This is a genomic window from Microbacterium gorillae (genome assembly GCF_050990725.1).
GTDB lineage: Bacteria > Actinomycetota > Actinomycetes > Actinomycetales > Microbacteriaceae > Microbacterium > Microbacterium gorillae_A.
Map to the genome: position 1 here is coordinate 2,797,675 of NZ_CP158844.1, position 56,195 is coordinate 2,853,869.

Sequence of the window (56,195 nt, forward strand, 5' to 3'; positions counted from 1 at the left end):
TGACCCCCGAAAGTCTGGGTGTTGTCCGATCCCCGGTCGTACCGGTCACCCTCGCGGTGGACCTGGCTCAGGCCGTTCTCATCTGCAGACACGCTCGTCCTCCTTCGTCTGACCAGCCTATCCGAATCACCTTTATGACAGGCAATCCAGATAGCGCTATCTGAATGGTCTGTCGTGATTGACGCGATCGTCCGTCAGCTGCGGACCGTCGCCTCGATCATCGCCCGCAGCGGCGCATGCAGTGCCTCAAGCGGCATCCCTTCCGCGACCCCCACCACCGCCCGTTGCACCGCTCCCGCGAGAAGCAGCGAGACCACGGCGCGCTTCGCTGGCTCGACCTCCGCACGATCGAGCGCATCCGCGAGCAACGAGGCGGCATACTCGCGCTCCAGTGCGACCCATCGCGCACGATCGATCACCGCCGGACCGTCGACGAGCAGGATGCGCCGATGACGATGGTCCGCGCACGCGGCGACATAGGCGAGTGCTCCGCGCAGGAGCACCTCGATCGGATCGTCGATCTCCGCCGTAGCAACGGCAGCCTGCTCGGCGGCATCGGCGTGGGCGTGCTCCACGACCTCGGCGAACAGGGCCGTCTTGTCTGCCCAGTTGTGATAGACCGCTCCCCTGCTGACGCCGGCCGACCCCGCGACATCGACGACGGAGACGGCGTGAAAGCCGCGCTCGGCGAACAGCATGGCCGCCGAGGACAGCAGTGCCATCCGGGTGCGCTCGGCGGCGTCTCGTGTGGCACGAGGCATGCGGAACTCTCCCATCCGGAACGGCTTTACGTACACAGTGTACGTAAAGCTTTTGTCGTTCCACACGCGGGCAAGGTGGGCGCCGTGGAGCGCTAGGCTGGACACATGCCTCACTATGACGTCGTCATCCTCGGCGCGGGCCCCGGCGGATACGTCGCGGCCGTGCGAAGCGCTCAGCTCGGACTGTCCACCGCGATCATCGAAGAGAAGTACTGGGGAGGCGTCTGCCTCAACGTCGGGTGCATCCCGTCGAAGTCGCTTCTGAAGAACGCCGAGCTCGCCCACACGCTGAGCCACAAGCTGGACTTCTTCGGCATCTCCGGCCAGAACATCTCCATGGACTACGGCGTGGCCTGGGATCGCTCGCGCGAGGTGGCCGACGGCCGCGTCAAGGGCATTCACTATCTGATGAAGAAGAACAAGGTCGCCGAGTACGACGGCCGCGGCACCTTCGTCGACGCCAACACCATCTCGGTCGCGCTCAGCAAGGGCGGCGAGGAGACGGTCACGTTCGACAACGTGATCATCGCCACCGGCTCCACCGTGCGCCTGCTTCCGGGCGTGCAGCTCAGCGAGAACGTCGTCACGTACGAGAAGCAGATCCTCACGCGTGATGTCCCCGACTCCATCGTCATCGTCGGCGCCGGTGCCATCGGCATGGAGTTCGCCTACGTGCTCTCCAACTTCGGCGCCAAGGTCACCATCATCGAGTTCCTCGATCGCGCTCTCCCCAACGAAGATGCGGATGTCTCGAAGGAGATCCAGAAGCAGTACCGCAACTACGGGATCGACATCCTCACCTCCACCAAGGTCGAGACGATCACCGACAACGGCGGCAATGTCACGGTCACTTACACGGGCAAGGACGGCCAGGCGGGCTCCATCGACGCGTCGAAGGTTCTCATGTCGGTCGGCTTCGCCCCGAACGTCACCGGCTACGGCCTGGAGAACACCGGTGTTGCCCTCACCGAGCGCGGCGCCATCGACATCGACGACTACATGCGCACGAACGTGCCGCACATCTACGCCATCGGTGATGTGACCGCCAAGCTTCAGCTGGCGCACGTGGCCGAGGCACAGGGTGTCGTGGCCGCCGAGACCATCGGCAAGGCCGAGACCATGGCCCTGGGCGACTACCGCATGATGCCGCGCGCCACGTTCTGCCAGCCGCAGGTGGCCTCGTTCGGTCTCACCGAGCAGCAGGCGAAGGACGCGGGTCATGAGATCAAGGTGGCGACCTTCCCGTTCATGGCCAACGGCAAGGCACACGGTCTCGGCGAGCCCGTCGGCTTCGTCAAGGTCATCGCTGACGCTGAGCACCTGGAGCTGCTCGGCGCTCACATGATCGGTCCGGACGTGTCCGAGCTTCTCCCCGAGCTCACGCTCGCGCAGAAGTGGGATCTGACCGCCTGGGAGCTGGCACGCAACGTGCACACGCACCCGACGCTCTCGGAGGCTCTGCAGGAGACCTTCCACGGCCTCACCGGCCACATGATCAACTTCTGAAATACAGAGAGAATGACCCCCGAGGCGCTGCCTCGGGGGTCATTTCCTTGTTACCGCCCTGTCTCAGATCTCCGAGCGGTGCGCGAAGGTCGCGGGATCAACGGGTCGATCACGCCGAGGAATGCCCTCAAGCACCAGCAGGTAGGACTCCGTGACAAGCTCGCGGACGAGATCCGCATCGATATCGCCGCCGGCATACACCGTGATCCAGTGCTTCTTGTTCATGTGATAGCCCGCCGTGATGTCGGCGTGGGACTCCCGCAGAGCGCGTGCATCCTCCGGAGCCGACTTCAGGGTCAGACGAACGTCGCCACCGTATTCGGCGTGCAGCATGAACACCTTGCCGCGCACCTTGTAGACGTCCCGCTCCGGACCGAAGGGATGGGTCATCTCGGTGCCCGGCAGCTCATCCGCCCGGCGAGCCGCGGTCTCAAAGAGTTCTTCCGCACGCATGGCTACTCCTCCTCGCGCGCCGTCTGGTCAGTGACCGAGCGCGCGGGCGAGCTTAGATGCGGAAGATGCGGGTCGCGCGCCTGCTTGGTGAGCGAGCAGGGTGGCCGCGGCGAAGAAGTCGTCCCGCGCGCCGCGATCCACGGGAGCGGCCGATCCGAGTTCGACCTCCCACTCGCGCCACGCGCGCGCCTGGCCCGATCGGAGATCCTCCGCCTCGACATGGTCGTCCACCATCTCGGCGATGACGCCACCGTCGGCATCGCGCAGTTCGAACGCATGCCGTTCGTTACGGATGCGCGCCAGCGGAACGAGCGGCTCGTCGGTCCACTCCGCGGCCGCCTGTCGCACCGTGTCGGGGATGTCGATGCCGGGAGTGATGGGCCAGTGCAGCTCCACTCGCCCGCCGTCGACGATCGGTCCCTTCAGGTGCCAGCCCTCGTCTGGCCCTCCCGTCCGGCGGCGGATGGCGACGCCAGACTGTGCCAGTGTTCCGGAGGCGGTGTCGAGATACAGCGCATCCAGCGGCCGAATCTCGGGACCCACCACGTGACGGACACCCGGCAGCGCGCTCCAATCGGGAAGCGGAGTCGTCGTGTCCGCGTCGAAGGTGATCTCGATCTCGAAACTGCGCTGCGGACCGGTCACGTCAGTCGTCGGTGGGGTTGATCGGCTCGGTGTCCTCGACGAAGTGGAACTCCGCCGTGGTGGCACCGTCCGCGGACCCGGTGTTCTCCAGCGCGCCGGAGCGACGGTAGACCACCTGCCCTTCCGTGTACGGCAGGATCAGCTCGTCCTGGTTTGCATCGTCAAGGGGCAGGAGCTGGCCGTCGAGGGGGCCGCCGGAGAGTCGTGCAATTGCCATGGCCACATGCTACTCCCGGGGTCGGACATCGCACGGGTGATCACTCTCACGACTCGGCGAGCCTCATCAGCAATGCCGCCGCCACGTATCTCGCGCGCCCGAGCGGTGTGCGCGGGTCATAGCCCAACGTCTGAGTGAGTGCCTCGTGTCGCGCCTGGACACTGGAGTGATGCATTCCCAGCGCCGCCGAGGCGGAGCGCATGCTCTCCGCCTCGGCGAGGGCACGCAACACGTGGCGTGAGCGCTCATCCAACGCCGACAGCGCCACCACATCGGCCGGCGGGTGGTCGGGGTCGAAGGCGCGTGCGAGCAGGAGGAACGAGCCGAGCTCCGAGGCGTCGACGACGCGGTCGCGTTCGTCCGTGAGCCGCAGGGCGATGAGCGCGGTCTCCAGCGATTCCGGCGCTCGATCAGCGCGCACCACCGTTCCGAGTCCCCACGGTCCCGGTTTCTGCGGCGGCACCAGCTCGCGGTCCAGGCGCACCCGTACCAGCGCTCGGCGCGTCGGGAGGATGACGGCATCATCCGCCCCGGACAGGGCACCGGCCGGTGATGCGATCACTCGTACCAGGGCGCCGGGATCGATGCGCATTCGCGCCAGCACAGCGACGCGCTCCGCCTCCCCCATGCCGGCGTCGATGATAACTTCCACGCCACCGGGCAGGCGACGGCGTGATTCGATGAGCGCGATGCCGAGCGCCAGCCGCTCCAGGATGACATCGTCAAGCGGAGCAGGCACGCCGGGACGCTCGATCCACGCGGTCCACTCGCCGCCGTCGATGCGCGACGACGTGGTCGGTGTCTCCTCCCGTGGTGTTCGCCCGTCGGCATCTCGACGGATGGTGCGGCCGCGGACCGTTGCGCCGACGACGGCGCTCGCCATCACCGCGGCACCGCGCAGAAGCGCGTCGACAGAGGCCCCTCGGGAGATGAGCACGTCGAAGTACGAGACGATCCGCAGGCTCTCGCTCGCCTCGGGATCGATCGTTCGGAGGTTTCCGGCCAGTCGCTGCATCTGCGCTCCCTCGCGCTCGCATGCCAGTCTATCGATCCGCCATCCCTCGATTCGGGCGGATCAGGCTCCGATGAGTCGCGCCACCCAGGCGTTCCGGGCCGCCGTGGCGGCTTGCGCGAGCGCGGTGTGACCGGCCATCATGTCGAAGCCGTGGAAGCCCCCGGCCCACACGTGCAGCTCGGCCTGCATGCCATCGCGCCACAGTGCCGTGGCATAGGCGACGTCCTCGTCACGGAACACCTCGGCCGAACCGCAGTCGATGTAGGCGGAGGGAAGGCCGCCGAGATCGGTGGCGCGCGCAGGCGCGGCATAGATCGACACCTCATCGCTCCCGCGACGATCACCGAGCAGCGCAGACCAGCCGGTGATGTTGGCCGAGCGAACCCAGGTTCCGCGGTCGGGGTACTGGTGAGTGGAGGTGGTCGCGTCCCGGTCGTCGAGCATCGGGCAGATCAAGAGCTGACCGATCAGCCGCGGCCCCCGCCGATCACGCGCCAGCAGCGCCATCGCCGCGGCAAGGCCTCCGCCGGCACTTGCACCGGCGACCAGAATCCGCTCCGGATCGATCCCCAGCTCGCCTGCGTGGGCCGCTGTCCAGACGAGTGCGGCGTACGAGTCCTCGGTGGGATACGGGTCGGGATACTCCGGAGCGAGGCGGTACTCCACCGTCACGGCCACCGCGTCGTGTTCCACGATCCAGGGGATCAGCTGTTCGACGCCCAGCATTCGGTCGCCGACGATCATGCCTCCGCCATGGGTGTGGAAGATCCCGGGCCCAAGCCCGGTGTGATCTGCTCGTGCCAGCACCGTGACCTCGATCTCATCACCGTTGTGCCCCGGAATCGTGACGTCTCGGCGAGTGATCCCGGCCTGTTCGAGGGCGTCAGCGATGGGGCTCGCCCCTTCCAGGAGAACTCCCTGACGCATGAGGGCGATCGTCTCCGGCGTGACGGGCGGGAGCTGCTCCTGCATGAGGGCGAGCACGGCCTCGGACTCCGCATCGAAGGGAGGGCGGATCAGGGTATCGGACATGGGAACTCCTTTGTTCGCGGGGTGGTGCTGAACGCCGCGCGGGCGCTTCCTCATCATGAGTCGCGTTCACGGTGCACGAGAACCGCCGAATGCGGCAGACTCGACGCCCCGCGTCCGCCATGTGCGCGGCTCACGGCAGAAGCAGTCCGCACCAGCCTCCGAGGATGAGGAATGGGCCGAAGGGGACGGCCTGGGTTGTTCGTAGCCGGCCGAGCATCAGGCCGGCAAGCGCGAACACGCCGGCACTGAGGAAGGCCGCGGCGAAGCAGACCACGAGCGACTCCCACGACGCCCACGCGGCGAGTCCACCGAGCAGGCCCGCAAGCTTCACGTCGCCCCCTCCCATCCCACCCGAGCGTAGGACCGAGAGTACGAGGAAGGCGAGGAACGAGAGGAGAGCTCCCATTCCGGCCCGGAGGGCGGCAGTGCCGGTGCCGTCCTGCACCCAGGCAACGAGCACACACGTCAGCAGTGCTCCGAAGCTCGGGAGCATGAGGGCGTTGGGGAGGCGGTGCTCGGTGATATCGATCACCGTGAAAGCGGTGCCTGCCGCGGCGAAGACGACAAGCGCGGCGAGGCCCACCAGAGGAGATCCCGGAAGCGGCAGCCGATCGCGCAGCATGGCATCGAGCGCGGCGAGGAGTGCTCCGGCGCTGAGCAGCACCGTGCTGATGACGACGACGGGTCGTGGCCGCGTGCGCCTCTCGGTTCCGGTCATCTCGGGATGATAGGCGGCTGCGTCCACCCGCGTAGCCGCCTGTGGACAACGAAAATCGCCCGTCCGGAGCCGAGGGGGTCGGCATCGGACGGGCGAAGCCGGGAGGAACGATCTCGGCCTGACCGTCACTCCTGCTATCGCCTTTCGGGTGGCGACTCTCGCAGCGCAGGAGAAACGAGTACTCCTCTGAGTATGAGACTTTTCTCATGAACTTGCAAACGCTCCCAGCGTCTTCAGACGAAGCGCTCAGTTCACAGCTGAACGAGCTCGATCGCCACGCGGATCTCCGCCCCCGGCTCCAGCTTCTCAGCCGCACGCACCGCCTTCTTGACGGGAAGCACATACTTCTGGCCGACGCCTGGAACCTCCTGCTGCGGGAAGATCGAGGTGCGCCATCGTGTGGCACCGATGGTCGCCTCGACCTTGACGGCGCCGAATCCTCGTCTCATCCGAGGCATCTCGGCGATGTCTCCGCCAAGCTCGGCAGGGATCGTGACGAAGTACCAGTCTTCCGTGCGTGCCTCCCAGCGGCACAGCGGACCGTCGAACTCAAATCGCATCCTCCGATCCTGCCGCACGCCACCGACACCGACATAAGCTCGGCTCATGCGTGCAGGAGCTGTGGACAGGGCCGTCCAGGATGCGGTGGACGACGGTATTCCCGGAGTCATCGCGGGGGTGACGGGGGTTGACGGCATTCACCGTCTGATCGCCCGGGGACGGCGCAACGTGGATGATTCCGAACCCCTGGACGCGAGCGGAATCATCGCGCTGTACTCGGCGACCAAGCAGGTGACGGCCACGGCCGCCCTGCAGTGCCTCGAAGACGGGCTGTTCGAATGGGACACCCCTGTGGCCCGGTTGCTTCCGGAGATCGAGAGCATCGGCGTCCTGGAGGGCATCGACGAGGATGGAACGGCGCACACACGCCCGCCGCGCACCCCGATCACCGTGCGCGATCTGCTGCTGCACACGTCGGGATTCGGATACGACATGTTCGATGAGCGCCTCGCGCTGCTCTCCCGCTCCCGGCCGCGGACCGCCACTCCCCTGCGCGATTCGCTGTTCCAGCCCCTGCTGCACGACCCCGGCGAGCGGTGGACGTACGGCGTCTCGATGGACTGGCTCGGCCTGGCGATCGCCGCCGTGCGCGAGCAGCGACTCGAGGATGTCTTCCGCACCCGGATCTTCGAACCCTGTGGAATGACAGATACGTCTTTCGACATGCCGCCCGAGCGTGTCGCACGACTCGTGCCGGCGCATCGACGACGAAGCGACGGCTCACTGCGCCCCTCTCCCGCCCTCCCGCCGGAGGCCCCGGAGGTGGACATGGGTGGGCAGGGGCTGTTCGGGACGGTCGCGGACTATCTGGCCTTCTTGCGCGTTTGGCTCGGGGATGGCGCCGCTCCGGGAGGACGTGTCCTGCGCCCCGAGACGGTGACCTGGGCCACACAGGCGGCACCGGACGTGGTCGTGCGACCGTTCCCGTCTGCGATTCCCGCACTCACGCGACCCGTGGACTTCTTCCCCGGTCGGGCGAAGTCCTGGGCGGTATCGCTGCTGCGTCTGGAAGAGGATCTTCCCGGCCGGCGCCGAGCCGGCTCACTATCATGGGCGGGGCTGGCCAACGTGCATTTCTGGGTCGATCGCAGCAGCGGCATCGCCGCCGTCTGGAGCGCGCAGCTGCTGCCGTGGTTCGATGAGGCCGCGGAGCGAGGACTGGACGCTTTCGAGCTCGCCGTGTACTCCTGACACACATCTATCCACAGCCGGGATTCCACCGTCGGCCACCAATGTCCGACGTTCGAATTAGTGTGCTCGTATCGCGTTGCGATATTCGAACATACTTTCTAGGATCGATCCATGGCACTGGCACGAAAAAGCGATCTCGGCGATCTCGCCGCCGAGATCGAGCGCCTGCAGGGCCGCATCGACACGATGCAGCGCCGTCGTGCCGACACCGCACTGGTCCCCGTCTCCGAGGAGCTGTCTCCGCTGTTTCCCGGGGGCGGTCTCGCGCCCGGTTCCGTCTACGCCGTTGAGTCCTCCACCAGTCTGCTGCTGGCACTGCTGAGCGAGGCCTCGCGTGCCGGATCCTGGTGCGCGGTCCTCGGCATCCCCGCTCTCGGCACGGAGGCGGCATCCGCTTACGGGATCGCTCTGGATCGACTCGCCCTCATCCCGCACCCCGGCGAGCGCTGGATGTCGGTCGCGGCCGCCGTCTCCGAGGTGATGCCGCTGATCGTCGTCCGTCCGCCGACGCGCCCCCGCGATGCCGAGGTCGCCCGGCTGAGTGCCCGGCTACGCGACCGCGGCAGCGTCCTGGTGATCGATGGCGATTGGTCCGGTGCAGACGTGGCATTGCGACTGGACGATCCCCGGTGGGAGGGACTCGGCACCGGATACGGCCTGCTGCGCTCACGCACCGTTACAGTCACCGCCCGAGGACGCCGCTCCGCCGGCACACGACGCTCCCGAGTGCAGCTTCCCGGCCCCACGGGCGGGCTGTTCACCCCGCGGTCGCCTGCTCCGACCCCTTTCCCGGCCTTCCCCGCCGGCTCAGACGAACTCGCCCTCCGGCGCGATGAACGCGCACTCGCCTCGCTGGGGGCATCATGAGCACACCCGTTCGCACCCTCGTGCTGTGGTTTCCGGACTGGCCCGTCACGGCGTACTCGCTGAGCCTGCCGCAGCCCTGGGACCCCGCCTCACCCGTCGCGATCATCCGAGCCAATACCGTCATCGCGTGCTCGGCCTCCGCTCGTGCGGAAGGTGTACGACGAGGGAGTCGTCGTCGCGACGCCCAGGCCGCCTGCCCGTCAGTCCATCTCGTCGCCGACGACCCGGATCGTGATGCGCGTTTCTTCCAGCCGTTCATCGCCGCAATCGAAGAGCTGTCCCCCGGCGTCCAGTTGCTGCGTCCCGGTCTGTGCGCACTCCGTGCCCGCGGCCCCGCCCGGTACTACGGCGGAGAGGACGAGGCAGCTCGTGTTCTCCTTCGAATGCTCGCGCAGCACGGGGCACCCGGAGTTCGCGCCGGAGTGGCCGACGGCCCCTTCACCGCCGAGCATGCGGCACGGGCGGCAGCAGCGGACGACGTTCGCATCGTAGCGCCGGGCGACTCCGCCGCATTCCTGTCCCCCCTCCCTGTCACCTCGCTCGAAGATCCCGCACTCGCCGATTTCCTCGCTCGCCTGGGAGTTCGAACCCTGGGCGAGTTCGCCGCTCTCGATCCCACCCGCGTCCACGATCGCCTGTCCGAAACCGGTGCACGGTTGCAGACGCTGGCCGCCGGGGCGGATTCGCGGCCGGTGACCAGTCGCACCCCGCCGCCGAAGCTGTCGCGTGAGATCTCCTTCGAACCTCCCGTGGAACAGGCGGATCAGATCGCGTTCGCGGTACGCACCACGGCAGACGCGGTCATCCGGGCGCTGGCCGAGGTGTCACTGGTGTGCACGGAGCTGCGCATCGAACTGCACGACGACCGCGGCCACATCGCGGAGCGCATCTGGTTGCATCCCTCCTGCTTCGATGCCGGCGGGATCGTGGATCGCGTCCGATGGCAGCTGCAGAGCTCGTGGGAGGCAGCCGAGCCGCTGCTGGCGGGAGGCGTCTGTCGGGTGAGGCTGATCCCCGAAGCCGTGGATGATGCCGCGCATCATCAGCCGGGTCTGTTCGGCCAGGGCACCGATGCCCGATTGCACCATGCGCTCTCGCGCGTGCAGGGGATCCTCGGGCATGAGGGCGTGCTGGTCGCGGCCCCCTCCGGCGGTCGTCTGCTCGCTGACCGACAGGCCCTCATCCCCTGGGGAGATCGTGCCGTCCTCGCTCGGGATCCGCACCGGCCGTGGCCGGGCCGGATGCCGGATCCGCTGCCGGCGACGGTCTTCCGAGAGCGTCGCGCCGTCCGTGTCGTCGGGCACGACGGCGAGCAGATCGAGGTGGACGAGCGTGGTGCGCTGAGCGCGGAGCCCGTGATGCTCCTCGTCGACGGCTCCTCACGTCAGGTGGAGGGCTGGGCCGGTCCGTGGGCGCTTCGCGAGCGGGAGTGGGATGCCGAGAACGCCGTCCGCGCTCATCGCCTGCAACTGCTGTGCGGCGACGAGTCCGCATGGCTCGTGTTGCGAGACGAATCCGGATGGTGCGTTGAGGGGAGGTATGACTGATGGGATTCTCGAACCCGCCGATCTCGTGGTCGAAGCTGGAGAAGGTGCTGAGCGGAACACGGGAGACGCCCGTCCCCGCCGGTGCCGACGGTGGAGACAGCCCCGCGTGGAGCAGGCACCGGGGTGCCTATTCCCCGCCGCCACTGGTTCGGCCCGACGATGCGCTGCCGTATGCCGAACTGCACGTCCATTCCTCATTCTCCTTCCTGGACGGTGCCTCCTCCCCCGAAGAACTGGTCGAGGAGGCGGAACGACTCGGCCTGCATGCCCTGGCCATCACCGATCACGACGGCTTCTACGGCATCGTCCGCTTCGCCGAGGCCGCCGAGGCAACAGGCGTCAACACGGTGTTCGGCGCGGAGCTCTCCCTCAGTCTCCCGGGTCCGCAGAACGGACAGGCCGATCCGGCGGGAGCACACCTGTTGGTTCTGGCACGCGGCGAAGAGGGGTATCACCGGCTCGCGGGAGCTATCACGCGAGCACAGCTGCGCGGCGGCGAGAAGGGGCGCCCGCTGTACGACCTCGACGAGCTCGGTGCCGAGTCCGGCGGCGAGTGGGTCGTGCTCACCGGATGCCGCAAGGGTCTCGTGCGCCAAGCACTGGAAGGCCCGGATTCCCCGGTGCTCGGTCGGCTGCTCGGATCGTCCTTCGCCGGAGAACCCGGTATCGAGGGAGCATCGGCGGCGCTGGAGCGGCTGACCTCGCTGTTCGGACCCGACAACGTGTACGTGGAGCTCACTGATCACGGTGAGCCGGAAGACACCGTGCGCAACGACACCCTCGCTGCCCTCGCCGCTCGGCACCGGCTTCCCACCCTCGCCAGCAACAACGTCCACTACGCGCGTCCCCAGCAGTCTCGCCTCGCCTCCGCCGTGGCCGCGGTGCGGGCGAACCGGAGCATGGACGATCTCGACGGCTGGCTTCCCGCGCACGGCGGGGCGCATCTGCGCTCCGGGGCGGAGATGCACCTGCGCTTCGCCCGGTATCCCGGGGCGGTGGCACGCACGGTGACCCTCGCCGACGAACTCGCTTTTCCCCTGCGCCGCGCCCGTCCCGCACTCCCGAAGCAGGAGGTTCCCGAGGGGCACACTCCCATGAGCTACCTCCGCGAGCTGGTGCATGCCGCCGTGCCGGAGAAGTACCCGCATGCCGATGAGGCGGTCATGCAGCGCATCGACGATGAACTGGCCGTCATCGAGCAGAAGGACTTCCCGGGCTACTTCCTCATCGTGTACGGCATCGTGAAGCGGGCACGTGAACTCGGGATCCTCTGTCAGGGGCGCGGATCGGCCGCCAACAGCGCCGTCTGCTATCTGCTGAACATCACCGCCGTCGATGCGATCAAATACGACCTGCCCTTCGCCCGATTCCTCTCCTCGCTCCGCGACGAAGAGCCCGACATCGACGTGGACTTCGACTCCGACAGGCGTGAGGAGATCATCCAGTGGGTGTACAACGAGTACGGCCGCGAGCGCGCGGCACAAGTGGCTAACGTGATCCAGTACCGCCCGAAGAACGCGGTTCGGGACATGGCTCGGGCGCTCGGTTACTCTCCTGGGCAGCAGGACGCCTGGTCGCGTCAGATCGAGCGGTGGGGTGCCGATCTGTCCAGCGAGCAGAACCACGACATCCCCGACCAGGTGGTCGAGTACGCCACAGAGCTGCTGAAGGCCCCCCGGCATCTCGGCATCCACTCCGGCGGGATGGTGCTGACGGATCGTCCCGTCGGGGAGGTGGTTCCCGTCGAGCACGCACGCATGGCGAAGCGCACCGTCATCCAGTGGGACAAAGACGATGCCGCCTGGATGGGGCTGGTGAAGTTCGACCTGCTGGGGCTGGGGATGCTGGCGGCCCTGCAGCATTGCTTCGATCTCATCAAGCAGTCCACGGGTGAGGTGTGGAAGCTGGAGACCATCCCCAAGGAGGAGCCGGCGGTCTTCGACATGCTGTGTCGGGCTGATTCCATCGGGGTGTTCCAAGTGGAGTCCCGAGCACAGATGGGTCTGTTGCCGCGCCTGCAGCCACGGCGGTTCTACGATCTCGTCATCCAGATCGCCCTGATCCGCCCGGGCCCCATCCAGGGTGGTGCCGTGCACCCGTTCGTGCGTCGCAAGATGGGGCTGGAGAAGGTCACCTATCCGCATCCCAAGCTCATTCCCGTCCTGGAGCGGACGAAGGGGATCCCGGTGTTCCAGGAGCAGCTGATGCAGATGGCGATGGCCATCGGCAACTGCACGGGAGAGGACGCAGATCTGCTGCGGCGCGCGATGGGGTCCAAACGCGGGCTGGAGCGCATCGACTCGCTGAAGGAGAAGCTCTACGCCGGTATGCGCGAGAACAAGCTCAGCGAGGAAGCCGCCGACACCATCTACGCGCAGATTCAGGCCTTCTCGAACTTCGGCTTCGCGGAGTCGCACTCCATCTCGTTCGCCCTGCTGGTCTACGCCAGTTCCTGGATCAAGCTGCACTATCCGGCGGCGTTCCTGGCCGGACTCCTGCGTTCCCAGCCGATGGGCTTCTACTCCCCGGCGTCGCTGGTCTCCGATGCCCGCCATCACGGCGTGCAGGTACTCCGCCCTCATCTGGAGCTGTCCGGGGCCACCGATGGCGTGGAGCTGATCGGCGAGACTCCCGCCGCCACGGGCCTCGACTCCTGCCGGGAGTTCGCTCAGCCTCCGGTCGGCCCGTTCGATCGCGAGGCACCGGATCTCTCCGCCGCGCATCGCCGCGACGGAGCGTGGGCGGTGCGGTTGGGTCTTGCCGGGGTGAAGGGGATCGGCGAGCCCACCGCACGTCGCATCGTGGCAGAGCGTCAGGCACGCGGGAGCTTCGCCGACCTGCACGATCTGGTGCGTCGCACCGGCATCACTGCGGTACAGGTGGAGGCGCTGGCCACCGCCGGTGCGTTCGAGCACCTCGGCATGAGCAGGCGCGAGGCGCTGTGGCAGGCGGGAGCCGCAGCGGAGGATCGTCCCGAGTACCTCCCTGGCACGGCGATCGCTGTCCAGCCGCCTCTGTTCGCCGATCCCTCCGCGTACGAGACTCTGGCAGCCGATCTCTGGGCCACGGGAGTCTCCACGGATGATCATCCGATAACGCACTTCCGATCGGCGCTGAATGATCGTGGCGTGCTGCGCTCTTCGCAGCTGCGCATCCACGAGACCGGTCGGCGTGTGCTCGTGGCGGGACTGGTGACGCACCGCCAGCGCCCCGCGACCGCCTCCGGCATCACGTTCCTGAACCTGGAGGATGAGGACGGCCTGGTCAACGTGATCTGTTCGCAGGGGGTGTGGAGTCGTCATCGCCGCGTGGTGCGCGACTCCCCCGCTCTCATCATCCGCGGCATGTTGGAGCGTTCGCCCGAGGGCGTGACCAACATCCTCGCCGACGACTTCGAGGATCTGAGAGTGGGCGTCTCCCATGCCTCCCGTGACTTCCGCTGAACAGACCGTTACTCCACCTGGTCAGCCCGTCGCCGCACAGCGACAGGCCCGGGCGCGTTCACGGGGGAACGCGCCCGGGCCTGGCACGCAGCATCCTCAGAGCGCGCTCGTGGTCACCACCGACCCCGACTCCGCCCTGCGTTCACTCGCCGTAGGAGTAGAAGCCCTCGCCGGTGGCGATGCCCAGCTTGCCCTTGTCGATGTAGTTCTCCTTCAGCCAGGCGGCGATCTGCTGCCCCTTCTCATCCCCGTGGCTGGAGATGTTGTAGGGGGTGGTCAGCCCGATCACATCGAGGATCTGGAAGGGTCCCATCGGCGCTCCGGTCGCGATCCGCCAGACCTTGTCGACGTCAGCGGGCTCCGCATACCCGAACGCGGCCAGCTCCATACCGGCGTCCAGGAACGGCACGAGCAGCGAGTTCAGCACGTAGCCGGCCTTCTCCTTGCGGATCGGAATCGGCACCATGCCGATCTCGGCGGCGAATTCGACCACCCGGTCGAACACGGCCGGGTCGGTGTCGGGCGTGGACATGACCTCACCGGTGTTGAACTTCCACACCTGGTTGGCGAAGTGCAGTGCCAGGAAACGGTCCGGTCGACCGGTGTAGTCCTTGATGTCGCTCGGCAGCAGCGTGGAGGAGTTGGTGGCGAAAATGGTCTTCGCGGGTGCCAGCTCACCAAGCTTGCGGTACGTGTCCTGCTTGATGGACAGCACCTCGGGCACCGCCTCGATCACGAGGTCGGCGTCGGCTACGGCGGTGGCGAGATCTGCGCTGAGCACGATGCTGTCACGGGTCGCGTCTGCCTTGTCTGCGCCGCCCTCGACATCGGTGCGGTAGGTTTCCGCGAGCTTGGCGAAGCGGTCGCGAGCGGCGGTGAGGGCTGCCTCGTCGATGTCGTATGCCGTAACCTCGAACCCGTGGAAGGCCGTCTGGAAGGCGATCTGCGAGCCGAGCACACCGGTGCCCAGAACAGTCACCTTGCGGATGTCACTGGTCATGTCTGTGTCCTTTCCTGTCACGCGGTCACGCCGCGCACGATCTGCTGGATCTGGAGCCGGACCGAGCGGGTTCGCTCGACCGGAGTGAGAGACGCGCTCACGAGCGCGAGATGGAGCACGGCGAAGATCGAACGCGCGGCCAGTTCCGCCGCGGTATCGCCGGCGGGCAGGAGGGCGGCGACAGCTTCTTCGAGACGCGTGATGACGGCGATCCCCTCCTGGCGGTGCGGCTCCTCCGCACTGCCGAAGAGGAGCTCGCGCTGGTACGCAGTCGTGTTCTCCGGGTGCCGTTCGGCCAGTGCGAGTACGGGCTCGATGAGGGCGAACACCGCCTCGGCAGGATCGTCGATCGCGCGTGCGCGCGCGATTCCGGCTTCGACTGACGCCGCGAACGCCTCGTTCTCCACCATCAGGATGAGCTCTCCTTTGGTGGCCGCGTACCGGAACAGCGTGCCGGCGGCCACGTCGGCACGCTCGGAGATCTGCTGGGTGGTCACTCCCGAGAAGCCGCGTTCGACGAACAGGTCGCGCGCGGCCGCCATGATGCGCTCCCGCTTGTCCTGCTTGTTGCGGTCCCGTCGCCCGTTCATCGCCACTCCTGAGTTTGCTCATTTATGAGTATACTCACTTTTCCGGATGACGGGGTCTCATGCGAAAGGATGACGCGAATCAGCCCGCGGGCCGACGCATCCGCCGCTCGGATTGCCGAGGCTGGAAACATGAACTCGATCATCCGCGCAGACAACCTCGTCAAGACGTACGGTGCCACCACCGCCCTGGCGGGGGTGAGCCTGTCCGTGAGCCCGGGCGAATCGGTGGCCATTATGGGTGCGTCCGGATCCGGCAAGACCACGCTGCTGCACACGCTCGCCGGCGTGATCACCCCGGACTCCGGATCTGTCATTCTGACAACGGGCGGTGGTTCACAGGACGTCGCCCGAATGAGCGACAGCGAGCGCTCTCGCCTGCGTCGGGAGTCGTTCGGCTTCGTGTTCCAGCAGGGCCTGCTGCTGCCGGAGCTCACCGCCCTGGAGAACGTCGCCCTCTCCGCTATGCTGGCCGGCGCGTCTCGCACGGACGCAGAGGCCCGGGCTCGCACATGGCTGGCCCAGCTCGGCCTCGGGGGCATGGAGGAGCGTCGGATCGGCCAGCTGTCCGGCGGCCAGGCGCAGCGCGTCGCGATCGCCCGCGCCCAGGTGACCGGCGCGCCTGTGGTCTTCGCCGACGAACCGACCGGAGCACTGGATTCACGCACATCGTCCGAGGTGATGACGGCCCTCATCGCGGCCACCGCCGGTCAGGGCCGCACACTGATCGTGGTCACGCACGATCGCACGGTCGCCACACGCTGCAGCCGGATCATCGAGATGCGCGACGGTCGCATCTCCGGCGCCTGGGCCGCCCCGCAGGCAGAACAAGCTCCAGCTCCGGCTGATCGCACTGACGTGACATCCCACCCGGACGCCCTCCTGGCTGCCGTCGCCATGCCGACCTCCGCGCGATCGGAGCACGGACGATGAACGCGCGCATGATCGGGCAGGTGCTGGCTCTCTCGCTCCGCAACGAGAAGGGCAGCCGATCGACGGTGATCCTGCCGCTCGTCGCCTTCGCGATCGTCACGGCGCTGATTCTGGTGCTGTTCGGCGGGGCGCAGACCTTCTGGGCCTACCAGGACGATGTGTCCCTGATGTACCAGGCGCTCGCGGTCATCGCCCTCGCGCTGCTCCTGCCACCGATGCTCTCCCTCGGCGGCGCCGCCGCGCGCCTGTCCGCGGGACGGCGAGATGAGCGACTGTCAACGCTGCGTCTGCTCGGCGTGCCGTCGTCCGTGATCCAGGTGGCGACCGTCGTCGAATCTGCCGCCATCGCCTTGCTCGGTGCGATCGTCGGTTCGATCGGATCGTTCGCTCTGCTCCCCCTGATCGCGCTTGTCCCGTTCCGCGGGGCGCCGCTGGGATTCGCGGCCGTCGTTCCTCCGCTGTGGGGCTTCGCTGCGGTGGCGACGACCGTGGTTCTGATCGCCGCCATCAGCTCCATGCTGAGCCTGCAGCGTGTCGTGCTCTCCCCGCTGGGGGTTCGAACCCGTCAGGATGCGCCGCGTCTGTCGTGGCTGCGCCCCGTGATCGCCGTCGTGTTCGTCGCGATCGCCTCCACCGTCGCGGGCGCCATCGGCGGCGTCGCGGCAGCGCCGTTCATCATCCTCGGCATCCTCGCCCTGTGCTTCGGTGGCACCCTCGCGCTCCTCAACCTCGTGGGTCCGTGGGTCCTGGCAACCGTGGCTCGCAAGCAGGCCCGGCGCGCCGCGACACCGGCGAAGCTCCTCGCCGCGCGACGCGTGACCGAGGATCCGAAGGCGGCATGGCGGCAGATCTCCGGCATCGCCATGACGAGCTTCATGTCCGTGTTCGCCGGCGCCGGCGTCTCGCTGCTCGGCATGATCGGTGACGACGCGGGATCCGCCGCTGACCAGTTCCTCATCGCCGACATCCGAACCGGCCTGATCATCACCGTTGTGGGTTCCTTCATCATGGTCGCGTGCGCAGTAGGGGTCTCGCAGTCTGCGGATGTGATCGACCGGCGCGAGCTGTCGCGCTCGTTGACCATGCTCGGCACCGAGGTCTCCACGATGGACGCTGCTCGCCGCCGCTCGGTCATGTCGCCGCTGCTGCTCACCAGCCTGGGTTCAGCTGCCATCGCCGCCATCGTGCTGTTCCCGCTGGTGGGCGCGAGTCTCATCATCGCGCCACTCACGTTCGTGGTCATCGGCGGCGTGCTGCTGGTGGGTGCCGGAATCGTGCGCATCGCCCTCATGACCTCGCGACCGCTCCTGGCAGCCACCGCGCGTATCGGCTGACGCCCTTCCGAGACGCATGACAAGGAACCTTGACATCCTTCCTCCCATGAGGGACAGTGGTGTCAAGGTTCCTTGTCATGCACGATGGGAAAGGGGGTGTCATGCCTCGCCTCGATCCGGGACGTCGAACGCGCTCGTTCTCGCAACTGATGGCGCTCGATGCACGAGAAATGGTCCGCTTTCCCCTGGTCGGCGTGTCCATGCTCACCATGATGCTGATCCTGCTGATCATTCACACGAGCCTCTGGTACGCGTTCACGATGATGGGAGCCGCACCGCGCGTCCTCGTCACCGGTTCTGAGGCGCCCATGATCTCGGCAGAACTCTCCGGGCACGATGCCATCACGATCGTGACGGAGTCGGGCACGCCTGCCGCCAACGCACAGATCGCTCTGGAATCGAGTCGTGCCACGGTGACGCTCCGGGAGAGCGGCGTGGCGTGGGACCCGATCTGGCAGGCGCTGCGCGCTGCAGACGTTCGCGCCGACCACATCCGCGTCATCGACGCCGCCGGCGACGACGTACCCGACTTTCTCCAACTGAATCTGGGGACCAGCCTGCTGGCCGGCATCGCCTCGATCGCACTCCTCGGCACCGCTGTCCCGATCGTCGGCATGCGCGAGCGCGGTACCCTCCGCCTCATCGCCACCACGCCCACCCCTCGCTGGCTGTACCTCGTCTCGTTATTGCCCCTGCGGCTCGCTCTCGTGGCCGTCACCAGCACCGCAATTGCGCTGATCGCAATTGCGCGCCGCTACGCTGACCCCGGCTCGATGGGCGTTCTGACGATCACGATCGTGTGCGGATCGGTGATGCTGTTCGGCGTCGCGGCGCTGGTCGCTGCGCGCGCCCCGAACACCGACGCGACGCAGCAGACGCTGGTCACGGTCATCCTCGCCCTCGTCTTCAGCGCCGGTGGTGCCGCACCGCTCACGTTGTTGCCGCAACCCGCACAGGTCGTACTCGGGCTTCTTCCCGGCTCGTGGTTCGTCGGTGCTGTGAATCAGACCATCGCTGGAGTCCCCACCACCATCCCCGTCTCTGTGGCGTGTGCGTTGATGCTCCTCGTCGGCGGGGCTTGTGCGCTGACCGCGACCCGCCGGTTCCGTTGGGACGAGCCGGGCGTTCGACCGGCGGATCGCCTGACCGCCGCACGCGTTCCGAGACCCGCTGACCCGCTGCCCCTGGAAAGGACGATGTCATGAGCGAGAGAACTCCGCGCGAGCGCGCAGCCGCGCGCCGCTACCTCTGGGAACTGATGATTCCCACGGTGCTCTTCGTGGTGCTCATCGTGGTCGTGCCGATCATGATCGCCCCACCGGAAGGCTCACCGCCGGCGATCGTCATCGCCCTGCTGCCCCTCATCCCCGCCGTGTGGATGCTCATCGCCGTCGTGCGCTTCACCCGAACGTTCGATGAGTACATGCGCGGGTTCGCGCTGCGCGCCTGCGCGGTGGGATTCGCCGCGGCGATGATCACCGCCGTCGCCGTGGGGATCATCGAAGGCGCGGTCGGACCGCTGCCCAACGTGGTGTGGGCCGTGTTCGTGGTGGGCATGTCCGCGTGGGGTGTCACGCTGGCCGTGTCATCGACGCGAGACGCACGATGAACAACACGATCCGCTCGCTGCGACTCGCTGCGGGTCTGTCCCAGGTGGAGCTCGCCGAGACACTCGGAGTGTCGCGACAGACCGTGAACGCTTTGGAGACCGGTAAGTACGATCCCTCGCTGCCGCTCGCGTTCCGTATCAGCGCGACATTCGATCGGCGCATCGAAGACATCTTCTTTCCCGGCGCCGAGGATGCGCCGCCGACGGGAGGTCGGCGATGAACGCGGCGATCCTGGTGGAGAACGCAACGCGTCATGTCACCGCAACGCGAGCACCTCGCGGGCGTCACAGCAGAGCCGAACATCGCTCGCCGCGCACGATTCTGGATGATGTCTCGTTCGCGGTGCGAGAGAACGAGATCACCGCGTTGCTGGGGCCGAACGGCGCGGGAAAATCGACGACCATCGAGCTCATCGCCGGGTTGGAACGCCCGTCGTCCGGCGAGGTTCGCGTGTTCGGACTCGATCCGTATCATTCGCGTCGAGAGATCACACGGCTCGTCGGCGTCCAACCGCAGTCCGGCGCGCTGCCGCCGTTTCTCACCGTCGATGAAACGCTCCACCTGTTCGCTGCGTTGCGTCACGACTCGTCGAACACCGATGGCCTGCGCGGGCGACTCGGTTTGGACGCGGCGAGGAACACGAGAGTGAAGCATCTCTCGGGCGGCCAGCGGCGGCGTCTCCTCATCGGCGCCGCTCTTCTCGGCAGACCCCGCCTTCTCGTCTTGGACGAGCCGGGGGCCGGACTCGACCCGGCGATGCGGCGGGAGGTCGACGACCTGATTCTGGAGATCCGCGCCGAGGGGACCACCGTTCTGCTGACCACGCATCACCTCGACGAGGCCGAGTTCCTGTGTGATCAGGTGGTGATCCTCGCCGGGGGCCGTGTGGTGACCGCTGGTTCGCCGGCGGACCTCACCCGCGATCTCGCACGAGACGCAGAAGTCTCATTCACCGTCGGATCCGACGTGGATGAGGGTCGCCTCCGCGACGTGATCGGTGGGGACTGGCACGCCCGTCCGATCCCCGGGGGCGAGCGGATCAGCGTGTTCACCTCCGATGTCGACACGCTCCTGCGACGGCTGACATTCGCTCGGGATCTCAGCGCCACCGGGATCAGCGTTCATCAGCCGACTCTGGAAGACGCCTACCTCGCGGTGACGTCATGACCGCGATCTCCTCGCGGGAGCTACCTGCCACGACCGCCGACCGCACCAGCCGACCGATGCGCCTCGATGTCTGCCGCGGCGCACCGGAACTGATGGCCCTCTACCTGCGAGAGCTGCAGCGATCCCCGGCGCTCTGCCTGACCGTCGTCGGCACGGCGATCGGGCCCACCGCCGCGGTCCTCGGGTTGGATCTCCTGCTGCGCGGAGATGGGGCCGTGTTCGCCGCCAGCGCTCCCACACTTACGGCGCTCATCGGATTGATTGTTCCGATGTCGCTGCTCACGCTTCCGCTCGTGCGCCTGCGTGACCGGGGAACCCTCCGGTTGATCGCAACGACAGCGGCGCGCCAATTCTCGGCGATGCTCGCGGGACTCACCGTCGCAGCGCTCGGCACCGCGACAGCCATGACGGTTCTCGTCGGCGCGCTCGTCATCTTCGCGCCGCTCGGACCTCGCACGCTGGTAGGCGCTCTGACCTCGGCCGTGTTCGGCATCGGGGTCGCGTCTCTCGTCGGCGCATGCGTTCGGCAATCGACCACAGCCCGTGCGTTGGCCGTGGTCGTCCCGGCGGTCGCCGTTCTCGCGAGCGACGCCCTCCCCTGGGGTCGCATCTTCCCCTCGCTGACCGCCCTGACCGACCTGCTGCCGACTGCGATCATCGGGCAGGCCGTCAGCGCGGGATCGGCATCGGCGTCACCGCCTGACCTCGCGCTTCTGTCCGTCGCCATCGTGAGCATCGTGGTATGTCTCGCCAGCGTTCGATGGTGCCGCGCCTGAGGTGCGCCGCGCCGCATCTCCGCGGCCCGACGTCTTGCCGTAGACCGGCGCGGAATCACATTGCGGTGTGGGGAGTCCGCGCCCGCCGCGCCACCGGGGGCTCTCCCACACGAACTGCACCGACAAACGAAATCGGCTTGCCCGCGGCAGTCGCGTGGTCGATCTCACGTTGCACCGACGCCCCGATGTACCCGTTGGGGCAGACCACAATGACGCGATCCGCGAGCTCGATCTTGCGCAGATGCAGCGCGTCCAGCGCCGTCTTCTCCTCGTCAGTGACCGGGCCATCCGCCTCCGCGGGCGCCAGCACGATGATCCCGGCGAACGTCAGCTGACGATTCACTGCGCGCATCAGATCCGCGAACCGAGCCGAACCGCAGATGCAGACGATCTCCGGACGGCCCTCCGGCTCGCGAACGTCAGACATGCCTCAGCTGGCGAAGGCCTGCCGCGCTTCCCACGCGGAGCGGACCATCTCGTCGACGTCGTGACGCATGGCCCAGTCGAGGTCGCGCGCCGCGAGCTCACCCGTGGCAACGATCCGGTCCGGGTCGCCCGGACGACGCGGGGCGATTTCCGGCGTGAAGTCGATACCGGTGACGCGCGCCATCGCATCCATGATCTGCTTGACGGAGAGGCCGTTCTGCGAACCGAGGTTGTACGCCGGCTCCACCGGCTCACCGGCATCGAGGCGACGGGCTGCAGCCACGTGCGAGATCGCAAGATCCGAGACATGCACGTAGTCGCGTACGTTGGTGCCGTCGGGGGTGTTGTAGTCGTCGCCGAAGATAGCGGGGGTGCGTCCGTCGAGCAGACGGTCGAACACCATCGGGAACAGATTGTGCGGGCTGGTGTCGGGCAAGCCCTTCTCCCCCGAGCCGACCACGTTGAAGTATCGCAGCGAGGTGTGACGCAGCGGCTTGTCGCTGTCGGCCGTGGCCACCGCCTGATCACGGATGAGCCACTCACCGATGAGCTTCGACTCTCCGTAGGGCGAAGCGGGTGCCTTCGGCAGATCCTCGGTGACGAGGTCCACGTCGGGGGTGCCATACACGGCGGCAGACGAGGAGAAGACGAGCTTGTCGGCACCGGTCTCCGCCATCGCGTCGAGCACGACACGGGTGGCCTCGACGTTCTGCTGGTAGGTGTGCAGCGGACGACGCACCGATACTCCGGCGTACTTGTACCCGGCGACGTGGATCACGCCGCTCACGCCGTGCTCGCGCAGCACGCTGACCAGGAGCTCACGGTCCAGGATGTCGCCCTGGATGAAGGCGACACCCTCCGGCACGAACGACGCGTGCCCGCTGGAGAGGTCATCGATGACGACCGGAGTCATCCCGGCGCTCTGCAGAGCGCGAACGACATGGGAACCGATGTAGCCGGCGCCGCCGGTGACAAGCCAGGTGGTCATAGTTCCATCCTGCCAGCCTCAGCTGGTGTGCCGTGCCCGTTCCGCACGCGCCGACCATCGACCGCCCTCGTATCCCACGGTGATCGGATGCTCGAAGGCCCGCGAGATCACCTCGGTGGTGACCGTGTCCACGGCCGCTCCGACCGCCACCGTGGCGCCGTGCGAGATCACCAGCGCATGCGTGGTCGATTCCGGAAGCTCCTCCAGATGATGGGTCACGAGCACCGACGCCACCTCCGGGACGTCGCGGGCCAGGTCATCGATGGTCTCCAGCAGCTGTTCGCGCGCGGCGACGTCGAGGCCCGTGGTCGGCTCGTCCAGCAGGAGGAGTCGCGGTTCGGCGATCAGGGCTCGCGCGATCAGCGACCGGCCGCGTTCGCCCTGCGACAGGTGCTGCCACAGCCCGTCGCGCTGAGCGGTGAGGCCGACCAGGGCGATGAGCTCGTCGGCTCGGGCGATCTCTGCCGCGCTGGGCTCCCACCGCATCGGTCGTTCGACGGTGCCGGTGATTCCGGTCAGGACGATGTCCTGCACGGAGTGCGCCGTGCGGATCGGGTGCCGCGGATTCACGTGTCCGATATCGCGCCGCAGCACGGCCAATTCAACACGGCCGAGGCGCCGGCCCAGCACGTCGACGGTGCCCGACGTGGGAAACGTCTGTGCACCGCAGAATCCGAGGATCGTGCTCTTGCCCGCACCGTTGGGGCCCAGCAGTGCCCAGTGCTCCCCCGCACGCACGGTGAGGTCGATACCGTGCAGAATCGTCCGTCCCTCGCGACGGAAGACGATGTCGCGCAATTCGAGAACGGCTGGGGACGATTCGAGGGCGGTCATGAGAGTGCTCCTTCACGACAGGTGGCGGGGGCGAATACGCGGACGACCTTCACGACAGGAAGTCCTTCAGCGCGGTCAGGTGCGTGCGGCTGGTCGCGGCGGAACGCGGCGCGTCGCGATCGATGATCGCCTCCGCGAGCGCGACGTGATCATCGTGATCTGCGTCCGAACCGCCGGTGGGGCGTCGTCGCACCATCTCCTGCATCGATTCACGCAATCGAGGCGTGAATCCGTCGAACAGCTCGAGCAGGATCGGATTGTGGGCGGCCGCGACCACCGTGCGGTGGAAGGCGAGATCCGCCACGACGTACTCCTCGCGGGTAAGCGCGTCGTCAGCTCGCGCGGCCAGAGCATCACGAAGCGCACGGATGTCGGTGCGCGTGCGACGTTCCGCGGCGAGTGACGCGGCTTCGGTCTCGATGGCGATGCGCGCCTCGATCACGGCGGTGAGGTCCGCGCGCCGCACCACGTCGTCCCATTCCTCCGCCACGTCCAGCGCCGTGACAAAGACGCCGGCTCCTTGACGGGCGGCGAGCACACCACGACCGGCGAGCAGCCGGATCGCCTCGCGCACCGTGGAGCGACCGACACCGAGCTGCGGAGCGAGCGTGGTCTCGCCCGGGAGCTTCTCGCCGAGTTCCCACTCCTGCGCACGCACGCGCTCCAGGAGGAGACGCGCGGCTTGATCGGCCAACGGCTCACGTCGTACCTGGGCCATGCCCACCTCCGCTCTCGTGTCCGTCCAGTATCGCTCGGATCCAGGAAGCATGTCTACTTGTCTGAGGAGTGGTGTACAGTCGACCTCATGACTCGGCTTCTCCTCCTTCTTCGCCACGACGGGCTCTGACCGACCGGTACCCGTCGTGGCTCGCGTGCACCGGTCGATCACGCTCAGAAGAAGAGGAAAAAGTCATGACCGCCACCGCCATCCGCACGGCCCCGTTCTGGAACCGCCAGCAGCCCTCCCCCATGCCGTCGCACCGTTACACCGACGTGTTCTCCCGGGTCGAGGTGCCGCTCACCCAACGCTCCTGGCCCGATGCCCGCATCACCGAAGCCCCGCTCTGGGTCCCGGTCGACCTCCGTGATGGGAACCAGGCGCTGGCTGAGCCGATGGACCCCGCCCGCAAACGCCGTTTCTTCGAGATGATGGTGCGCATCGGCTACACCGAGATCGAGGTGGGATATCCGTCGGCGTCGCAGACGGACTACGACTTCGTCCGGCTCATCGCCGAGACGGACATCGCGCCAGAGCACGTCACCATCGTGGTGTTCACGCCGGCCCGGCGCGATCTCATCGAGCGCACCGTGGAGTCGATCCGCGGTGTCCGAAACCCCGTCGTGATCCACATGTACGCGGCGACAGCCCCGATGTGGCGCAACGTGGTGCTGGGTCGCGATCGCTCCGAGCTGCGGGAGCTGATCCTGAGCGGCGGACGAGACGTCCTGGAGTTCGCCGGCGACCTCCCCAACGTGCGGTTCGAATTCTCACCCGAGGTGTTCAATCTCACCGAGCCGGACTTCGCCCTGGACGTGTGCGACAGCATGACAGCGCTCTGGGAGGCGTCCGAAGATCGGCCGGTGATCCTGAACCTGCCGGCCACCGTGGAGATCGCAACGCCCAACGTCTACGCGGATCAGATCGAGTTCATGCATCGCAACCTGGCGCGTCGGGACGGGGTGATCCTGTCCGTGCACCCGCACAACGACCGCGGCACCGGGATCGCGTGCGCAGAGCTGGCGGTTCTCGCCGGAGCGCAGCGCGTCGAGGGCTGCATCTTCGGCAACGGTGAACGCACGGGCAACGTCGATCTCGCCACGCTCGCCCTGAACCTGCACGCGCAGGGCGTCGACCCGATGATCGACTTCTCCGACATCGACGAAGTGCGCCGTGTGGTCGAGGACAGCAACCGGATCGAGGTGCACCCACGGCATCCGTACGTCGGCGACCTCGTGCACACCGCCTTCAGCGGGACGCATCAGGACGCGATCCGCAAGGGCTTCGCCGAGCACCGCGAGCGCGCGGCAGCAGAAGGCATCGACGAGCGCGAGGCGGCCTGGCGCGTGCCGTACCTGCCCGTGGATCCCGCGGATCTGGGACGCTCGTACGACGCCGTGATCCGCGTCAACTCGCAGTCCGGCAAGGGCGGCATCGCCTATCTGCTGGAGACCGAGTACGGCATCGAACTCCCGCGCCGCGTCGAGGTGGACTTCTCTCGCCACGTCCAGCGGCATGCGGATGCGACGGGTGACGAGGTCTCCGCCGCGGACCTCTGGGACGTGTTCTCCGCGACGTACTTGCGCCCGACTCCCTACGGCGTACGGGAGATCGACACGGATGAGAACAGCAGCACGGCGCGAATCGTGGACGGCAACGGATCCGAACTGAGCGCCACCGTGTCTGGGGGTCCCGTGGAGGCGGTGCTCGCCGCGCTGGGTTCTTCGGTGACGGGGATCGAGGTGCTGAGCCTGCACCAGACCTCGATCGGTCGCGGCGCTGACGCGGATGCCCTGACGCTGATCGAGTACCGCTCCCCCGCCGGCGTCCGCTGGGCCGCGGGCCGCCACCGCTCCACGGTGACCGCGACCGCGCGGGCCGTGCTCGTCGCCGCCGGTTCCTGAGCAGGCGAAGCGAGACGAAGGACCTCCATCGTTCGTGAGGCTCCTTCGTCTCGCTCGCGCTCGCTGCGCAACCGAACGCGGTGCGCGAGTTGCCCCGATAGCATGCGGGACACAGAGTTGATCCATGACCAATGCACTCGATCGCGCCCGGGGTGCGCTCACGGGTCTCGCCCTCGGTGACGCGCTCGGCATGCCGACGCAAGACCTGGCGCGGGATGTGATCCTCGCCGACTACGGCGACATACGGGAGCTTCGCGACGCGGGCCCGCATCAGCTCATCGCCGCGGGACTCTCGGCCGGCACGATCACCGACGACACGGAGCAGGCGGTCCTCCTCGCCGACATCCTGATCGACGCCGGTGGAACGATCGATCCTCATCGTTTCGCCGAGGCGCTCCTCTCCTGGGAACAGCGCATGATCGCGGCTGGGTCGCTCGACCTCCTCGGCCCGTCCACGAAGCGCGCGCTGTCGCGGCTGCAGGCGGGCGAGGACCCGACGGTCACCGGAACCCGTGGTGCGACGAACGGCGCCGCGATGCGGGTCACACCCGTCGGCATCGCGTTCGCGCCTGACTCGCGGACCTCGCTTCTCGACGCCGTGCACGCGTCCGCGCTCGTGACGCACAACACCTCGATCGGGCTCGCGGCAGCGACCGCCGTGGCCGGAGCGGTCAGCGCAGGCATCGACGGCGCCGATGTGCGCGAGGCGGTGCTGTTCGGCGCTGACCTCGCGGATGAGGCTGAGAGCCGGGCGCCGTGGATCGATGGTGCCCGAATCGGACCACGCGTCCGCTGGGCCGTCGAGCTGCTGCAGGGCGCTCTCCCCGCCGACGCGACGCGTCTGTGCATCGATCTCATCGGCACCTCGGTCGCGGCGCAGGAATCGGTGGTGGCCGCACTCGCCCTTGCAGCAGGGAGTCTGGACCCGTGGAGCGCGCTCGGCGTGGCAGCCAGTGTCGGCGGCGACACCGACACCATCGGGGCCATCGCGGGAGCGGTGCTCGGGGCAGGGTGGGGAATGCAGGCGTGGCCGACAGACGCCGTCGCGCTGGTCACGAGCGTCAACACGCTGGATCTCACCTCCCGCGCCTCGGCTCTGCTCACGCTGCGCGACACGGGTTCCGCGGCGTGACCGTGTCGCGTCCGCGCGGGCCGTCGCGCGGTCATTCGCCCGCGGAGACGGGCTCACCTAGGATGCGGGCATGAACTTCTCCGCCGGGTACATTGCCATCCTCTACGTCGTGCTGGCCACCCTCATCGGCCTGGCCATCGCCTATGCCGTGATCTTCCTCGCCGTGCGCCAGGCGCTGCGTTCCCACGCGGTGTGGGTGGCCACCGGCAAGCTGGATGCCGTGGTCAACGGGCGCCCGTACACGGAGCGGCCGAAGGGCTGACACGCCCTCCCCGACAACACGAACAGAGAGCACATGACCGTCACGCCACAGTCCGGCCGTCTGGTGTACGCCGGAAGTGTCATCGTCGACATCGGCGTCGCGGTGCCCGCGGTTCCCCGTCCGGGCGCGGAGGTACTGGCGACGCACGCTGAGATCACGGCGGGCGGAGGAGCCAACACTCTCATCGCGGCCGCGCGCGACGGCGCCGCCACGGTGTACGCGGGCCGGTACGGCACCGGTCCGTTCGGCACGATCGTCGCGGATGCGCTGGACGACATCGGGTGCGAGACCCCGATCCCCGCCGTGGCGGAGCGCGACAGCGGCTACTGCGTGGTGATGGTGGATGACAGCGCCGAGCGGACGTTCATCACGGTCGACGGCGCAGAAGCCGGCGTCTCGTCGAGCGAGCTTGCGGCGATCGACGTGCGCGACGACGACCTCGTCGCGGTCACGGGGTACGTGCTAACACCAGCGACCGGTGCGGAGTCCGTTCCCGCCTGGCTGGAGTCACTGCCATCCACTCGTGTGCTGTTGGACCCCGCCCCGGTGTTCGGCAGCGTGTCAGCAGACGTGCGTCGGCGCGTCCTCGCCCGCACCGACGTCCTCACCGCGAATGCCACCGAGGCCCGCGAACTCGCCGCGGCCGACGAGGATGCTCCCCTCGTCGACGTCGCAACTCGCCTGCGCGGGATGTTGCGACCCGAGGCCGTTGTTCTCGTCCGTGACGGTGGTGCGGGCTGCTGGGTTGCAGATGGCGCGGGCACGCGCGCGGTGGCGGGGTTCCCGCAGCGCGCCGTGGACACGACGGGGGCCGGCGATACGCACCTCGGCGTCCTGTGCGCGGCGCTGTTGCGCGGCGACTCGATCGATGCCGCCGCGCGCCGCGCGAACGCCGCCGCCGCAATCTCCGTCACTCGTCGCGGGCCCGCGACCTCCCCCGATGCGCGGGAGACGGACACGCTGCTGGCGACGCATCTCCCCGCGAGCGATGATTCCGATCGTCGCCTCGAGACAGGCAATCCGAACTCCGACGCCACGGCGGCGCCGCGCAGCGAGCGGGCCGAATGACGCGTTACCCCGACAGCATCGCGGCCGCGGTCGAGCATGAACTCGTGATCAAGAAGTCTCGGTTCATCGCGCAGGCGATCCCCGTGCGCTCCGTTCCTGAAGCGGACGCCGCCATCGCGGCCATCCGCACGAGGTACTGGGATGCACGCCACAACTGCACCGCGATGATCACCGGCCTGCTGGGCGACCAGGCACGCTCGTCCGACGATGGCGAGCCGAGCGGTACGGCCGGGATGCCCATGCTGGAGGTGCTCCGTCGTCGCGAGCTCACCGATCTCGTGGTCGTCGTCACACGATACTTCGGCGGCATCAAGCTCGGTGCGGGCGGCTTGGTCCGCGCGTATTCCTCGGCTGTTTCGGAAGCGCTCGACCGCGCGGCGATCATCCGCCGCCGGGAGTTGGTCGCGGTGTCCGTGGAGGTGGCCCACGCGGACGCCGGGCGATACGAGAACGTGCTGCGCGACTGGGCGGGCCGCCACGATGCTGTCATGGATGAGACGCGGTACTCCGCGAGTGCCGTGCTCGGGTTGCGCGTGAGCCCCGATGCGCTGGACCGATTCGACGCGGACCTCGCGTCGGCCTCAGCCGGGATGGTCGTCGCTCATCGCGGCGAGGTGTCGGTGATCGACGTTCCCGCGAGCTGACCGAACCTGTCGCCGGTGGCGAAGCCGTCATGACTCGGCACCGTCCGTAGACTGGATGCCTGCCGCACGAATCAGTGCACGACGGAGGCGGGGAGGCGCGATGGCGGACGATGTAGCGAGCGTGATGGCGGAGCTCGCCGCGCTCGAGGACCCGCGGATGCGCGCCGTCAACGAACGGCACGGCGACGACCACGGAGTCAACCTCACCCAGCTGCGCGGCGTAGCCAAGCGGATCGGAGCGCAGCAGCCGCTGGCGGACGATCTCTGGGCCACGGGCGACACCGCGGCCCGGCTGCTGGCGCTCCTGCTCATGAAGCCGAAGGACCACTCGGCCGACGAGCTCGACGCGATGCTCCGCGAGGCACGCGCACCGAAGGTGATCGACTGGCTCGTCAACTACATCGTGAAGAAGTCTCCGCACGCGGAGACACTGCGACAGCGGTGGTTCACTGATTCCGATCCTGTCGTGCAGGCGGCCGGGTGGGGGCTCACCTCCGAGCGCATCGTGAAGAGGCCGGCGGGGCTGGACCTGGCGCACCTGCTGGACCTGATCGATCCCGCGATGCGCGATGCCCCCGAACGACTGCAGTGGGCCATGAACGACGCGCTCGCCCAGATCGGCATTCACCACCCCGAGTACCGCGAGCGCGCGCTGGAGATCGGCGAACGACTCGAGGTCCTGAAGGACTATCCCACCCCACCGAACTGCACGTCCCCGTTCGCTCCGCTCTGGATCGCGGAGATCGTGCGCCGACGGGAAGGCGCGTGAGCGCGCGCTTCACCGACGTGTGGTTCGATTTCTTCGGCACCCTCGTCGAATATCAGCCGAGTGTGCACACGGGGGATGGCACCGCCCTCACGGCGCCGCAGGCCTTCGCAGCTCGCCACGGCTCGCGGGCCGACGCCCGGACCGCGTGGGATCGAGCCTGGGCTGAGCACGAATCCGATGCGGTCGCCACAGGTCGCGAATACTCGCTGTCACAGGTGGCAGCGCGGTTCGCTGCGCTGATCGACGTGGACGCTTCCGTCTCGGACCGCGAGCTGCTGATCGACGAGTACCTCAGGGACTGGATCGTGCCCGTCCGAGTACGCGACGGTGCGCGCGAAGCACTCACGACCCTGGTGAAGGACCATCGCGTGATCGTCGTCAGCAACACGCACCACGAGCGCCTCGTCCCCGACCTGCTCGCCCGGTTCGATCTGGACGCCCACGTCCACGCCACGGTGCTGTCCGTATCGGAGGGATGGCGGAAACCACACCCGAATCTCTTTGCGGCGGCGCTCGCGAAGTACCCCGTCGACCCGTCGCGCGTCGCCTTCGTCGGCGACACCTGGGACGCCGACGTCGAAGGACCGCGCCGCGCCGGCATGTCGGCGTTCTACGTGGGCGCACCGGGCCCGAGCCGTCCGGCGCTCGCCCTACTTGATCTTCCCGCGCACCTCAGCGCCTGAACCCGAGAAGGACCCATGACCACCACGTCAGCCCCCGCACAGCACAGTGTCATCCTCGATGTCGACACCGGCATCGACGACGCGATGGCCGTGCTGTACGCGCTGCACCACCCCGACATCGACGTGCGCGCGATCACCTGTGTCGCCGGCAACGTCGACCTGCCGCAGGTGCTGGACAACACGCTCGCCCTGCTGGAGCTCGCGGGTGCCCCGCAGATCCCCGTCGCCGGCGGTGCCGAGCAGCCGCTCATCGGCGAAGCACGTTCTGCGGCCTGGATCCACGGATCCGACGGTGTCGGCGGCATCGCACTGCCCCGCGGCGTCCGCTCGCCTGAGCCGGTCCGAGCCGTGGAGCTGTTGCGACGCACGCTGATGGAGTCGGAGAAGCCGCTCACGATCATCACGCTCGCTCCCCTGACGAACATCGCGCTGCTGCTGCGCGCTCACCCCGAAGTGACCCCGCGCATCGCGCGCATCGTCACGATGGGCGGATCCGCGTCTGTCGGCAACGCGAGCGCCACCGCGGAGTTCAACGTGTGGCACGACCCCGAGGCCGCGCACATCGTGTTCACCAGCGGCATCCCGCTCACGATGTACGGCCTGGATGTCTTCGACCGTATCCGCGCCGACGACGCACATGTGGCGGCGCTTCGTCAGGACGACCCCGTCCAGCGCGCTCTCGCCGGTCTTCTGTCGTTCACGGTGACCGTGCCCGGCGGCGACACCATCGTCGACAACCGCCGCATCGGCGACGCCGGTGCCGTGATCGCGCTCACCAACCCGGAGCTGTTCACGTTCGAGTCGTATCCCGTGCATGTCGAGCTCGCACCGAGCGCGAGTCGTGGAGCGACCATCGTGGACCGCCGCCCGCACGCGGCCGAGGACGCGGTGCACGGTGCGCAGGGCGCGTGGCCGGTGCTGGACATCGCGCTGCAGGCCGACATCGACGCCGTGCTGTCCACCTTCTTCGCCGTCTTCCCCCGCTGACACCACCACCCCGGGGCGACCCACCAGCCCGCGAGACTTCCCTCTGTGGGCGACAATCAACGCAACTAGCGTGACCCGCGTTTCGTGGAGTTGGTGTCTCGTTTCCTTTCTGCCGGTTACGCGGCGATGAGTTCTGTCAGCTTTTCGGCTGGGGTGGCGTAGTCCAGGCTCTGGTGTCGTCGCGCGGTGTTGAAGTACTGGATGTAGTCCGCGACGGCGTTCGTGGCCTGCGCCCGGGTGGTGAAGCGCTGCCAGCGGAGTCGTTCCTGCTTCAGCTTGGAGAAGAACGACTCGGCGACAGCGTTATCCCAGCACTGGAAGTTCTTGCCCATCGACCTTCGGATGCTGTGCTTGCGGCAGAACCCTGCGAATCGCTTCGACCGGTATTGGGTGCCGTGATCGGAGTGGAAGATCGCGTTCTCCTTGACGTGCCCGCTGCGCAACGCTCGTCGCAACGCTGTCACGACCAGCTCCGCGGTCTGTCTGGCACCCGATGCCCACCCGATCACCGAACGTGAGGCCAGATCGATGACAGTGGCGACATAGAGCCATCCTTCATCGGTACGGACGTAGGTGATGTCGCCGACGAGCACCATTCCCGGCTCCAGCACGTCGGAGAAGTGACGGTCGACGAGGTCCTCCGGGTCGGCGCTCGCCCGGGCCCGGGCCGCGGCCCGCTCGAACGCCGCCTCGGTGGCTCGGGGCATCAGCTTCATCGCCTTCATCGCCTTCAGGACGCTCTTCGGGTTCACGGGCAAGCCGTGATCTATCCTCAGGTCAGCGGCGATCTTGCGGTGCCCAACGGTATACAAGGACCGCACGAACAGGCCGAGCACTTTCGCGTGCAACACCGCCCGCCACTGCGCTGTCGCCGACAGCGGTCGCGTCTTCCAGGCGTGGTACCCCGACTCGGAGACACCGAACTTGCGGCACAGGTACTGGATGGAGAAATCAGCCTTCATTCGATCGATCACCGCGAACCATTCCGCCGGCGAGAGATCTCCTGAACGAAGGCGCGCGCTTTTTTCTCGAAGTCGAGTTCCTTGCGCAGTCGAGCGTTCTCCTCCTCCAACTTCCGCACACGCTTGCGCGCAGCATCCGTCAACGTCCCCGACGGATCCAGCTCGATATCACGAGCCGTCCGCACCCACCGATACAGCGTCTGAAACGGAACCCCGAGATCATCCGCGACCGCACGAATCGTGCGCCCCCTCGACTCCCGATAGATCCGCACCGCCTCCGCACGCTGATCCGGATGCCACTGCTGACCCTTGCGCCGCTCAGGACGCTTCCCCTGCTCTTCCATAAATCACCTGAGACACAGCCTCCACCATCCGCGGGTCACCGCAAACGCGCCGATTCTCGCCCACGCACGGAAGTCTCGCGGGTCAGCTTTCGTCGAGGGTGGCGGCGTGGCGGTCGAGGAACTCGTACACCGCGACGGTGTCGATCCCCGTGGTGCTGCCGTCCGGCATCGCGGCCAGCAACGATGAGTTCAGCCGCGCGCTCGGGAACGCCTGCCCACGCCAGTGCGCGGCCGCCTCGGCGCGGGGTTCGCGACAGCACGTGGGGTCGGGACACGTGGACGTCATGCGCCGGCGGGTGTCGCGACCACGGAACCAGCGCGAGTCGGCGAATCGTGTTCCCACGCTGAGGGAGAACTCGCCGTTGCTGGCGCTCACGATCGCCGAAGTGCACCAGTAGGTGCCCACCGGCTTGTCCGTGAGCTGATGGTACGGGGTGAGCCGATCCTCCACCTCGAATACCTGCCGAGCACTCCACCAGCGGCACACGCGCTGACCCTCCACCGATCCCAGCGCATCGGTCGGGAACTGCACGTCGTCATTCTCATACGCCTTCGAGATCACGCCGCTGGAGTGCACCTTCGTGAAGTGCACGGGAATCCCGAGGTGGCGCGTCGCGAGATTGGTGAACCGATGCGCCGCCGTCTCGTAGCTCACCGCGAAGTGGTCACGCAGGTCCTCCACGGAGAGCTCGCGCGCCGCCTTCGCCTCGGTCAGATACGGAACGGCGCTCGACTGCGGCACCATCAGCGCACCGGCGAGATAGTTGGTCTCGACCCGCTGCCGGAGCAGATCACCGTAGTCCTGGGGTTCGGGCTGACCCAGCACGTGCGCAGCAAGTGCCTGCAGCAGTGCTGATCTCAGATCCGTCCCGCGCTGATGCAGTGGCAGGTAGATCCGTCCGTGGCGGCGATCCGTGATGCTGCGTGTGCTGCCGGGAAGATCACTGACATAGTGCAGCGAGAAGCCGAGATGGGTCGCCAGCTCCCCCGTCTCGCGCTGTGACAGCGGACCGCCGCGATGCCCGATGGCACCGAGGAGCTCGGCCGCCGAATTCTCCAGCTCCTCGTAGTAGTTGTCGCGGCGACGCTGTTGGGCCCGCAGTTCCGTGTTGGCGCGTCGGGCCTCTTCGGGTGTGGCCGCGCGCTGTTCGTGCAGACGGCCGAGTTCATCGTGCAGGCGGAGGATCGTCTCGATCGCCTCGTCGCTGAGCGAACGACGAATCGGCAGGGCTTCCAGCCCGAGCGAGCGATACAGCGGCCCACGCTGCGCCCGCTCCAGGGCGATCTCCAACTCGTCACGACGTGAGAGCGGTGCGGGCTCGAGCAGCGCATCCAACGTGGTGCCGAGCGCCTTCGCCAGCCGCTGCAGTTCGACCAGACGCAGCTCCCGCTTGCCGTTCTCGATGACCGACACCTGCGAGGCGGCACGATCGATCGCGCGCCCGAGGTCCTCCACCGTCATCGCGCGTTCCTGTCGCAGCGCGCGGATCCGGCGGCCAATGGTGAGGGAATCGAGCATGTCTTCATCGTCGCCGTGCGCGCGTCGTTGCATCGCCATGCCGACAGCATGACACGGCCGATCGTTCCGATGCTCAGAAATTCGGCCATATTTCTCCCAGGATTTGGCCTGAGAAGGCCGAAAGTGCGGCGCAAGCTCGTCTCAGAACCACTCGCAGAACTCAGCGAAGGAGCCGACATGACCGAGTACGCAGACCTCCCCGGCCAGCAGAACCAGACCGCCACCGATCTCGAGGCGGAGTGGATCACCGACCCGCGATGGGCGGATGTCCGTCGCGACTACACCGCCGAGGATGTCGTCCGCCTGCGCGGTCCCGTCCGTGAGGAGGCGACGCTCGCCCGCCGCGGTGCGCAGAAGCTGTGGGACCTCATCCAGCGCAACAACGACGACCGCGAATCCTGGGTGTACGCGCTCGGTGCGCTCACCGGCAATCAGGCCGTCCAGCAGGTGCGAGCCGGACTCGAGGCCATCTACCTCTCCGGCTGGCAGGTGGCCGCCGACGCCAACCTCTCCGGGCAGACCTACCCTGACCAGAGCCTCTACCCCGCCAACTCCGTCCCCGCGGTCGTCCGCCGGATCAACAACGCGCTGCTCCGCGCCGGGCAGATCGAGTTCGCCGAGACCGGGACCACCACCCGTGACTGGCAGGCGCCCATCGTCGCCGACGCCGAGGCCGGATTCGGCGGACCGCTGAACGCCTACGAGCTGATGCAGGGCATGATCGCAGCGGGCGCCGCGGGTGTCCACTGGGAGGACCAGCTCGCCAGCGAGAAGAAGTGCGGCCACATGGGCGGCAAGGTCCTCGTGCCCACTTCCCAGCACATCCGCACCCTGAACGCGGCACGCCTCGCCGCCGATGTCGCCGGAGTCCCCAGCGTGATCATCGCCCGCACCGATGCGCTGGCCGCCACGCTTCTCACCAGCGACATCGACGAGCGCGACCGCCCGTTCCTCACCGGCACTCGCACGGCCGAGGGCTTCTACGAGGTCACCGGAGGGATCGAGCCCGTGATCGCCCGCGGCCTCGCCTACGCCCCGTACGCGGATCTGCTGTGGGTGGAATCCAGCGAGCCCGATCTGGAACTGGCCCGCCGCTTCGCCGAGGCGATCCACGCGGAATTCCCGAACCAGAAGCTCGCCTACAACTGCTCCCCCAGCTTCAACTGGCGCCGACACCTCGACGACGACACCATCGCGCGATTCCAGCGCGAGCTGTCGGCGATGGGGTACGCGTTCCAGTTCATCACGCTCGCCGGGTTCCACTCCCTGAACTACGGCATGTTCGAACTCGCCCTCGACTACAAGCAGCGCCAGATGTCGGCGTACGTCGAGCTGCAGGAGGCCGAGTTCGCCGCAGAGGCTTGCGGCTACACCGCGACCAAGCACCAGGCGGAGGTGGGCACCGGCTACTTCGACCGGATCGCCACCGCGCTGAACCCCGAGAGCGCGACACTCGCTCTCGTCGGCTCCACCGAATCCGCCCAGTTCCACTGATCCGCACGGATACAGAAAGGCCACGATCATGACCACCCATCCCCGTTTCGAAGTGCTGGGCGAGCTCGAGCCCCGCTTCGACGAGATCCTCACCCCCGAGGCCCTCGCGTTCCTCACCGCACTGCACGACCAGTTCGCGGCGCGCCGCCAGGACCGGCTACGCGAGCGCTACGAGCGCCAGAAGGCGATCAACGCCGGCTACACCCCCACCTTCCGCGACTCCACGGCACCGGTCCGCGAGGAGCCGAGCTGGCGGGTGGCGGGTCCCGGCCCCGGTCTGCACGACCGGCGCGTCGAGATCACCGGGCCCACCGATCGCAAGATGACCGTCAACGCGCTGAACTCCGGCGCACAGGTGTGGCTCGCCGACCACGAGGATGCCACGAGCCCCACCTGGCACAACATCATCGGCGGTCAGGTCAATCTGTACGACGCGATCCGTCGCCAGATCGATTTCACCAGCGACGAGGGCAAGGAATATCGCCTCGGCGAGGAGACCCCGACGATCGTCTTCCGCCCGCGCGGCTGGTTCCTCGGCGAGAAGCACTTCCGCTACACCACCACGGCCGGCCGGCAGGGATCGGTCTCCGGCGCCCTGGTGGACTTCGGGCTCTACTTCTTCCACAACGCGAAGGAACTGATCGCCCGCGGCCGCGGACCCTACTTCTATCTGCCGAAGCTGGAGAGTCTGGAGGGAGCCCGCCTCTGGGACGACGTCTTCACGTTCAGCGAGAACTGGTTGAACTTGGCGCACGGCACGATCCGCGCCACCGTGCTCATCGAGACCATCACGGCGGCGTTCGAGATGGAGGAGATCCTCTATGAGCTGCGCGACCACTGCGCCGGCCTCAACGCGGGCCGCTGGGACTACCTGTTCAGCATCATCAAGAACTTCCACTCCCGTGGCCGGTCGTTCCTGCTGCCGGATCGCTCCCAGATCACGATGACGGTGCCGTTCATGCGCGCTTACACGGAGCTGCTCGTCCGCACCTGCCACAAGCGCGGCGCATATGCCATCGGCGGAATGAGCGCCTTCATCCCGAACCGGCGCGATCCGCTGGTCACCGCGGAGGCGTTCGAGAAGGTCGCGGCCGACAAGCGTCGCGAAGCAGTGGACGGCTTCGACGGCACCTGGGTGGCGCACCCGGACCTCATCCCCGTCGCGAGGGCCGAGTTCGACGCCGCGATGGCCGGGCGTACCGACCAGACGCACCGCCTCCGAGAGGACGTGACGGTGAGCGCCGAGCAGCTGCTCGACCTGCGCATCGAGGGTGGGCGGGTCACGCGGGAAGGCATCCGCCAGAACGTCTCGGTGGCCCTGCGCTATCTGGATTCGTGGCTGCGCGGCACGGGTGCCGCAGCGATCGACAACCTCATGGAGGACGCAGCAACCGCGGAGATCAGCCGCGGTCAGCTCTGGCAGTGGATCCACCAGGGTGCGCTGACCGAGGACGGTCTCCCGGTGGTTCGCGAACGCGTGGAGTACGCGATCGACCGGGTGCTCGCGGACCTCGACCGCTACCCGGACGACCGGCTGGACGACGCAGCCGAGATCCTGCGTGAGCTGGTGCTCGGCGACGAGTTCCCGCTGTTCCTCACGGTCCACGCCTACGACCGCTTCCTCATCGACACCCCCGCGCGCGAACCCGCGTTCGTCGCCTGACGTCCCCCCACGTGGCCCGTCATCTCGCCCCCAGCGAGACGACGGGCCACGTCGTGTCTCCACCCCATAGGCTGAAGGGGATGTCGAACACGACCCCGGGCGGACTGCTGCACCTTGCAGCCGCCGCCGGCGCGCACCTGGAGAACCGGCGAACGGGTCGCTTCCGCCCGAAGCCCGAAGCTCGCCCGGCTGCTGTGCTCATCCTGTTCGGACGAGCTCGCGACGAGGACACACGCGGGCTCGAGGAGCTCACCGCCAACGATCTGGACGTCGTGTTGGAGGTGCGATCCGGCGCGCTGCGCTCGCACGCCGGTGAGGTCGCGTTCCCCGGTGGCGGTGCCGAACCCGAGGACGCCGATATCGTGGCCACCGCACTCCGCGAAGCCCGGGAGGAGATCGGTGTCGAAGCCACAGACGTCGATATCCTCGCCGAGCTTCCCGAGGTGGGCACGGTAAGCGACTTCCGCGTGACCCCGGTGATCGGCTGGCGCATCGCGCCCCGCCACTACGTCAGCGTCGATGAAGGAGAGACCGCGGACGTGCTCCGGGTGAGTGTGGCCTGGCTGCTGGACCCCGCGAATCGCTTCACGTCGGTCTACCGACACCCGCTGGGCGCGTTCCATGGGCCGGCCTGGGATCTGGACGGCGTCATCCTCTGGGGTTTCACCGCTTTTCTGCTGAACGACCTGTTCGATGCCGCCGGCTGGACGATCCCGTGGGACGAGTCGCGGACGCGCGACCTGTAGATCAGTAGATCAGAAGATCAGTAGCTGGAGTGCCCCGACCACGGTGAGCACCAGCACGATCGTGTCGAACGCCTGCTGCTTGATCCGACCGGCGATCCAGCGCCCGATGAGCGCGCCGATGATGACCGCGGGTGCGAGCACGAGATCGGTGAGCGCCACCTGTGGCGTCAAGAGGCCGAGCCCCAGCATGAACGGCACCTTCACCAGGTTCACGATCGCGAAGAACCAGGCGGCGGTCCCGAGGAAGGCCTGCACGGAGAAGCGCGCCGCCAGGAAGTACAGCGACATCACGGGTCCACCCGCATTGGCCACCATGGTGGTGAATCCGCCGAGCAGGCCGTAGCCCGAGGCGAGCGCGCGCCCCGTGCCCACGTCGGCGCTGGATGCTCGCCGCCGCAGCAACGTGATCAGCACCAGCAGAAGCAGGATCGCTCCGATCGCCTTGCGCACCCACCCGTCGGATGCCCACCACAGGAACAGAGCACCGAGGAGGATTCCCGCGACGACGGCGGGGGCGAGCTTCAGGATGGTGCGCCAGTCCGCGTGGCGGCGGTACATCGCCAGCGCCATCATGTCGCCGACGATGAGCAGCAGCAGGAGCGCCGCGGTGGACGTGCGCGCCGGCAGCACCGTGGCGAACACCGCCACCATGAGCGTGCTGAGGCCAGGAATGCCGGTCTTCGAGACACCGACGATGAGCGCTCCGAGCACGAGCAGCGCCCACGATCCGGCTTCCAGTTCCAGCACTCCCCCATCCTTCCCGATCCACGACACACCGAGAAATCGCACAACAACGACGGCGGCGGCGGGACAAACCCACCGCCGCCGCTGTGTCGCTCGTGGTGTTGGTCTGGTCTCAGCTTCGACCGGCCGCGCCGCCACCCGCGACGCCCGTGAACGTGAAGCGGAACCGCAGCGGTTCGTCCGTGGGCACCAGGAACTCCGGGTGGGTGCGCGCGCCCCAGGAGTTGTCACCGGCGACTCCGCGACGCATCAGCGCCGGCCGCAGCACGGTGTGGCGTGTGGCGGGGAGCTCGTTCGGGTGGTCGGCGTTCTCGATCTCGAACGGCGTCCAAGGCAGCGCCGAGAACTCCATCCCGTCCGCGCTCTCGACACGGATGCCCCAGCCGCGACGATCGGTGACCTCCGCCCACGTCACACCCGTGCGGCTGCCCGCCTCCTGCGGTCGCAGGTACGGCGTGAGCTGATCGGCGACGCTCGCTGCGAACACGTCACGACGGGTGCCGAGGCGGCGATCCACCGCGCTCTCCTCCGGCCCCTCGCCGTACCAGCGCAGCCGGTCGTGATCCGGCGAGGTCTGCAGCATCATCCCGAACTCGGGCAGATCCGGCAGCCCCTCCGGCACGGTCAGCGACAGGGTCACCTCGATGCGCCCGTCGCCCGTCACCCGGTAGTCCACATCGCAGGACGATGCGGGTCGGGTCGGCAGATCGTAGGTGTATGACACGGTGACGGACTCGTCATCCGTGCTGACCCGCGCCGTCCGCAGGGGCTCGCCGGCCGCACGCGCATACCGGCTCGCCAGCAGCCACTGACCGTCCTCGAAGGGTGCTCCCCAGCCGCGCTCGTTCGACGTCGGCGCGTGCCAGAAGTTCGGCTTCGGCATCGCCGACAGCAGCTCCCGCCCGCCGTCGCGGGTCTGCCCGAACCGGTAGGAGACCAGTCCGCCATACAGCTTCGAGAAGAGGGCCTCGAAGTGCTCACCGCGCACACCGACGTTGTGGATCCCGTCGACCACCTCGGGACGAGCTACCGGACGAGGCGTGACCGGAGCGCCCTCGACAACAACCACGCCCTGCCCCCGCGCCACGCGCGCGCCGGCCGGGGCCCACGCCGTGGCGTCACGGTGGAAGAACTCGACATCGATCGTGTACTCCCCCGGCAGGTTCGGCACGTCGAGCGCAAACGGCACAGAGCCGCGCTCTCCCGGAGCGATGTCGGAGTCGATCGCGACCGTCCGCAGCGTGCGCCCGTTCGTCCGCAGCGTGGCCACGCCCGAGTACGCCGCCGTCGAGGTGAACAGGTTGCGGTTCTCGATCGTCACGCCATCGCGGTCGATCACGAGCTTCAGCGGCTGGTACAGGAACGACACTTCCTGCACGAACGGCTTCGGGGTGTGGTCGGCGAACAGGATGCCGTTGCCGCTGAAGTCCGAGTCGTGCGGTGCCTCGCCGCTATCGCCGCCGTAGCCGAAGTAGGTGTTGCCGTAGCGGTCGGTGAGCTCGATCGCCTGGTCGGAGAAGTCCCAGATGAACCCACCCTGGAACAGCTCATCGCGATAGGCCAGATCGATGTAGCGATCCACCGCACCGAACGAGTTGCCCATCGCGTGCGCGTACTCGCAGAGGATGAAGGGCTTCTCGCGGTTCGTCGCCAGGAACTCCTCGATCTCGGCGGCCGGCGTGTACATCCGGCTCACGATGTCGGTGGTCTCCGGATACCGCGGATCCCAGTCGACACCCTCGTAGTGGACCGGCCGGTCATCCGCGGTGCGGAGGTAGTCCGCCACGTCGCGGATCAGGGTTCCGCCGAACGATTCATTGCCGCACGACCAGATCACCACCGACGGGTGGTTGCGGTCACGACGCAGCAGGCTGGTCGCGCGATCCAGCAGCGCGTCGCGCCACTCGGCACGGTCCCCGGGCAGCGCCTCGGACACCGGGAGATCGAGCGCCCGGATCGAATCCCAGATGCCGTGCGTCTCCAGGTTCATCTCGTCGATCACCAGGAAGCCGAACTCGTCGGCCAGCTCGTAGAAGAACGAGTTGTTGGGATAGTGGCTGGTGCGAATCGCGTTGACGCCGATGCTCTTCAGCAGTCGGAGGTCCGCGATAGTCTGCTCGCGCGTCATCACGCGACCCTGCAGCCCGAACTCGTGCCGGTTGACGCCGAAGAACACCACGCGCTCACCGTTCAACCGGAGCACACCGTCCTCGATCGCGAACCGACGCACACCGACACGCTGGCGGATCACCTCGACCAGTTCGTCTCCGTGTCGCAGGTGCAGCACGAGGTCGTAGAGGTGAGGGTCCTCGGGGCTCCACAGCCGGGCGTTCTCGATCCGCACCCGGAACGATCCGTCTTCGGCGCGGGCGAGGGCCGTTCCGTCCAGCTGCGCCGTGAGCTCGGCGTCGCCCTCGATCTCCGCGGTCAGGATCACCTCTGCGGATGACCCGTCGATCACGGTCCGCACGTGCAGGTCGGCGACGTGCGCCACCGGCAGGTGGGTGATGACGACGTCACGGAAGATGCCCGAGAAGCGGTAGAAGTCCTGGTCCTCCAGCCACGATCCGCCGCTCCACTTGAAGACCTGCGCGGCCAGGCGGTTCGGGCCGTCGACGAGAGCATGGGTGATGTCGAACGAGGAGGGCGTGAAGCTGTCCTCGGCATAGCCGATGTAGGTCCCGTTGACCCACAGCGCGATGGCGCTCTCCGCGCCGTGGAACGTGATCACCACGCGCTCCCCCGGACCCGACGCGCGCTCCAGCACGACGTCGGTCACGTACGATCCCACCGGATTGAACCGCGTGGGGACCTCGCCCGGAACGATCTGCTCGTGGCCGTCCCACGGGTACTGCACGTTGGCGTACTGGGCGCGGTCGTAGCCGTGCAGCTGGATGTGCGCGGGAACGGGAATGTCGTCCCACCCGCTCACATCGAACCCGGCCTGCTCGAAACCGGTGACGGTCTGGTCCGCGTTGCGGGCGTAGTGGAACTTCCACAGCCCGTTCAGGTTCTGCTCGTACGAGCTCGTCCCCGCGAGAAGTTCGTCTTCGCTGGCGAACCAGCGATGGTCCGAGCGCGCAGGCAGGCGCCCGTCGGCGAAGAAGGACGGATCAGCGATCCGGGAGATATCGAAGGTCACTGGTCACCCGTGGCTTTCTGCGCGAACCGCGCGACAGGAATCGAAAACGAAATCGGAGACGAAATCGGAAACGAGAGCTGGGACGTCACTGGTCACCCGTATCACTTGATCGCTCCCGTGATTCCCTGCGCGAACGCGCGCTGCAGGATCAGGAAGATCACCATGGTGGGCACGGAGGCGAGCAGCACGGCCAGCATGAGAACGCCGTAGTCGGTGACGTAGCCCGCGCTCAGGTTGGAGATGAGCATCGGCATGGTCTGGAACGCGTTGTTCACCAGGATCACCTTGGGCCACAGGAAGTTGTTCCAGGCGGTCATGAAGGTGATGACGGCCGCTGCCGCGTAGGTGGAACGCATCGTCGGGATGTAGATGCGAGCGAAGATGCTGAGCTCGCTGAGTCCGTCGATGCGCGCTGCCTCGATGATCTCGTGCGGGAAGCCGCGCGACGCCTGTCGGAAGAGCAGGATCAGGAACGGCGTCGAGATCGCGGGGATGATCACCGCGACCAGCGAGTTGACCAGCCCGACGCGGGAGAACAGCTGGAACAGCGGCACCATCGTGGCGGCGAACGGAATCATCATCGCCAGCAGCAGCACCGCCATCAGGCGATCCTTGCCCTTCGAGTGGAACACCTCGAAGCCGTAGCCCGCGATCGAGCAGATGATGAGCGCCAGCACGGTGATGCCGACGGCCACGATGAACGAGGCCGACATCGCACCCCAGAGGTTCTGCGATCCGGTGAGCTTGGCGAAGTTGGCGAACAGCTCGCCACCGGGCAGCAGCCGCGAGTCCAGCACGTCCTTGCTGGTGTTGGTCGCGGAGACCGTCATGAAGTAGAGCGGGAAGATCGAGAAGATCGCGAAGATGCCGAGGAACAGATACTTCGGTCCCTGGCGCAACAGCTTAGTCACGCTTGTCACCCACCTTCATCTGGATGAACGCGAGCACGGCGACGAGGATCAGGATCACGTAGGAGATCGCTGCGGCGTAGCCGAAGTTCGGGTTCTTCAGGAACGAGACCTCATAGAGGTAGTGCGACATGGACATCGTCGTGTAGGCGGGACCGCCGCGCGTGAGCGCCCACGACTCATCGAAGAGCTGGAGCGTTCCGTTGGTCGACATGATCGCGGTTAGCAGGATCATCGGCTTCAGCTGCGGCACGGTGACCCGCCAGAACGTCTGCCAGGCGTTGGCACCGTCGACCTTCGCGGCCTCGATGCTGGAGTAGTCGATGTTCTGCAACGCGGCGAGGAAGAACACCATGTTGTATCCGGTCCAGCGCCACAGCAGGCCGAGGATGATCACGAACCGCGCCGTGTTCGCATCTCCCAGCCAGTTGATCGGTGAGTCGATGAGGCCGAGGCCGCCGAGCATGTCGTTGACGAATCCGTCGGTGGCGAACATCGTCCGGAACACCAGCGAGTAGGCCACCAGCGACACCGCACACGGCAGGAAGATGGCCGTGCGCCACAGCCCCTTGAAGCGCAGGTTGCGGTCGTTGAGCAGGTTCGCCAGCACCAGAGCCAGGATCAGCATGATCGGAACCTGGATGATCAGGTAGATGAAGGTGTTCTGCAGGGTGAGCTTGAAGGTCTCGTCCTGCATGAGGCGCGCGTAATTGGTCCAGAGGGGGTCGGCGAACTTGAGGCCGGCACCGCGTCCGGTCTGCAGCGACAGGAAGAAGGCCTGGATCATCGGGATGAAGCTGAACACGAGGATCAGCAGGGCGGCGGGGAGAAGGAATCCCCACCCGGTGAGGCTGCGGCGGCGCTCACCGGTGAGCCACGGCCGAGGGCCGTTGACGGAGGCGCTGAGCGGTGGCTCCTTCCGGGTTCGCCCGGAGCGGCTGACGGAGATGGTCACGTCGTTCTCGCTTTCAGTGCGTGGATGCGGATCACGATCGGCGGGGTGCCGAGGTGCCGGTCGGCGCTCGCTCGCGAGGAGCGAGCGCCGACCGGCGGGTGATCACTGCATCGCGAACTCGACGTTGGCCTGCGCCTCGGCGAGCGCCGAAGCCGTGTCGGCTCCGCCGATGACCTGCGTCAGCGCAGCGCTGACGGCGTCACGGCCCTCGTAGTAGTACGCGCCCGTGTTGTTCGAGGGCACGTCGGCGCCGAACTTGACGACGTCGGCGAAGATCGTCTGCCCGCCGAAGAACTCGGACGGCTCGTTGTAGACCTCCGAGTCACCCGCGGGGATCCAGTTCGCCACGGCGCCGGCCTTCGGGAGGATGGTGTCGTAGAGCTCGGTCGATCCCGCGAACGTGGCCGCCAGGAAGTCGGTGGCGAGGTCCACGTTGGCGTTCGAGCTGATCGCCCAGGAGGAGCCGCCGTTCGCGGAGTAGTTCGTCGCCCCGGACACGCCGTCCAGCTTCGGGAGGTTCGTGATTCCCCACTTGCCGGACTGGTCTTCCGCCGTCTGAATCGACCCGACGATCCAGACGCCGTTCACGGTGGCGGCAACCGTGCCGTTGACCAGGGTTCCGATGTACTCGTCCCACGAGTTGACCTCGATGAGGATGCCGTCCTTCACCAGCTGGGTGTAGACCTTGATGGCGGCCTCGAGCGTGGCGTTGTCGGTGATGGTGGGCTTGCCCTCGTCATCGAACAGGCTGGCACCGGCGCTCTGCAGCATCATCATGATGAGGTCGGAGGACCCCGCCTGACCCGACAGGAGCGGCTTGCCGGTCTTGGCGAGCACGTCCTTGCCCTTGGTGATGAAGTCGTCCCAGGTGATGTCCGTGAAGTCGGAGAGCTTGTATCCCGCTTCCTCCAGCACGTCGGTGCGGAGGGCGGTGACGGCCGTTCCGGCGTCGAAGGGAACGCCGTAGTTGGTGCCGTCGATCGTGGAGTACGCGGTCACGGCGGAGGGGAACTCCGAGAAGTCGACCGCGTCGGTGGAGATCGGGCTGAACAGCTCGGGGTAGTTGATGCCGTTCTTCTGGAACGCGTTGTTCTGCATCAGGAAGATGTCGGGCAGCTCCCCCGTCTGGCCCGACTGAGCGAGCGTGGTGAGCTTGGTCTGCAGGTCATCCCACGGCGTCTCGACGATGTCGAGCGAGAAGTCCGGGTGATCCTTCTGATAGATCTTCTCGGCCTCCTCCATCGCGAAGATGTTGAAGTTCGGGTCCCAGGTCCAGACGGTGAGCGTGTTGTCGTCTCCTCCGCCGGATCCCGCATCTCCCGTGCCGTCGCCGCCGCCGGAGCAGGCACCGAGAGCGAGGGACAGGGGCAGAACGACCGCGAGCGTTGCGATCGTCCGCTTCGAAATGGAGCGCATGAGTTTCCTTCCGGTGCTGTGATGCGGACGGTGCTTCAGCACGGTCCGCGGTGTCGTACCTCCCGCTCGGTGGTGGGCCGGTGCGGGATCACCGGAGGTCGTTCTCCGGTGAGGACTGCGGATGTTACGAGGGATTCGCCTGACGGGGTGATCGTGTCCGTCATCGGCCTTCCGCGGGGGAAGTGCCTACCGTCGTCGTGCGTTCCGGGCGCGACGGATCGGTGCGTGTCTGGCCAGTCTCTCCTTCATTGCAGTCTCTGGTACAGCGCTGTACCAGGAACGATAGCGCACGATTCCCAGCTTCGCACCAGCGAATTTCTCGGAAGCTATGAATGCCTGATCACGCACGAGTCTTGAGCGTGAAATCCGCGATAGCGAGTCCTATCGCGTGGTCGATCGGACCACAATGTCCGACACCGCAAGGTGAAGCGAGGGGTCCGCTTCGCTGCCGTCGATGCGCGCGCTCAGCAGATCGATCGCGGTGGGCGCGATCCACTCCAGCTGGGAGCTCATCGTGGTCAGGGGCGGAACCAGGTACGCGGATTCGGCGATGTTGTCGAAGCCCATCACCTGGACGTCGTCTGGTATGCGAATGCCGCGCTCGCGAAGGGCGAAGACCGCACCAATGGCGATCGTGTCGCTGAGGCAGATGAGCCCGTCGAAGGGAATCCCCGAGTCGATGACGGCCGTCGCGGCTCGGAATCCCGCGCTGATCGACCAGACATAGCCGCTCACGCCGACGAGACGGCCGTCCAGCTGGAGCCCCACGGAGGCGAGCGCTTCGGAGATGCCCCGCAGGCGCTGCTCGGCGTTGCCCTCCGTGGCGGCGCTGATCTTGACCGGGTCATACGCGTGGTGCGCGCCGACGACGGCGATCGATGTGCACCCGCGCGACAGCAGATACTCGGTGGCCGCACGCGCATCGGCGATGTCGTCGGTCGTGACGTGGTCGGCGAGGCCGAAGGTGTCGCGCGATCCGAGGCACACGAGCGGATAGTCGACGTCCAGATCGGCCGGTGTCAACTGCTCGTGCTCGGCCATCGAGAGCAGCAGACCGTCGGCGAAGTGCACGTTGAACTGCTCCAGATAAGCGCGCGACGTCATCGGGCCGAATCCCTCGCCGAAGGTCGTGACGTACGCGGTCAGCCCCCGTGCGCGCGCCGCCTCGACCACGTTCTCGGCGAGTTCCGCGAGGTAGGGCGCCTTCAGCGTGGGAACGGCCAGCGCGATGGCGTCCGTGCGCCCGCGGGTCAGATTGCGCGCGGCGACGTTCACCTTGTAGCCGAGTTCCTCGACGGCGGCCAGCACCTTCGTGCGGGTGTCCTCCCCCATGCGCCCCGTGCCGTTGACGGCATTGGATGCGGTCTTCAGGGAAACGCCCGCATGTTCGGCGACGGACTGCAGGGTCACCACCCGGTTCGGACGTGGCATGGGGGCCTCTCTCATGTTCGGGTCGAAGATGCCGGGCGCGACAATCACGGGGCATCACCACTCCCGGACGAGCGGTTCTTCGCGTGGAGCTCGGTCTGCACCGGAACAGCAGGCCACGTCAGTGTGACGGCCGAGCGTTTGCGTCCACCATACGCCACCTGTCCGGGCGAGACTCCCTGTTCCGGCGCGTGGAAGGGGCACGGCGCGATTCCTCACGACATGCCCCTTCCACGGGTCAGTTCAGCATCAGACCTCGGCGCGCCGCGGCAGCACCCAGCCCGGACGGGCGAAGTGGCAGGTGTACCCGTTCGGGATCCGCTCCAGATAGTCCTGGTGCTCAGGCTCAGCCTCCCAGAACGCTCCCGCAGGCTCGATCGTGGTGACTGCCTTGCCCGGCCACAGCCCCGAGGCGTCGACATCCGCGATGGTGTCGCGCGCGATCTGCTCCTGCTCCTCATTCAGCGGGAAGATCGCCGAACGGTAGCTGGATCCGATGTCGTTGCCCTGACGGTCCAGCGTCGACGGATCGTGGATCTGGAAGAAGAACGCCAGCAGGTCGCGGTACGTCGTCTTCGTGGGGTCGTAGACGATCTCGACCGCCTCCGCGTGACCGGGGTGGTTGCGGTACGTCGCGTGGTCGTTGCTTCCGCCGGTGTACCCCACACGCGTGTCCAGCACGCCGGGCTGCTTGCGGATGAGGTCTTCCATGCCCCAGAAGCACCCGCCCGCGAGAACTGCCGTGTCCGCACCCTCTCGTGTCGTGATGCGGCCGTCGTCAGCGATTCCGTGGACCATGATTCTCTCCTCGCTCCTGCTCTTTTCGCAGGTTCAATCATCTCAACGCGCAGGACCGCGATTTTGGTCCCACGTCCGCGAATCTCCGATGGAGTTATCGAGATCGCTCGTGCACCGGCCCGCTGAGGCGGGAGGACAAGACCACATCAGCGTCGACGATAGACGCCGGACGCACAGAGATCAGTGTGTGCGATGCGCCGGCCACGCACTCCAGCGCCGGAAGATTCGCCGCGAGCACGTCCTCCAGCACGGGGGCGAGACCCGCGGGCCCGAGGATCAAGCACACGGGTCCATCAGCCTCGGAGAACAGGCTGACGATCACCTGGTCCGACGCCCCGCAGAAATCCAGCACGGTGAGCAGCACCTCCCCCGCCAATCGAGCGGTGGCCGGGTCGGAGCTGTCGACCGTGCCGCCGCGCACCTCCAGTGAGACGGACCGTGAGCGCGCCTTCACCAGTGCGAGCGCCAGCCACGGGCTGAGGTTGAGCACGGTCGGGTCGATGAGCAGCAGCTGACGCAGATAGCTCTCCTCATCGGCGCATCGGCGTTGCACCGCAGGGTCGCGCGGGTCCGCCGCACCCATCGCGATCTCGTCTAGCAGCGCCACGGAGGTTCGCGTCCCCACACGGATCCATCGCTCGCGGGCGGTGGTGAGAGCGTTCTGGGCTGCGGTACCGACATCCAGCTCGAAAGCGGTCCACAGCTGCTCGCGATACGCCCCGACGGCGCGCGTGAGCACGGGGACGAAGACTCCCCAACCGGCGAACAGTCCCAGCTGCGGGGCTGCGGCGACGATGGCGCTCAGGAACGAGGAGTGCTGGGTGGTCGCCATCGTCAGCGAGACCGCCGTCACTGCGACGCCGAGGCCCACCAGGGCGAGGGTGAGCGGGATCCCGGATCGATGCGTCATCATCAGGATGACCAACGGCACCGTCCCGACGAGAGCGGGGAAGAACAGCAGCGGCTGCCCGGCGTCGATGATCGCCAGGATCGGCGCGAGATATGCGGCGGGCACCGAGAGCACCATGAGGATGGTCAGCCACAGCGGCGCGGCGCGACGGCGGCGGGCGAACGACCACGCGATCGCGGCCAGCACGGCCAGCGACATCGACACGGCGATGGTGGAGACGGCGATCGTCGACGGGCGGAAAACCGAGAGCACCAGGTCCGCACTGATGATGATCCCGGCCCAGATCCAGCAGCCGGCGACCGCAATCGCCCGGGCATTCAGGTCGGCGCGCTCATCCGGCATCGGAGCCGTGCGCTCCTCGCGCTCCATCCCGTAGACGAGCGTCACTGTCGTCCCCTTACCCGGGGCGCTTCGAAGCGACACGGCGACGTTCGCGTCCTCACACCGGCGAAACACCGACTCGGCCAGGCCACGACCGGGGACCGGCTCACCAGCGAACCCAATGCCGTCATCGCTCACGGAGATCACCACACCCACCGGCTGCAACTCCAGCCGCAGTCGCACGCTCCGAGCCCCCGAATGCTTCGCTGCGTTGGTGACCAGCTCGAATACCGCGCGGACGATCGCACGCGACGCTTCGACCGGCAACAGGGAATCGAACCGCTCGAGGTCTTCCGGTGGGGGGCCGTCGTAGTCGATCGGGAGCGCAGCGTGGTGCCCCACAGCGGCGACCAGCTGTGCCAGCCCACCGTCCTCATCGGCGCGCTGCGGCTCACCGTCTCGAGAGAGACGACGGATCACGGCCGTGTCGTGCGCGGCGCGTCGTCGCACCGCGTCGAGGTTGAAGTCGGCACCCGGGCCGCGGGCGACCAGGCTCAGGGTGTTGATGATCGTGTCGTGCAGCACGCGCGCATCCTCCGCGATCTCCCGTCCCGTGTCGCGTGCGATCCGCTCGGCGCGAGCGCTCTCGCGCGCCCGTTCGGCCTGTTCATCCGCGCGACGAGCAGCACCGTCGATCGTGCTGCGCATGGCTCGGACACCGACGAACAGGATGACGCCGAGCACGATCACCATGAGCCGAACGTGCAGCGGCCAGTCCGGGTGCAGCGTGATCTGCAGCACGAGATGTCCGCCCAGAGCAGCGGCGCCCACGAGGATCGCCGCCCGGGGTCGGAGGATGAGAACCGGCGTGGCGCACGTGATCCCTGCGGTCCAGATGGCCGCGAAGACCATGGTCGACCGCCAGTCCGATACGGCGAGCAGATCAACAGCGATGGCGACGAACGTTGCGATCAGGCACGGGAGCGCGGGAAGCCGCAGCACGGCGCAGAGGAGGCAGGCGACCGCGACGACCGCGTGCACGCCGACCACCCACACCAGCGCGACACCCACCAGCCGGTGGTTCATCAGAGACGCGAACGCCGCCAGAATCACGAAACCGTGCCACACCGCCACGCCGCCCAGCACGGAATGCTGCAGCGTCGCGCTGACGAGTCGGGTCGTGGCGCGCTCGATCGGCACCTCGGCCGTAGGCTCGGTCACCCTTGGGAGTCTAGGCCGGTTCGTCGCCGCGTCTCAGATCGCGCGCATCACTCGAATCCCGTGATCTGCTCATCGGAAGCACGATCCGGGCTCGCGGATTGTGCCGTTGATTTACGCAGTTTGCGTCAAAACAACGCATGACGCCCGTAGCGTTGGTAGTGCATCCACCTGGCACCAGAGCACTTCGTGCAGTAAGAACGGAAACATGAGCGTTGTGATTCGCATGCTGCGCGTGCTGTTCACCCGCTTGCATGTGGAGCGCTCGGAGGCCCTCGACACGGACCCGGACATCTGGGCAGCGGGGGCGTTCATGCGTGCCGTTTCCCGCGTGACGCTGATCGGATGCGCTGCGCTCGCGTTCACGATCGCGCCGCTGGCCATCGTGCGGTTGGGCACCGCAGGACAGGCGTTCGCGACGGCCGAGGTGATCCTTGGCGTGACCATGCTCCTCGCCCTCGTCACACCGATTCCTCCCGCTCCGATCGCGATCGCCGCCTTCGGTCTGGGCGCGATCATCCTGACCCGCGCGCCGGAGCTCGCCGCGCTGGCCTCGGCGACGACGTGGCAGATGAACTTTGCGAGCTTCATGCTGGGAGCTCTCGTCCTCAGCGCAGTCGCGGTGCCTCTGGGCTTGGCCGCGACCTTCCTCTGCGCCATGCTGGTCGCGGCATCTCCCCACGGCGCCGACCCCCGGTTCACCACCTCGCTCGTCCTCATCCAGGTGCTCATCGTGACGGTCACGCGTCTCGCACTCGCTTCCCTCCTGCAGTACGTCAACAACACCGACCGAGCGATCGCCGACAGCGAGCTGGAGCGGAAGGAGGCCATGCTCCAGCGCCAGGCGATCGCCCAGATGAGCGAGCAGATCCGCGTGCTGCACGACACCGCGATCAACACGCTCGGTGCCATCGCAAACGGCAACTCCGGCGTGAGCGACATGGCCCAGGTGCGGGCTCAGTGCGCGCGGGACGTCACGCTGCTCCGCCAGCTGCGCGGAGAACGTCTGAGCGTCCCGGACGATGACATCCTCGACCTGTTCCGCCAGCCCGGCCTGCGCGTCACGCGGAGGGGTTTGGACGACGACGAACTCCGCGCCGCAGCGGAGCAGGTGGGACCGGACGTGACTCGTGCTCTCGTCGGCTGCGTCCGAGAAGCGCAGACGAACGCCATGAAGCACTCGGGTGCGGATGAGATCGAGATCACGACGTCGATCGTCGGCTTGACGCTGCGGATCGCCCTGCGCGATGAGGGCCACGGGTTCGATGTGGCAGCGGTGCTGCACGGAACGACGATCCCCGGCGAGGAGGGACCCCGCGCACGCAAGACGACGGGGTTCGTGTCCTCCATCCACGAGCGCGCCCGAGCGCACGGATTCTCCGCGCGGGTGACGAGCGTTCTGGGCTCGGGGACGACCGTGCTGCTCACGGTTCCGCTGCGCTCCGCGGCGACGGGCGGATTCACCGTCGATGAAGCCGCCGTGCCTGCCTTCCCAGCCGTCGAGTCCGCGGCGCCGCGCAGCACCACCCCTCGCGACGCCGCGACCGTCCTCATCAACCGCGCGGGTGTGTTCTGGGCCACGGGAGCCACCATCGGCAGCGCGGTCCTGCTCATCGCCGGCAGCACGAATCTGCATTTCGCCCTGTTCCCGATGATCGGGTTCATGGTGCTCGCGCTGGTGATCTTCCTGCGAACGCCACCGGGCGCCGCACCAGCCACGACCACGCTGTGGCTCACGCTCTGCGCGTGCGCCGTGTTCCTTCTGTCCGGCGCCGCGAACGAGTTCGGCATGCAGGGCTGGACGCAGTGGAACGCGATCGCCGCGACAGCACCGTACGTGCTGCTCCTCGCTCACGGCGTCGCGCCCCGATTCCTGGCCGCAGCCGGCGCAGCGTGGGCTCTCTGCATCGCCGTCACGGTGGCAGCAGTCGCCGCCGCCTCCACGACCGCGGCACTGGTGACCCTGACCGCGGGAGTCATCGCACTCGCGGTGAGCGCGATGTGGAGCGCGATCCAAGCGCAGGTCCTCCGTCTGAACCGCCAGGCGTCCGCCGCACGAGACACGCTCTTCCACACGCGGATGACCACTGAACTGGCCGCGGGAGCGCAGCGCATCCATCGGCGATGGGTGGACGCGGGTCTGGACAACGCGGTTCGTCTGCTCTCGGCGATCGCGAACGGTGACATCGCCGCCGACGATCCCGTCTCCCGCCAGGCGTGCATCGTCGAGGAGCGATACCTCCGCCAGCTGTCTCAGATCGGCCCTGACCTGGTTCACCTCGGACCGGAGCTGGTGCCCACCCTGCAGTACGCCCGGGCACGCGGCATCGACTACACGCTGCGTGTCACCGGTGCCGACGCAGAGGACGACGCCGCTGCCCGGCGTATCTCGACCCAGATCATCGAGGGACTGCAGCTGACATCTCCCGGCCAGCGCTTCACGGCTTCGGTCTTCCCGACGCGCGACGGCCTGCAACTCACCATGGTTCACGCGACCGAGCAGGATCATCACCCGCTCGACGTCATGGAGCTGGTCTACTCCGGCTCAGACGCCGAGCCCGTCGTGCGCTGACCCCGAGAGCGAGCGGCGAAGCAGCCACACGTTCCCGGTCTCGGTGGCTTCATGGCTGAGTTCGTCCAGAACGGCGACGGCGATCGCGAGGCCGCGGCCGGACACCGCCTCCTCCGATGGCAGCGAGACGCTGTTCCAGTCGATGAGGGCGGGCGGTGCCGTATCGTCGATGCGCGCCCGCAGGTCCTCCGCGTGGATGCCGACGTCCAGCGTGAGCGTCGCCCCGGGTCCGCCATGAGTCACGATGTTCGTCGTCACCTCACTCACCGCGAGGAGAAACAGGGAGCGATCCTCATCGCCGACGCTCGGGTCGTCCATCAGGAACGCGTCGAGATCATCCAGCAGACGATCGAGAAACCGGAGATCGGCCGCACCCGTGCGGTGCAGCGTGCGTGGTGGCTTCCCTTCACGACCCAACGAATGCGGCTTCCACTGACGGGTGGTTGAGCAGCACCCGGTCGAGATTCGTGAGGCGGAGCACGGCCAGCACCGTATCCGGGGCCCCGGCGATGCGCAGGTCTCCCCCGGCCACCCGCGCGCTCTTGAGCCCGCCGATCAACGCACCGAGACCGGATGAATCGATGAAGGTGGTGTCGGACAGATCCACCACGATGCGGGGCGAATCGGCCTCAATCGCATCGGTGACGGCGTTGCGCAACAGCGGCGCACCCGACGCGGTGAAGCGGCCGTCGATGCGGATGACGACGAAGCCATCCCTCGTGGTGCTCGTCAGATTCATGGGCGTCCTTCCGAATTCGAGGTGAGCGTGGCAGCGGGTCCGCGATATCGCGCCGCCTGAACGATGACGCTGAGCACGACGAGGTCATAGAGGACCCAGGCGGTGTTCACGAGAGTACCGGTGCCGTCCGCTGTGCCCACGGCCAGTCGGCTGAGACCGATGACCAGCGCGACCGCCAACAAGACGATCGCCGTGAGCTGCGGCCAGATCCGCCCCCACGGGACGCCTCGGTCATCGCGGCCGTCCTTCTTGGTCACGGCGAACGTGAGCGGGCGAGCGAACCACACGTTCATCGCGGCGCTCCAGCACGCCTGGATCCAGACGGGGAACAGCGCCAGCGAGTACTGCTGCCCTCGCCACGTGCGCATGCCACGGCCCACCACGAGGAAGAGGAGCTGATTCACGAGGAAGTACGGGAGGAATCGCGCGAAGAAGTCCACGCTCCACGCGGAGACGGGAAGCACGCCGGCCACGAGGTAGAGCACGGGGGCCACCAGGTAGATCACGGCGGCGAAGCCGGAGAGGTAGCTCCACATCGTCGCGAAGTACATGATCCGCTGCCCGAACGACAGGCCGCGCTTCACCAGCGGATTATCGCGCAGCATCACCTGCAGGGTGCCCTGTGCCCAGCGCAGTCGCTGGGTGAGCATCGTGCGCAGGTCCTCCGGCGCAAGGCCGTGCGCAAGGAGTTCGTGGTGATAGACGCTGCTCCAGCCGAGCGAGTGCAGCTGCATCGCGGTGGCCATATCCTCGGTCACGGAGATCGTCGCGATGGGCTGGATGGGCTGCGCCTCGTCCGCCCGATCGATGTTCAGGGCAGAGAGCAGGGCTGCCACCGCCTCGATCGCCCCGAGCGGCGAGAGATCGGCGGCGGCGAGGCGGTCCAGGCCGGCATCGTCGACCACGAGAACACCCAGCTCGGAATCGCGCTGCAGGGGAAGCTCTGCGATGACGTCCAGGTCCGACTGGATCGCGGCGAGATCGCGCGACACGACCGACCGGGACGCACTCTCGACGGCTTCGCGCACTCGATAGGTCGCGTCGGCGATCGGGTGACCCCCGGCGATGTCGCGACGGGCGTCGCGGATGTGGCCGAGAAGGTCGGTGAGCTCGCCACGCAGCGCGGCGTCCTCGGTGGTCTTGCTCTCGCGCGCGATCAACTGCTCGGCGGTCCTCAGCGCGCGCCGGGTCGAGTCTGTGACCTCACGCACGTAGCCGATGATCCCGAGTTGCATCAGAGCCTCGCGGCGCAGCACCGCGTTCGAGCCGCAGAAGAACGCGGCGTTCCACCCGTCCTTGCCCTGCTGGATCGGACCGTAGAACAGCGGAGCCTGCGCGCCCAGCGGATCGGCCTCGTCCACGTTGGTGAAGAACTGCGGCGTCTGCACGAGCGCCACCGTGGGGTCATCCGCGAAGTACCCCAGCGTCCGATGCAGGATGAGCGGATCGGGAACCTGATCGGCATCCAGAATCAGCAGGAACTCGCCGTCGGTCTCGAAGAGCGCACCGTTCAGATTTCCGGCCTTCGCGTGGCGTGGCTTGCCGACCCAGTCATCAGACCGGGTGATGTACCCGATTCCGGCCTCCGCCGCCGCAGCCCGCAGTTCCGGTCGCGCCCCGTCGTCCAGGATCCACGTCTCATGGGGGTAGGCGATGCGCTGCGCCGCACGTGCGGTGGTCATCACCAGCTCGAGCGGTTCGTTGTACGTCGTGATGAACACGTCCGCGGTTCCCTGCGGAGCCGACACCGGCAGAGGGCGCTCGCGCGCCCGCCACATGGTCAGGCAGAAGAAGAACGTGTCGATGAGGCTGTACGTCTCGGCGAGCACCAGTGGTACGGCGATCCACCACGCCTCCCAGTTGATCGACGCGAGCCAGCGCCATACCACGTAGTTGCTGCCGAGGATCACGGAGAGCACGGCCAACACGCGGATCACCGCGAAACGCGCGCTCGGTCGTCGGTGCGCGGCAGCGCTCATGCGTCCCTCCGCACGACGAGTGCCGTGATGTCGTCGGTCGCTCGCGGATCGCGCGATCGACGCACCGCTTCCCGCACCGCGCCGTCCGGTCCCAGCTCGCGGAGAATTCGCGTCACCTCGGTGATGGGATCCTCCGGATCGACGACGTCCAGCAGCCCGTCGCTGCAGCAGATGAGGCAGTCACCCGGTTCGAGGATCGTCGCCTCGGGTCGTCGCTCCTCGACGTCACCGCTGCCCATACCGATCGGCAGCCCCAGTGAGCGCATACGCTCCCAGCTCCCGTCCGCACGCACCACGAACGCCAGTCCGTGCCCCGCGTCGACCAGATCGAGGCGTCCGTCCGCGGACAGCTCCGCGTGCACGGCCGTCACGAACATGCCCGTGTCGCCGAGATCGGCGTCGATCAGCCGATCGGCCTCCGCGATCGCCTCCGCGAGGGAGCGCTCGGGTGCGGTTCGCAGCGACGCGCGCAGTCCCGCTGCCACGAGCGCCGGCCCTGTGCCCTTGCCCATGACGTCGGCGAGCGTGATCCGCAGCCGTCCGTCGCGCAACGAGAGAT

Annotated in this window: 54 protein-coding genes (2 of these 54 only partly in view); 24 read left to right on the forward strand and 30 right to left on the reverse strand. The window is 67.5% G+C overall.

Annotation, left to right across the window (positions count from 1 at the left end; translation table 11 throughout):
* Window positions 1-71, reverse strand: partial view of an FHA domain-containing protein gene (locus tag ABTV68_RS12915; RefSeq protein ID WP_433677610.1) — the beginning only. It extends 394 nt beyond the left edge of the window; the window shows 71 of its 465 coding nt (coding positions 1-71); the start codon lies at window positions 69-71; its stop codon lies off the left edge, out of view.
* 123 nt (window positions 72-194) lie between these two features.
* Window positions 195-761, reverse strand: a complete 567-nt coding sequence (locus ABTV68_RS12920) for a TetR family transcriptional regulator (protein ID WP_433674102.1) — start codon at window positions 759-761, stop codon at window positions 195-197.
* Window positions 762-866: 105 nt separating this feature from the next.
* On the opposite strand from ABTV68_RS12920, the gene lpdA reads away from it, so the two are divergent.
* Window positions 867-2,267, forward strand: coding sequence for a dihydrolipoyl dehydrogenase (gene lpdA / locus ABTV68_RS12925; protein ID WP_433674103.1), 1,401 nt, complete (start codon window positions 867-869; stop codon window positions 2,265-2,267).
* A 63-nt stretch (window positions 2,268-2,330) separates the two neighbouring features.
* On the opposite strand, the gene ABTV68_RS12930 is transcribed toward lpdA, so the two are convergent.
* From ABTV68_RS12930 to ABTV68_RS12960, 7 genes are all read right to left on the reverse strand, one after another.
* On the reverse strand, window positions 2,331-2,720 hold the full coding sequence (locus ABTV68_RS12930; RefSeq protein ID WP_433674104.1) for an MmcQ/YjbR family DNA-binding protein: 390 nt from the start codon (window positions 2,718-2,720) through the stop codon (window positions 2,331-2,333).
* Window positions 2,721-2,747: 27 nt separating this feature from the next.
* On the reverse strand, window positions 2,748-3,365 hold the full coding sequence (locus tag ABTV68_RS12935; protein ID WP_433674105.1) for a CYTH domain-containing protein: 618 nt from the start codon (window positions 3,363-3,365) through the stop codon (window positions 2,748-2,750).
* Window position 3,366: 1 nt separating this feature from the next.
* Entirely contained in the window at window positions 3,367-3,582 is a 216-nt protein-coding gene (locus ABTV68_RS12940) for a response regulator (protein ID WP_433674106.1), read from the reverse strand.
* A 46-nt stretch (window positions 3,583-3,628) separates the two neighbouring features.
* Complete coding sequence (locus tag ABTV68_RS12945; protein ID WP_433674107.1) at window positions 3,629-4,597, reverse strand: hypothetical protein; 969 nt, start codon at window positions 4,595-4,597, stop codon at window positions 3,629-3,631.
* Window positions 4,598-4,657: 60 nt separating this feature from the next.
* The gene (locus ABTV68_RS12950) at window positions 4,658-5,629 is read right to left on the reverse strand and encodes an alpha/beta hydrolase (protein ID WP_433674108.1); all 972 of its coding nucleotides are present in this window, start codon (window positions 5,627-5,629) and stop codon (window positions 4,658-4,660) included.
* Between the two features lie 130 nt (window positions 5,630-5,759).
* Complete coding sequence (locus ABTV68_RS12955; protein WP_433674109.1) at window positions 5,760-6,347, reverse strand: prepilin peptidase; 588 nt, start codon at window positions 6,345-6,347, stop codon at window positions 5,760-5,762.
* 251 nt (window positions 6,348-6,598) lie between these two features.
* Complete coding sequence (locus ABTV68_RS12960) at window positions 6,599-6,907, reverse strand: DUF1905 domain-containing protein (protein WP_433674110.1); 309 nt, start codon at window positions 6,905-6,907, stop codon at window positions 6,599-6,601.
* Window positions 6,908-6,953: 46 nt separating this feature from the next.
* Here ABTV68_RS12960 and ABTV68_RS12965 point away from each other — a divergent pair, with 46 nt between their 5' ends.
* The 4 genes from ABTV68_RS12965 to ABTV68_RS12980 all read left to right on the forward strand — a co-directional run bounded on the left by ABTV68_RS12965 (window position 6,954) and on the right by ABTV68_RS12980 (window position 13,956).
* The gene (locus ABTV68_RS12965; protein ID WP_433674111.1) at window positions 6,954-8,099 is read left to right on the forward strand and encodes a serine hydrolase domain-containing protein; all 1,146 of its coding nucleotides are present in this window, start codon (window positions 6,954-6,956) and stop codon (window positions 8,097-8,099) included.
* A gap of 111 nt (window positions 8,100-8,210) precedes the next feature.
* A complete protein-coding gene (locus ABTV68_RS12970) occupies window positions 8,211-8,966 on the forward strand; it encodes a hypothetical protein (RefSeq protein ID WP_433674112.1) in 756 nt (251 codons plus the stop codon).
* The gene (locus ABTV68_RS12975; protein WP_433674113.1) at window positions 8,963-10,513 is read left to right on the forward strand and encodes a DNA polymerase Y family protein; all 1,551 of its coding nucleotides are present in this window, start codon (window positions 8,963-8,965) and stop codon (window positions 10,511-10,513) included. The genes ABTV68_RS12970 and ABTV68_RS12975 overlap by 4 nt, the downstream gene beginning before the upstream one ends.
* Window positions 10,513-13,956: an error-prone DNA polymerase gene (locus tag ABTV68_RS12980; RefSeq protein WP_433674114.1), complete on the forward strand. Its 3,444-nt coding sequence runs from the start codon at window positions 10,513-10,515 to the stop codon at window positions 13,954-13,956. The genes ABTV68_RS12975 and ABTV68_RS12980 overlap by 1 nt, the downstream gene beginning before the upstream one ends.
* Window positions 13,957-14,098: 142 nt before the next feature.
* Here ABTV68_RS12980 and ABTV68_RS12985 read toward each other — a convergent pair whose 3' ends face one another.
* Together ABTV68_RS12985 and ABTV68_RS12990 are read right to left on the reverse strand one after the other, a co-directional pair.
* Complete coding sequence (locus ABTV68_RS12985; protein ID WP_433674115.1) at window positions 14,099-14,956, reverse strand: 3-hydroxyacyl-CoA dehydrogenase; 858 nt, start codon at window positions 14,954-14,956, stop codon at window positions 14,099-14,101.
* Window positions 14,957-14,973: 17 nt separating this feature from the next.
* The gene (locus ABTV68_RS12990) at window positions 14,974-15,546 is read right to left on the reverse strand and encodes a TetR/AcrR family transcriptional regulator (RefSeq protein WP_433674116.1); all 573 of its coding nucleotides are present in this window, start codon (window positions 15,544-15,546) and stop codon (window positions 14,974-14,976) included.
* Between the two features lie 129 nt (window positions 15,547-15,675).
* Between ABTV68_RS12990 and ABTV68_RS12995 the strand changes: the two genes are divergently transcribed.
* From ABTV68_RS12995 to ABTV68_RS13025, 7 genes are all read left to right on the forward strand, one after another.
* The gene (locus tag ABTV68_RS12995; protein ID WP_433674117.1) at window positions 15,676-16,476 is read left to right on the forward strand and encodes an ABC transporter ATP-binding protein; all 801 of its coding nucleotides are present in this window, start codon (window positions 15,676-15,678) and stop codon (window positions 16,474-16,476) included.
* Window positions 16,473-17,810: a permease gene (locus tag ABTV68_RS13000; protein WP_433674118.1), complete on the forward strand. Its 1,338-nt coding sequence runs from the start codon at window positions 16,473-16,475 to the stop codon at window positions 17,808-17,810. The genes ABTV68_RS12995 and ABTV68_RS13000 overlap by 4 nt, the downstream gene beginning before the upstream one ends.
* Window positions 17,811-17,980: 170 nt before the next feature.
* A complete protein-coding gene (locus ABTV68_RS13005; RefSeq protein WP_433674119.1) occupies window positions 17,981-19,015 on the forward strand; it encodes an ABC transporter permease in 1,035 nt (344 codons plus the stop codon).
* The gene (locus ABTV68_RS13010) at window positions 19,012-19,419 is read left to right on the forward strand and encodes a hypothetical protein (protein WP_433674120.1); all 408 of its coding nucleotides are present in this window, start codon (window positions 19,012-19,014) and stop codon (window positions 19,417-19,419) included. The genes ABTV68_RS13005 and ABTV68_RS13010 overlap by 4 nt, the downstream gene beginning before the upstream one ends.
* Window positions 19,416-19,640 (forward strand): helix-turn-helix transcriptional regulator, encoded by a 225-nt coding sequence (locus ABTV68_RS13015; protein WP_433674121.1) that lies wholly within the window; start codon window positions 19,416-19,418, stop codon window positions 19,638-19,640. The genes ABTV68_RS13010 and ABTV68_RS13015 overlap by 4 nt, the downstream gene beginning before the upstream one ends.
* A complete protein-coding gene (locus ABTV68_RS13020; RefSeq protein WP_433674122.1) occupies window positions 19,637-20,587 on the forward strand; it encodes an ABC transporter ATP-binding protein in 951 nt (316 codons plus the stop codon). Before ABTV68_RS13015 ends, ABTV68_RS13020 begins: the two co-directional genes overlap by 4 nt.
* Window positions 20,584-21,363, forward strand: coding sequence for a hypothetical protein (locus ABTV68_RS13025; RefSeq protein WP_433674123.1), 780 nt, complete (start codon window positions 20,584-20,586; stop codon window positions 21,361-21,363). The genes ABTV68_RS13020 and ABTV68_RS13025 overlap by 4 nt, the downstream gene beginning before the upstream one ends.
* A gap of 55 nt (window positions 21,364-21,418) precedes the next feature.
* On the opposite strand, the gene ABTV68_RS13030 is transcribed toward ABTV68_RS13025, so the two are convergent.
* Genes ABTV68_RS13030 through ABTV68_RS13045 form a run of 4 tightly spaced genes read right to left on the reverse strand, consistent with a single transcriptional unit; the run spans window position 21,419 to window position 24,329 of the window.
* Window positions 21,419-21,790: a hypothetical protein gene (locus ABTV68_RS13030; RefSeq protein WP_433674124.1), complete on the reverse strand. Its 372-nt coding sequence runs from the start codon at window positions 21,788-21,790 to the stop codon at window positions 21,419-21,421.
* 3 nt (window positions 21,791-21,793) lie between these two features.
* Complete coding sequence (gene galE, locus ABTV68_RS13035) at window positions 21,794-22,777, reverse strand: UDP-glucose 4-epimerase GalE (protein WP_433674126.1); 984 nt, start codon at window positions 22,775-22,777, stop codon at window positions 21,794-21,796.
* Between the two features lie 18 nt (window positions 22,778-22,795).
* Complete coding sequence (locus ABTV68_RS13040; protein WP_433674127.1) at window positions 22,796-23,611, reverse strand: ABC transporter ATP-binding protein; 816 nt, start codon at window positions 23,609-23,611, stop codon at window positions 22,796-22,798.
* Between the two features lie 49 nt (window positions 23,612-23,660).
* Window positions 23,661-24,329, reverse strand: a complete 669-nt coding sequence (locus ABTV68_RS13045; protein ID WP_433674128.1) for a FadR/GntR family transcriptional regulator — start codon at window positions 24,327-24,329, stop codon at window positions 23,661-23,663.
* A 194-nt stretch (window positions 24,330-24,523) separates the two neighbouring features.
* Between ABTV68_RS13045 and ABTV68_RS13050 the strand changes: the two genes are divergently transcribed.
* The 8 genes from ABTV68_RS13050 (at window position 24,524) to ABTV68_RS13085 (ending at window position 31,778) form a co-directional block, all read left to right on the forward strand.
* Window positions 24,524-26,233 carry a 2-isopropylmalate synthase gene (locus ABTV68_RS13050; RefSeq protein WP_433674129.1) on the forward strand — a complete coding sequence of 570 codons (1,710 nt, stop codon included), beginning with the start codon at window positions 24,524-24,526 and terminating at the stop codon, window positions 26,231-26,233.
* Between the two features lie 124 nt (window positions 26,234-26,357).
* On the forward strand, window positions 26,358-27,365 hold the full coding sequence (locus tag ABTV68_RS13055) for an ADP-ribosylglycohydrolase family protein (RefSeq protein WP_433674130.1): 1,008 nt from the start codon (window positions 26,358-26,360) through the stop codon (window positions 27,363-27,365).
* A 70-nt stretch (window positions 27,366-27,435) separates the two neighbouring features.
* On the forward strand, window positions 27,436-27,627 hold the full coding sequence (locus ABTV68_RS13060) for a hypothetical protein (protein ID WP_433674131.1): 192 nt from the start codon (window positions 27,436-27,438) through the stop codon (window positions 27,625-27,627).
* A gap of 33 nt (window positions 27,628-27,660) precedes the next feature.
* Window positions 27,661-28,695 carry a PfkB family carbohydrate kinase gene (locus tag ABTV68_RS13065; RefSeq protein ID WP_433674132.1) on the forward strand — a complete coding sequence of 345 codons (1,035 nt, stop codon included), beginning with the start codon at window positions 27,661-27,663 and terminating at the stop codon, window positions 28,693-28,695.
* Window positions 28,692-29,339, forward strand: coding sequence for an IMPACT family protein (locus tag ABTV68_RS13070; protein ID WP_433674133.1), 648 nt, complete (start codon window positions 28,692-28,694; stop codon window positions 29,337-29,339). Before ABTV68_RS13065 ends, ABTV68_RS13070 begins: the two co-directional genes overlap by 4 nt.
* 100 nt (window positions 29,340-29,439) lie before the next feature.
* Entirely contained in the window at window positions 29,440-30,108 is a 669-nt protein-coding gene (locus tag ABTV68_RS13075) for a DNA alkylation repair protein (protein WP_433674134.1), read from the forward strand.
* On the forward strand, window positions 30,105-30,791 hold the full coding sequence (locus tag ABTV68_RS13080) for an HAD family hydrolase (RefSeq protein WP_433674136.1): 687 nt from the start codon (window positions 30,105-30,107) through the stop codon (window positions 30,789-30,791). The genes ABTV68_RS13075 and ABTV68_RS13080 overlap by 4 nt, the downstream gene beginning before the upstream one ends.
* A gap of 15 nt (window positions 30,792-30,806) precedes the next feature.
* A complete protein-coding gene (locus ABTV68_RS13085; RefSeq protein ID WP_433674137.1) occupies window positions 30,807-31,778 on the forward strand; it encodes a nucleoside hydrolase in 972 nt (323 codons plus the stop codon).
* Window positions 31,779-31,894: 116 nt separating this feature from the next.
* Here the strand turns inward: ABTV68_RS13085 and ABTV68_RS13090 are convergent, their stop codons facing one another.
* The 3 genes from ABTV68_RS13090 to ABTV68_RS13100 form a co-directional block, all read right to left on the reverse strand.
* Window positions 31,895-32,740: an IS3 family transposase gene (locus tag ABTV68_RS13090; RefSeq protein WP_433674138.1), complete on the reverse strand. Its 846-nt coding sequence runs from the start codon at window positions 32,738-32,740 to the stop codon at window positions 31,895-31,897.
* An 8-nt stretch (window positions 32,741-32,748) separates the two neighbouring features.
* Window positions 32,749-33,084: a transposase gene (locus ABTV68_RS13095; RefSeq protein WP_433674139.1), complete on the reverse strand. Its 336-nt coding sequence runs from the start codon at window positions 33,082-33,084 to the stop codon at window positions 32,749-32,751.
* A gap of 82 nt (window positions 33,085-33,166) precedes the next feature.
* Window positions 33,167-34,636: a helix-turn-helix domain-containing protein gene (locus ABTV68_RS13100; RefSeq protein ID WP_433677611.1), complete on the reverse strand. Its 1,470-nt coding sequence runs from the start codon at window positions 34,634-34,636 to the stop codon at window positions 33,167-33,169.
* A 144-nt stretch (window positions 34,637-34,780) separates the two neighbouring features.
* On the opposite strand from ABTV68_RS13100, the gene aceA reads away from it, so the two are divergent.
* The 3 genes from aceA to ABTV68_RS13115 all read left to right on the forward strand — a co-directional run bounded on the left by aceA (window position 34,781) and on the right by ABTV68_RS13115 (window position 38,506).
* A complete protein-coding gene (gene aceA, locus ABTV68_RS13105; protein WP_433674140.1) occupies window positions 34,781-36,097 on the forward strand; it encodes an isocitrate lyase in 1,317 nt (438 codons plus the stop codon).
* Between the two features lie 28 nt (window positions 36,098-36,125).
* Window positions 36,126-37,760 (forward strand): malate synthase A, encoded by a 1,635-nt coding sequence (aceB, locus tag ABTV68_RS13110; protein ID WP_433674141.1) that lies wholly within the window; start codon window positions 36,126-36,128, stop codon window positions 37,758-37,760.
* An 80-nt stretch (window positions 37,761-37,840) separates the two neighbouring features.
* Window positions 37,841-38,506: an NUDIX hydrolase gene (locus ABTV68_RS13115; RefSeq protein ID WP_433674142.1), complete on the forward strand. Its 666-nt coding sequence runs from the start codon at window positions 37,841-37,843 to the stop codon at window positions 38,504-38,506.
* A gap of 9 nt (window positions 38,507-38,515) precedes the next feature.
* On the opposite strand, the gene ABTV68_RS13120 is transcribed toward ABTV68_RS13115, so the two are convergent.
* From ABTV68_RS13120 to ABTV68_RS13155, 8 genes are all read right to left on the reverse strand, one after another.
* Window positions 38,516-39,253, reverse strand: coding sequence for a sulfite exporter TauE/SafE family protein (locus tag ABTV68_RS13120; protein ID WP_433674143.1), 738 nt, complete (start codon window positions 39,251-39,253; stop codon window positions 38,516-38,518).
* A 109-nt stretch (window positions 39,254-39,362) separates the two neighbouring features.
* The gene (locus ABTV68_RS13125; RefSeq protein ID WP_433674144.1) at window positions 39,363-42,392 is read right to left on the reverse strand and encodes a glycoside hydrolase family 2 TIM barrel-domain containing protein; all 3,030 of its coding nucleotides are present in this window, start codon (window positions 42,390-42,392) and stop codon (window positions 39,363-39,365) included.
* A gap of 101 nt (window positions 42,393-42,493) precedes the next feature.
* Window positions 42,494-43,303: a carbohydrate ABC transporter permease gene (locus ABTV68_RS13130; RefSeq protein WP_433674145.1), complete on the reverse strand. Its 810-nt coding sequence runs from the start codon at window positions 43,301-43,303 to the stop codon at window positions 42,494-42,496.
* Window positions 43,296-44,255 (reverse strand): carbohydrate ABC transporter permease, encoded by a 960-nt coding sequence (locus ABTV68_RS13135; RefSeq protein ID WP_433674146.1) that lies wholly within the window; start codon window positions 44,253-44,255, stop codon window positions 43,296-43,298. Before ABTV68_RS13135 ends, ABTV68_RS13130 begins: the two co-directional genes overlap by 8 nt.
* Window positions 44,256-44,357: 102 nt before the next feature.
* A complete protein-coding gene (locus tag ABTV68_RS13140) occupies window positions 44,358-45,671 on the reverse strand; it encodes an ABC transporter substrate-binding protein (protein WP_433674148.1) in 1,314 nt (437 codons plus the stop codon).
* Between the two features lie 381 nt (window positions 45,672-46,052).
* Window positions 46,053-47,102, reverse strand: coding sequence for a LacI family DNA-binding transcriptional regulator (locus ABTV68_RS13145; RefSeq protein WP_433674149.1), 1,050 nt, complete (start codon window positions 47,100-47,102; stop codon window positions 46,053-46,055).
* A gap of 246 nt (window positions 47,103-47,348) precedes the next feature.
* Complete coding sequence (gene msrA, locus ABTV68_RS13150; RefSeq protein ID WP_433674150.1) at window positions 47,349-47,897, reverse strand: peptide-methionine (S)-S-oxide reductase MsrA; 549 nt, start codon at window positions 47,895-47,897, stop codon at window positions 47,349-47,351.
* Window positions 47,898-47,991: 94 nt separating this feature from the next.
* Window positions 47,992-50,349, reverse strand: a complete 2,358-nt coding sequence (locus ABTV68_RS13155; RefSeq protein ID WP_433674151.1) for a sensor histidine kinase — start codon at window positions 50,347-50,349, stop codon at window positions 47,992-47,994.
* Between the two features lie 205 nt (window positions 50,350-50,554).
* Here ABTV68_RS13155 and ABTV68_RS13160 point away from each other — a divergent pair, with 205 nt between their 5' ends.
* Window positions 50,555-52,918: a sensor histidine kinase gene (locus ABTV68_RS13160; RefSeq protein WP_433674152.1), complete on the forward strand. Its 2,364-nt coding sequence runs from the start codon at window positions 50,555-50,557 to the stop codon at window positions 52,916-52,918.
* Here the strand turns inward: ABTV68_RS13160 and ABTV68_RS13165 are convergent.
* The 4 genes in view from ABTV68_RS13165 to ABTV68_RS13180 are tightly spaced (each overlapping or abutting the next) and all read right to left on the reverse strand, a layout consistent with a single transcriptional unit that may run on beyond the window.
* A complete protein-coding gene (locus ABTV68_RS13165; protein WP_433674153.1) occupies window positions 52,892-53,335 on the reverse strand; it encodes an ATP-binding protein in 444 nt (147 codons plus the stop codon). The genes ABTV68_RS13160 and ABTV68_RS13165 overlap by 27 nt on opposite strands.
* Window positions 53,325-53,657, reverse strand: coding sequence for an STAS domain-containing protein (locus ABTV68_RS13170; protein ID WP_433674154.1), 333 nt, complete (start codon window positions 53,655-53,657; stop codon window positions 53,325-53,327). The genes ABTV68_RS13165 and ABTV68_RS13170 overlap by 11 nt, the downstream gene beginning before the upstream one ends.
* Window positions 53,654-55,636: a glycosyltransferase gene (locus ABTV68_RS13175; protein ID WP_433674155.1), complete on the reverse strand. Its 1,983-nt coding sequence runs from the start codon at window positions 55,634-55,636 to the stop codon at window positions 53,654-53,656. Before ABTV68_RS13175 ends, ABTV68_RS13170 begins: the two co-directional genes overlap by 4 nt.
* On the reverse strand, window positions 55,633-56,195 hold the final stretch of the coding sequence (locus ABTV68_RS13180) for a PP2C family protein-serine/threonine phosphatase (protein WP_433674156.1). Its footprint extends 589 nt past the window's final position; the window shows 563 of its 1,152 coding nt (coding positions 590-1,152); its start codon lies beyond the right edge, outside the window; its stop codon occupies window positions 55,633-55,635. Before ABTV68_RS13180 ends, ABTV68_RS13175 begins: the two co-directional genes overlap by 4 nt.

Coding starts and splice junctions, on each gene's coding strand:
- ABTV68_RS12945 (WP_433674107.1), bottom strand. CDS start 4,597: ATGCAGCGACTGGCCGGAAACCTCCGAACGATCGATCCCGAGGCGAGC.
- ABTV68_RS13025 (WP_433674123.1), top strand. CDS start 20,584: ATGACCGCGATCTCCTCGCGGGAGCTACCTGCCACGACCGCCGACCGC.
- ABTV68_RS12920 (WP_433674102.1), bottom strand. CDS start 761: ATGCCTCGTGCCACACGAGACGCCGCCGAGCGCACCCGGATGGCACTG.
- galE (WP_433674126.1), bottom strand. CDS start 22,777: ATGACCACCTGGCTTGTCACCGGCGGCGCCGGCTACATCGGTTCCCAT.
- ABTV68_RS12995 (WP_433674117.1), top strand. CDS start 15,676: ATGAACTCGATCATCCGCGCAGACAACCTCGTCAAGACGTACGGTGCC.
- aceB (WP_433674141.1), top strand. CDS start 36,126: ATGACCACCCATCCCCGTTTCGAAGTGCTGGGCGAGCTCGAGCCCCGC.
- ABTV68_RS13000 (WP_433674118.1), top strand. CDS start 16,473: ATGAACGCGCGCATGATCGGGCAGGTGCTGGCTCTCTCGCTCCGCAAC.
- ABTV68_RS12940 (WP_433674106.1), bottom strand. CDS start 3,582: ATGGCAATTGCACGACTCTCCGGCGGCCCCCTCGACGGCCAGCTCCTG.
- ABTV68_RS13020 (WP_433674122.1), top strand. CDS start 19,637: ATGAACGCGGCGATCCTGGTGGAGAACGCAACGCGTCATGTCACCGCA.
- ABTV68_RS12955 (WP_433674109.1), bottom strand. CDS start 6,347: ATGACCGGAACCGAGAGGCGCACGCGGCCACGACCCGTCGTCGTCATC.
- ABTV68_RS12975 (WP_433674113.1), top strand. CDS start 8,963: ATGAGCACACCCGTTCGCACCCTCGTGCTGTGGTTTCCGGACTGGCCC.
- ABTV68_RS13170 (WP_433674154.1), bottom strand. CDS start 53,657: ATGAATCTGACGAGCACCACGAGGGATGGCTTCGTCGTCATCCGCATC.
- ABTV68_RS12980 (WP_433674114.1), top strand. CDS start 10,513: ATGGGATTCTCGAACCCGCCGATCTCGTGGTCGAAGCTGGAGAAGGTG.
- ABTV68_RS13040 (WP_433674127.1), bottom strand. CDS start 23,611: ATGACCGCCCTCGAATCGTCCCCAGCCGTTCTCGAATTGCGCGACATC.
- ABTV68_RS12965 (WP_433674111.1), top strand. CDS start 6,954: ATGCGTGCAGGAGCTGTGGACAGGGCCGTCCAGGATGCGGTGGACGAC.
- ABTV68_RS13015 (WP_433674121.1), top strand. CDS start 19,416: ATGAACAACACGATCCGCTCGCTGCGACTCGCTGCGGGTCTGTCCCAG.
- ABTV68_RS12990 (WP_433674116.1), bottom strand. CDS start 15,546: ATGAACGGGCGACGGGACCGCAACAAGCAGGACAAGCGGGAGCGCATC.
- ABTV68_RS13060 (WP_433674131.1), top strand. CDS start 27,436: ATGAACTTCTCCGCCGGGTACATTGCCATCCTCTACGTCGTGCTGGCC.
- ABTV68_RS13090 (WP_433674138.1), bottom strand. CDS start 32,740: ATGAAGGCTGATTTCTCCATCCAGTACCTGTGCCGCAAGTTCGGTGTC.
- ABTV68_RS13010 (WP_433674120.1), top strand. CDS start 19,012: ATGAGCGAGAGAACTCCGCGCGAGCGCGCAGCCGCGCGCCGCTACCTC.
- ABTV68_RS13085 (WP_433674137.1), top strand. CDS start 30,807: ATGACCACCACGTCAGCCCCCGCACAGCACAGTGTCATCCTCGATGTC.
- ABTV68_RS13055 (WP_433674130.1), top strand. CDS start 26,358: ATGACCAATGCACTCGATCGCGCCCGGGGTGCGCTCACGGGTCTCGCC.
- ABTV68_RS13160 (WP_433674152.1), top strand. CDS start 50,555: ATGAGCGTTGTGATTCGCATGCTGCGCGTGCTGTTCACCCGCTTGCAT.
- ABTV68_RS13115 (WP_433674142.1), top strand. CDS start 37,841: ATGTCGAACACGACCCCGGGCGGACTGCTGCACCTTGCAGCCGCCGCC.
- ABTV68_RS13075 (WP_433674134.1), top strand. CDS start 29,440: ATGGCGGACGATGTAGCGAGCGTGATGGCGGAGCTCGCCGCGCTCGAG.
- ABTV68_RS13050 (WP_433674129.1), top strand. CDS start 24,524: ATGACCGCCACCGCCATCCGCACGGCCCCGTTCTGGAACCGCCAGCAG.
- ABTV68_RS13065 (WP_433674132.1), top strand. CDS start 27,661: ATGACCGTCACGCCACAGTCCGGCCGTCTGGTGTACGCCGGAAGTGTC.
- ABTV68_RS13140 (WP_433674148.1), bottom strand. CDS start 45,671: ATGCGCTCCATTTCGAAGCGGACGATCGCAACGCTCGCGGTCGTTCTG.
- ABTV68_RS13030 (WP_433674124.1), bottom strand. CDS start 21,790: ATGTCTGACGTTCGCGAGCCGGAGGGCCGTCCGGAGATCGTCTGCATC.
- ABTV68_RS12930 (WP_433674104.1), bottom strand. CDS start 2,720: ATGCGTGCGGAAGAACTCTTTGAGACCGCGGCTCGCCGGGCGGATGAG.
- ABTV68_RS13005 (WP_433674119.1), top strand. CDS start 17,981: ATGGTCCGCTTTCCCCTGGTCGGCGTGTCCATGCTCACCATGATGCTG.
- ABTV68_RS13070 (WP_433674133.1), top strand. CDS start 28,692: ATGACGCGTTACCCCGACAGCATCGCGGCCGCGGTCGAGCATGAACTC.
- ABTV68_RS13095 (WP_433674139.1), bottom strand. CDS start 33,084: ATGGAAGAGCAGGGGAAGCGTCCTGAGCGGCGCAAGGGTCAGCAGTGG.
- msrA (WP_433674150.1), bottom strand. CDS start 47,897: ATGGTCCACGGAATCGCTGACGACGGCCGCATCACGACACGAGAGGGT.
- ABTV68_RS12960 (WP_433674110.1), bottom strand. CDS start 6,907: ATGCGATTTGAGTTCGACGGTCCGCTGTGCCGCTGGGAGGCACGCACG.
- ABTV68_RS12970 (WP_433674112.1), top strand. CDS start 8,211: ATGGCACTGGCACGAAAAAGCGATCTCGGCGATCTCGCCGCCGAGATC.
- ABTV68_RS13100 (WP_433677611.1), bottom strand. CDS start 34,636: ATGCAACGACGCGCGCACGGCGACGATGAAGACATGCTCGATTCCCTC.
- ABTV68_RS12985 (WP_433674115.1), bottom strand. CDS start 14,956: ATGACCAGTGACATCCGCAAGGTGACTGTTCTGGGCACCGGTGTGCTC.
- ABTV68_RS13045 (WP_433674128.1), bottom strand. CDS start 24,329: ATGGCCCAGGTACGACGTGAGCCGTTGGCCGATCAAGCCGCGCGTCTC.
- lpdA (WP_433674103.1), top strand. CDS start 867: ATGCCTCACTATGACGTCGTCATCCTCGGCGCGGGCCCCGGCGGATAC.
- ABTV68_RS12950 (WP_433674108.1), bottom strand. CDS start 5,629: ATGTCCGATACCCTGATCCGCCCTCCCTTCGATGCGGAGTCCGAGGCC.
- aceA (WP_433674140.1), top strand. CDS start 34,781: ATGACCGAGTACGCAGACCTCCCCGGCCAGCAGAACCAGACCGCCACC.
- ABTV68_RS13175 (WP_433674155.1), bottom strand. CDS start 55,636: ATGAGCGCTGCCGCGCACCGACGACCGAGCGCGCGTTTCGCGGTGATC.
- ABTV68_RS13145 (WP_433674149.1), bottom strand. CDS start 47,102: ATGCCACGTCCGAACCGGGTGGTGACCCTGCAGTCCGTCGCCGAACAT.